The sequence below is a fragment of the Brevibacillus sp. AG genome (assembly GCF_028369215.1).
GTDB lineage: Bacteria > Bacillota > Bacilli > Brevibacillales > Brevibacillaceae > Brevibacillus > Brevibacillus porteri.
This window is the reverse complement of sequence record NZ_JAQMYO010000002.1, coordinates 1-55,988: the sequence shown is the minus strand read 5'-3', so window position 1 is coordinate 55,988 and position 55,988 is coordinate 1. Positions and strand designations below refer to the sequence as shown.

At 48.0% G+C, this 55,988-nt stretch carries 62 protein-coding genes and 3 tRNA genes (1 of these 65 running past the window's edge); 14 read left to right on the top strand and 51 right to left on the bottom strand.

The genetic code is table 11. The annotated features are described in order from the left end of the window. From POF51_RS05435 to POF51_RS05420, 4 genes are all read left to right on the top strand, one after another. Positions 1-1,589, top strand: partial view of a DNA repair helicase XPB gene (locus POF51_RS05435; RefSeq protein WP_069851405.1) — the 3' portion only. It extends 76 nt beyond the left edge of the window; only the last 1,589 of its 1,665 coding nucleotides appear in the window; its start codon lies beyond the left edge, outside the window; its stop codon occupies positions 1,587-1,589. Between the two features lie 52 nt (positions 1,590-1,641). Beyond that, positions 1,642-2,211 carry an RNA polymerase sigma factor gene (locus POF51_RS05430; protein ID WP_007716978.1) on the top strand — a complete coding sequence of 190 codons (570 nt, stop codon included), beginning with the start codon at positions 1,642-1,644 and terminating at the stop codon, positions 2,209-2,211. Then, positions 2,192-3,586: a hypothetical protein gene (locus POF51_RS05425; RefSeq protein ID WP_069851407.1), complete on the top strand. Its 1,395-nt coding sequence runs from the start codon at positions 2,192-2,194 to the stop codon at positions 3,584-3,586. The genes POF51_RS05430 and POF51_RS05425 overlap by 20 nt, the downstream gene beginning before the upstream one ends. 74 nt (positions 3,587-3,660) lie before the next feature. Continuing rightward, positions 3,661-4,494 carry a DUF1835 domain-containing protein gene (locus POF51_RS05420; protein WP_069851410.1) on the top strand — a complete coding sequence of 278 codons (834 nt, stop codon included), beginning with the start codon at positions 3,661-3,663 and terminating at the stop codon, positions 4,492-4,494. Positions 4,495-4,541: 47 nt separating this feature from the next. Here the strand turns inward: POF51_RS05420 and POF51_RS05415 are convergent, their stop codons facing one another. Continuing rightward, positions 4,542-4,802, bottom strand: coding sequence for a YusU family protein (locus POF51_RS05415; RefSeq protein WP_015892299.1), 261 nt, complete (start codon positions 4,800-4,802; stop codon positions 4,542-4,544). A gap of 158 nt (positions 4,803-4,960) precedes the next feature. Between POF51_RS05415 and POF51_RS05410 the strand changes: the two genes are divergently transcribed. Further along, the gene (locus tag POF51_RS05410; protein WP_083261718.1) at positions 4,961-5,407 is read left to right on the top strand and encodes a GNAT family N-acetyltransferase; all 447 of its coding nucleotides are present in this window, start codon (positions 4,961-4,963) and stop codon (positions 5,405-5,407) included. A 49-nt stretch (positions 5,408-5,456) separates the two neighbouring features. Here the strand turns inward: POF51_RS05410 and POF51_RS05405 are convergent, their stop codons facing one another. From POF51_RS05405 to POF51_RS05395, 3 genes are all read right to left on the bottom strand, one after another. After that, positions 5,457-5,897: a small multi-drug export protein gene (locus POF51_RS05405; RefSeq protein WP_017250347.1), complete on the bottom strand. Its 441-nt coding sequence runs from the start codon at positions 5,895-5,897 to the stop codon at positions 5,457-5,459. 88 nt (positions 5,898-5,985) lie between these two features. After that, positions 5,986-6,981 carry an ABC transporter permease gene (locus POF51_RS05400; RefSeq protein WP_069851414.1) on the bottom strand — a complete coding sequence of 332 codons (996 nt, stop codon included), beginning with the start codon at positions 6,979-6,981 and terminating at the stop codon, positions 5,986-5,988. Continuing rightward, positions 6,947-7,930: an ABC transporter ATP-binding protein gene (locus tag POF51_RS05395; RefSeq protein WP_170831634.1), complete on the bottom strand. Its 984-nt coding sequence runs from the start codon at positions 7,928-7,930 to the stop codon at positions 6,947-6,949. Before POF51_RS05395 ends, POF51_RS05400 begins: the two co-directional genes overlap by 35 nt. 105 nt (positions 7,931-8,035) lie before the next feature. On the opposite strand from POF51_RS05395, the gene POF51_RS05390 reads away from it, so the two are divergent. Further along, positions 8,036-8,824: a GDSL-type esterase/lipase family protein gene (locus POF51_RS05390; RefSeq protein ID WP_069851416.1), complete on the top strand. Its 789-nt coding sequence runs from the start codon at positions 8,036-8,038 to the stop codon at positions 8,822-8,824. On the opposite strand, the gene POF51_RS05385 is transcribed toward POF51_RS05390, so the two are convergent. The 9 genes from POF51_RS05385 to POF51_RS05345 all read right to left on the bottom strand — a co-directional run bounded on the left by POF51_RS05385 (position 8,816) and on the right by POF51_RS05345 (position 17,688). Next, on the bottom strand, positions 8,816-10,051 hold the full coding sequence (locus POF51_RS05385; protein ID WP_271754256.1) for an MDR family MFS transporter: 1,236 nt from the start codon (positions 10,049-10,051) through the stop codon (positions 8,816-8,818). The genes POF51_RS05390 and POF51_RS05385 overlap by 9 nt on opposite strands. A gap of 227 nt (positions 10,052-10,278) precedes the next feature. After that, on the bottom strand, positions 10,279-11,127 hold the full coding sequence (locus POF51_RS05380; RefSeq protein ID WP_017250352.1) for a YtnP family quorum-quenching lactonase: 849 nt from the start codon (positions 11,125-11,127) through the stop codon (positions 10,279-10,281). A 74-nt stretch (positions 11,128-11,201) separates the two neighbouring features. Further along, a complete protein-coding gene (locus POF51_RS05375; protein ID WP_017250353.1) occupies positions 11,202-11,498 on the bottom strand; it encodes a hypothetical protein in 297 nt (98 codons plus the stop codon). Positions 11,499-11,663: 165 nt separating this feature from the next. After that, positions 11,664-13,667 (bottom strand): oxidoreductase, encoded by a 2,004-nt coding sequence (locus POF51_RS05370; protein WP_271754253.1) that lies wholly within the window; start codon positions 13,665-13,667, stop codon positions 11,664-11,666. A gap of 146 nt (positions 13,668-13,813) precedes the next feature. Further along, positions 13,814-14,284 carry a hypothetical protein gene (locus POF51_RS05365; protein WP_069851422.1) on the bottom strand — a complete coding sequence of 157 codons (471 nt, stop codon included), beginning with the start codon at positions 14,282-14,284 and terminating at the stop codon, positions 13,814-13,816. A gap of 75 nt (positions 14,285-14,359) precedes the next feature. After that, positions 14,360-14,674: a hypothetical protein gene (locus tag POF51_RS05360; protein ID WP_017250356.1), complete on the bottom strand. Its 315-nt coding sequence runs from the start codon at positions 14,672-14,674 to the stop codon at positions 14,360-14,362. Positions 14,675-14,849: 175 nt separating this feature from the next. Further along, positions 14,850-16,310, bottom strand: a complete 1,461-nt coding sequence (locus POF51_RS05355) for an LCP family protein (RefSeq protein ID WP_069851424.1) — start codon at positions 16,308-16,310, stop codon at positions 14,850-14,852. Positions 16,311-16,539: 229 nt separating this feature from the next. Continuing rightward, on the bottom strand, positions 16,540-16,677 hold the full coding sequence (locus POF51_RS05350; protein WP_007717021.1) for a hypothetical protein: 138 nt from the start codon (positions 16,675-16,677) through the stop codon (positions 16,540-16,542). 57 nt (positions 16,678-16,734) lie between these two features. Further along, positions 16,735-17,688 (bottom strand): carbohydrate kinase family protein, encoded by a 954-nt coding sequence (locus tag POF51_RS05345; RefSeq protein ID WP_069851426.1) that lies wholly within the window; start codon positions 17,686-17,688, stop codon positions 16,735-16,737. Positions 17,689-17,915: 227 nt separating this feature from the next. Between POF51_RS05345 and POF51_RS05340 the strand changes: the two genes are divergently transcribed. Beyond that, positions 17,916-19,133 (top strand): MFS transporter, encoded by a 1,218-nt coding sequence (locus POF51_RS05340; protein ID WP_271754248.1) that lies wholly within the window; start codon positions 17,916-17,918, stop codon positions 19,131-19,133. Positions 19,134-19,206: 73 nt separating this feature from the next. Here the strand turns inward: POF51_RS05340 and POF51_RS05335 are convergent, their stop codons facing one another. The 7 genes from POF51_RS05335 to POF51_RS05305 form a co-directional block, all read right to left on the bottom strand. Then, a complete protein-coding gene (locus POF51_RS05335; RefSeq protein ID WP_069851430.1) occupies positions 19,207-21,276 on the bottom strand; it encodes a YecA family protein in 2,070 nt (689 codons plus the stop codon). Positions 21,277-21,357: 81 nt separating this feature from the next. Continuing rightward, positions 21,358-21,633 (bottom strand): hypothetical protein, encoded by a 276-nt coding sequence (locus POF51_RS05330; RefSeq protein WP_069851432.1) that lies wholly within the window; start codon positions 21,631-21,633, stop codon positions 21,358-21,360. After that, positions 21,630-22,625, bottom strand: a complete 996-nt coding sequence (locus tag POF51_RS05325) for a hypothetical protein (RefSeq protein WP_106835434.1) — start codon at positions 22,623-22,625, stop codon at positions 21,630-21,632. Before POF51_RS05325 ends, POF51_RS05330 begins: the two co-directional genes overlap by 4 nt. A 166-nt stretch (positions 22,626-22,791) precedes the next feature. Further along, entirely contained in the window at positions 22,792-24,354 is a 1,563-nt protein-coding gene (locus POF51_RS05320; RefSeq protein WP_069851436.1) for a YcdB/YcdC domain-containing protein, read from the bottom strand. Positions 24,355-24,477: 123 nt separating this feature from the next. Continuing rightward, the gene (locus POF51_RS05315) at positions 24,478-25,425 is read right to left on the bottom strand and encodes a 3'-5' exoribonuclease YhaM family protein (protein ID WP_069851438.1); all 948 of its coding nucleotides are present in this window, start codon (positions 25,423-25,425) and stop codon (positions 24,478-24,480) included. Between the two features lie 19 nt (positions 25,426-25,444). Beyond that, a complete protein-coding gene (locus POF51_RS05310) occupies positions 25,445-25,963 on the bottom strand; it encodes a YkvA family protein (RefSeq protein WP_069851440.1) in 519 nt (172 codons plus the stop codon). Next, positions 25,956-26,585, bottom strand: coding sequence for a DedA family protein (locus tag POF51_RS05305; RefSeq protein WP_026043233.1), 630 nt, complete (start codon positions 26,583-26,585; stop codon positions 25,956-25,958). The genes POF51_RS05310 and POF51_RS05305 overlap by 8 nt, the downstream gene beginning before the upstream one ends. Positions 26,586-26,797: 212 nt before the next feature. On the opposite strand from POF51_RS05305, the gene POF51_RS05300 reads away from it, so the two are divergent. Beyond that, positions 26,798-27,283: a DUF2062 domain-containing protein gene (locus POF51_RS05300; RefSeq protein WP_069851442.1), complete on the top strand. Its 486-nt coding sequence runs from the start codon at positions 26,798-26,800 to the stop codon at positions 27,281-27,283. 64 nt (positions 27,284-27,347) lie between these two features. Here POF51_RS05300 and POF51_RS05295 read toward each other — a convergent pair whose 3' ends face one another. The 3 genes from POF51_RS05295 to nadE form a co-directional block, all read right to left on the bottom strand. Beyond that, positions 27,348-27,569 (bottom strand): hypothetical protein, encoded by a 222-nt coding sequence (locus tag POF51_RS05295; protein WP_069851444.1) that lies wholly within the window; start codon positions 27,567-27,569, stop codon positions 27,348-27,350. Positions 27,570-27,633: 64 nt separating this feature from the next. Next, positions 27,634-28,458 carry an MBL fold metallo-hydrolase gene (locus POF51_RS05290; protein ID WP_069851446.1) on the bottom strand — a complete coding sequence of 275 codons (825 nt, stop codon included), beginning with the start codon at positions 28,456-28,458 and terminating at the stop codon, positions 27,634-27,636. A gap of 2 nt (positions 28,459-28,460) precedes the next feature. Then, positions 28,461-29,213 (bottom strand): NAD(+) synthase, encoded by a 753-nt coding sequence (gene nadE / locus POF51_RS05285; protein WP_069851448.1) that lies wholly within the window; start codon positions 29,211-29,213, stop codon positions 28,461-28,463. Positions 29,214-29,345: 132 nt separating this feature from the next. On the opposite strand from nadE, the gene map reads away from it, so the two are divergent. The 3 genes from map to POF51_RS05270 all read left to right on the top strand — a co-directional run bounded on the left by map (position 29,346) and on the right by POF51_RS05270 (position 31,908). Continuing rightward, the gene (gene map, locus POF51_RS05280) at positions 29,346-30,092 is read left to right on the top strand and encodes a type I methionyl aminopeptidase (RefSeq protein ID WP_069851450.1); all 747 of its coding nucleotides are present in this window, start codon (positions 29,346-29,348) and stop codon (positions 30,090-30,092) included. Positions 30,093-30,271: 179 nt separating this feature from the next. Next, positions 30,272-31,297: an LLM class flavin-dependent oxidoreductase gene (locus POF51_RS05275; RefSeq protein ID WP_069851452.1), complete on the top strand. Its 1,026-nt coding sequence runs from the start codon at positions 30,272-30,274 to the stop codon at positions 31,295-31,297. A 14-nt stretch (positions 31,298-31,311) separates the two neighbouring features. After that, on the top strand, positions 31,312-31,908 hold the full coding sequence (locus POF51_RS05270; RefSeq protein ID WP_069851454.1) for a TetR/AcrR family transcriptional regulator: 597 nt from the start codon (positions 31,312-31,314) through the stop codon (positions 31,906-31,908). Between the two features lie 65 nt (positions 31,909-31,973). Here POF51_RS05270 and POF51_RS05265 read toward each other — a convergent pair whose 3' ends face one another. The 12 genes from POF51_RS05265 to POF51_RS05210 form a co-directional block, all read right to left on the bottom strand. Continuing rightward, the gene (locus POF51_RS05265; RefSeq protein ID WP_069851456.1) at positions 31,974-32,153 is read right to left on the bottom strand and encodes a hypothetical protein; all 180 of its coding nucleotides are present in this window, start codon (positions 32,151-32,153) and stop codon (positions 31,974-31,976) included. A 149-nt stretch (positions 32,154-32,302) separates the two neighbouring features. Continuing rightward, positions 32,303-32,650 (bottom strand): PspC domain-containing protein, encoded by a 348-nt coding sequence (locus tag POF51_RS05260; RefSeq protein WP_017250375.1) that lies wholly within the window; start codon positions 32,648-32,650, stop codon positions 32,303-32,305. A gap of 116 nt (positions 32,651-32,766) precedes the next feature. Next, positions 32,767-33,387 carry a flavin reductase family protein gene (locus POF51_RS05255; protein WP_069851458.1) on the bottom strand — a complete coding sequence of 207 codons (621 nt, stop codon included), beginning with the start codon at positions 33,385-33,387 and terminating at the stop codon, positions 32,767-32,769. Positions 33,388-33,406: 19 nt separating this feature from the next. Next, positions 33,407-34,567: a homogentisate 1,2-dioxygenase gene (locus POF51_RS05250; protein WP_069851460.1), complete on the bottom strand. Its 1,161-nt coding sequence runs from the start codon at positions 34,565-34,567 to the stop codon at positions 33,407-33,409. 25 nt (positions 34,568-34,592) lie between these two features. Next, positions 34,593-35,510 (bottom strand): fumarylacetoacetate hydrolase family protein, encoded by a 918-nt coding sequence (locus POF51_RS05245; RefSeq protein WP_069851462.1) that lies wholly within the window; start codon positions 35,508-35,510, stop codon positions 34,593-34,595. A gap of 282 nt (positions 35,511-35,792) precedes the next feature. Continuing rightward, the gene (locus POF51_RS05240; RefSeq protein ID WP_069851464.1) at positions 35,793-36,713 is read right to left on the bottom strand and encodes an RluA family pseudouridine synthase; all 921 of its coding nucleotides are present in this window, start codon (positions 36,711-36,713) and stop codon (positions 35,793-35,795) included. 49 nt (positions 36,714-36,762) lie between these two features. Continuing rightward, a complete protein-coding gene (locus POF51_RS05235; protein ID WP_069851466.1) occupies positions 36,763-37,278 on the bottom strand; it encodes a hypothetical protein in 516 nt (171 codons plus the stop codon). A gap of 72 nt (positions 37,279-37,350) precedes the next feature. After that, positions 37,351-38,055, bottom strand: a complete 705-nt coding sequence (locus tag POF51_RS05230) for an MBL fold metallo-hydrolase (protein WP_069851467.1) — start codon at positions 38,053-38,055, stop codon at positions 37,351-37,353. A gap of 7 nt (positions 38,056-38,062) precedes the next feature. After that, positions 38,063-38,692, bottom strand: coding sequence for a TetR/AcrR family transcriptional regulator (locus tag POF51_RS05225; RefSeq protein WP_017250382.1), 630 nt, complete (start codon positions 38,690-38,692; stop codon positions 38,063-38,065). Between the two features lie 176 nt (positions 38,693-38,868). Beyond that, complete coding sequence (gene tpx / locus POF51_RS05220) at positions 38,869-39,390, bottom strand: thiol peroxidase (RefSeq protein WP_007717107.1); 522 nt, start codon at positions 39,388-39,390, stop codon at positions 38,869-38,871. 87 nt (positions 39,391-39,477) lie between these two features. After that, entirely contained in the window at positions 39,478-40,011 is a 534-nt protein-coding gene (locus POF51_RS05215; protein ID WP_069851468.1) for a hypothetical protein, read from the bottom strand. A 49-nt stretch (positions 40,012-40,060) separates the two neighbouring features. Next, on the bottom strand, positions 40,061-40,498 hold the full coding sequence (locus POF51_RS05210; RefSeq protein ID WP_442869503.1) for a gamma-glutamylcyclotransferase family protein: 438 nt from the start codon (positions 40,496-40,498) through the stop codon (positions 40,061-40,063). A 118-nt stretch (positions 40,499-40,616) separates the two neighbouring features. Between POF51_RS05210 and pyc the strand changes: the two genes are divergently transcribed. Then, a complete protein-coding gene (pyc, locus tag POF51_RS05205) occupies positions 40,617-44,063 on the top strand; it encodes a pyruvate carboxylase (protein ID WP_069851472.1) in 3,447 nt (1,148 codons plus the stop codon). A 73-nt stretch (positions 44,064-44,136) separates the two neighbouring features. Next, complete coding sequence (locus POF51_RS05200) at positions 44,137-44,823, top strand: hypothetical protein (RefSeq protein ID WP_069851474.1); 687 nt, start codon at positions 44,137-44,139, stop codon at positions 44,821-44,823. A gap of 68 nt (positions 44,824-44,891) precedes the next feature. Here POF51_RS05200 and ytfJ read toward each other — a convergent pair whose 3' ends face one another. The 13 genes from ytfJ to POF51_RS05135 form a co-directional block, all read right to left on the bottom strand. Then, positions 44,892-45,374 (bottom strand): GerW family sporulation protein, encoded by a 483-nt coding sequence (ytfJ, locus tag POF51_RS05195; protein WP_069851476.1) that lies wholly within the window; start codon positions 45,372-45,374, stop codon positions 44,892-44,894. Between the two features lie 108 nt (positions 45,375-45,482). After that, positions 45,483-46,142 carry a DUF2953 domain-containing protein gene (locus POF51_RS05190; protein ID WP_069851478.1) on the bottom strand — a complete coding sequence of 220 codons (660 nt, stop codon included), beginning with the start codon at positions 46,140-46,142 and terminating at the stop codon, positions 45,483-45,485. A 66-nt stretch (positions 46,143-46,208) separates the two neighbouring features. Beyond that, a complete protein-coding gene (locus POF51_RS05185; RefSeq protein ID WP_069851480.1) occupies positions 46,209-47,177 on the bottom strand; it encodes an S-layer homology domain-containing protein in 969 nt (322 codons plus the stop codon). Between the two features lie 149 nt (positions 47,178-47,326). After that, on the bottom strand, positions 47,327-47,974 hold the full coding sequence (gene sleB / locus POF51_RS05180) for a spore cortex-lytic enzyme (protein WP_271754216.1): 648 nt from the start codon (positions 47,972-47,974) through the stop codon (positions 47,327-47,329). A gap of 94 nt (positions 47,975-48,068) precedes the next feature. After that, positions 48,069-48,419, bottom strand: a complete 351-nt coding sequence (gene spoVAE, locus POF51_RS05175) for a stage V sporulation protein AE (RefSeq protein WP_069851484.1) — start codon at positions 48,417-48,419, stop codon at positions 48,069-48,071. Between the two features lie 16 nt (positions 48,420-48,435). Further along, on the bottom strand, positions 48,436-49,440 hold the full coding sequence (spoVAD, locus tag POF51_RS05170; RefSeq protein WP_069851486.1) for a stage V sporulation protein AD: 1,005 nt from the start codon (positions 49,438-49,440) through the stop codon (positions 48,436-48,438). Between the two features lie 3 nt (positions 49,441-49,443). Then, entirely contained in the window at positions 49,444-49,917 is a 474-nt protein-coding gene (spoVAC, locus tag POF51_RS05165) for a stage V sporulation protein AC (RefSeq protein WP_017250393.1), read from the bottom strand. A gap of 15 nt (positions 49,918-49,932) precedes the next feature. Next, positions 49,933-50,793 carry a DUF421 domain-containing protein gene (locus tag POF51_RS05160; RefSeq protein WP_069851488.1) on the bottom strand — a complete coding sequence of 287 codons (861 nt, stop codon included), beginning with the start codon at positions 50,791-50,793 and terminating at the stop codon, positions 49,933-49,935. An 84-nt stretch (positions 50,794-50,877) separates the two neighbouring features. Next, entirely contained in the window at positions 50,878-51,084 is a 207-nt protein-coding gene (locus POF51_RS05155; protein ID WP_007717150.1) for a DUF1657 domain-containing protein, read from the bottom strand. 150 nt (positions 51,085-51,234) lie between these two features. Further along, the gene (locus tag POF51_RS05150) at positions 51,235-51,438 is read right to left on the bottom strand and encodes an alpha/beta-type small acid-soluble spore protein (protein WP_007717155.1); all 204 of its coding nucleotides are present in this window, start codon (positions 51,436-51,438) and stop codon (positions 51,235-51,237) included. 79 nt (positions 51,439-51,517) lie between these two features. After that, positions 51,518-52,648: an MGDG synthase family glycosyltransferase gene (locus POF51_RS05145; protein WP_069851490.1), complete on the bottom strand. Its 1,131-nt coding sequence runs from the start codon at positions 52,646-52,648 to the stop codon at positions 51,518-51,520. Next, entirely contained in the window at positions 52,648-53,232 is a 585-nt protein-coding gene (locus POF51_RS05140) for a YkoP family protein (protein ID WP_017250396.1), read from the bottom strand. Before POF51_RS05140 ends, POF51_RS05145 begins: the two co-directional genes overlap by 1 nt. Before the next feature lie 121 nt (positions 53,233-53,353). Then, entirely contained in the window at positions 53,354-54,004 is a 651-nt protein-coding gene (locus tag POF51_RS05135; protein ID WP_069851492.1) for a TerC family protein, read from the bottom strand. A 213-nt stretch (positions 54,005-54,217) separates the two neighbouring features. Between POF51_RS05135 and POF51_RS05130 the strand changes: the two genes are divergently transcribed. Then, positions 54,218-55,384, top strand: a complete 1,167-nt coding sequence (locus POF51_RS05130) for a sensor histidine kinase (protein ID WP_017250398.1) — start codon at positions 54,218-54,220, stop codon at positions 55,382-55,384. Between the two features lie 292 nt (positions 55,385-55,676). Here the strand turns inward: POF51_RS05130 and POF51_RS05125 are convergent. The 3 genes from POF51_RS05125 to POF51_RS05115 form a co-directional block, all read right to left on the bottom strand. After that, a tRNA-Gly gene (locus tag POF51_RS05125) sits at positions 55,677-55,750 on the bottom strand. Between the two features lie 15 nt (positions 55,751-55,765). Continuing rightward, a tRNA-Leu gene (locus tag POF51_RS05120) sits at positions 55,766-55,853 on the bottom strand. A 25-nt stretch (positions 55,854-55,878) separates the two neighbouring features. After that, positions 55,879-55,955: transfer RNA gene (locus POF51_RS05115), tRNA-Pro, on the bottom strand. Between the last annotated feature and the right edge of the window lie 33 nt (positions 55,956-55,988).

Here is a 55,988-nt window from a genome sequence, read left to right as displayed (position 1 = left end):
TTGCCGAGGCCAGACAAGCTATCAGTGGTTTTACCGAGCTAATCAAGAACCCAGAATACATCCATACCTATCGGATCACCCCTTTATCGCTTTGGAATGCGGCTGCATCTGGTCTTACATCACAAGAGGTAACAGACGTGCTTGGCAGATACAGCAAGTACGGTGTCCCGCCTACCATCATCAAAGAAATAGAAGATACGATGCGAAAATACGGCTTGTTTCGTTTGGAACGCATTGGCGATCATCTCGTATTAATGAGTGATGACCCCCTTCTTTTAGCAGAGGTGACCAGTTATAAATCAATCGCTGCTCTTTTTGAGAATGAATTCGTCATCAAAAGCTATGCGCGCGGTCTGATTAAACAAGAGCTGATCAAGCTCGGGTTTCCTGTTCAAGATTTGGCGGGCTATACAGAAGGAGAATCCTGTGCAGTCAGCTTGCGGGAAACGACATCCCAAGGCCGAGCATTCTCCTTGCGCTCTTATCAAAAAGAAGCTGTCGATGCCTTCTATTCTGGTGGAGCTGTGACCGGGGGAAGCGGCGTACTCGTCCTGCCCTGTGGTGCTGGAAAAACGGTCATTGGACTTGGTGCCATTTGCCAATTGCAAACAGCCACACTCATTTTGACCACGAATACGACATCGGTTCGTCAATGGATCGCAGAGCTCTTGGACAAAACAGGACTTGATCCAAATATGGTCGGCGAATACACTGGTGACAATAAAGAAGTCAAGCCAATAACTGTGGCGACTTATCAAATTCTTACATACCGCCCCACCGCCGAAGATGATTTTCCTCATCTGAAACTCTTTTCAGAGCGCGACTGGGGGCTTATTATTTACGATGAGGTGCATTTGTTGCCCGCACCCATCTTTCGTGTTACTTCTGGGATTCAAGCCACTCGCAGACTTGGGCTGACTGCTACTCTTGTTCGGGAAGACGGGCGGGAGGAAGATGTTTTCACGCTAATTGGTCCAAAAAAGTACGAGGTTCCGTGGAAAGTCATGGAAGAGCAAGGCTGGATCGCGGAGGCGCATTGCCGAGAAATTCGACTCCCCTTTGAGCCGAAGTGGCGTGAGGCTTATGCACATGCAACCGCTCGTCAAAAGTTTCGCATTGCGGCAGAAAATCCAAAAAAACTGGAGGTCGTCCGCGAGCTATTGGAGAGGCACGCCCACGATCGTGTTTTGATCATCGGGCAATATATCGATCAGCTTGAACAGATGGCAACGGCCCTCCAACTGCCACTCATTACAGGAAAAGTACCGGACAAAGAACGTGAGCTTTTGTACACGCAGTTTAAAAAAGGGGAAATTACACGCCTGATCGTATCCAAGGTAGCCAACTTTGCGGTTGATTTGCCGGATGCCAACGTCGCGATCCAAATTTCCGGGACGTATGGTTCCAGACAAGAAGAGGCACAGCGCCTGGGACGCATCTTAAGGCCCAAAACAGACGACAACACCGCCCATTTTTATACATTGGTAACAAGAGACACGAGAGAGCAGGAGTTTTCGCTCCATCGCCAGCTTTTTCTGGTCGAACAAGGCTATCCATACGATATTATAGAAATCGAAACGCTGGTCTGAAACGTTTACGAATAACCAGCGTCTCATAGAGGGAAGGGAGGCCAAAGATTCAATGCAATCCGACGCCGAAATCATTCAGCGGATTCTTCAAGGCGACATCGAAGCGTATCGCGACCTCATCCAGCGATATCAGCATATGATCTATGTTTTCATTTACAAAATGGTAAACAATCGCTCTGATGCAGAGGATCTCACTCAAGAAGTATTTGTAAAAGCGTATGAAAAATTGTCCACTTTCCGCGGGGACAGCCAGTTTTCTTCTTGGTTACATACGCTTGCCCGAAATAAGAGCATCGACTTCTTGCGTCGCCGAAAGTATCATGACTCGGATGAACAATTGGCCTATGTGCCATCAAATACACGGGACGAATCCCCTCAGGAATCGCTCATGACAAAGGAGCAACGTCGAGAAATTCAGGAGGCCTTTGCCTTACTGTCGGATTCTTATCGAGAAGTGATTGTCCTTCGCTGTACGCACGAATATCCGTTTGAAAAAATAGCTACACTCCTCGGCATCGCCGAATCTACAGCTCGCGTCCGTTACTTGCGTGCTCGTCAGGAACTCGCAAAATTGTTATCCCGCAAGGAAGGGGGGCTCGTACATGAACTGCCAGGCATTTAGAAAAGCATGGCTAGATGACACAGATAGCGATTCACACTCACATATTGAAACCTGTGACGAATGCATCGCTTGGATAGAAACGCAAATGACAACAGAAGAGGAGGTGCAGTTCTTGAAGGAGGTTCCACTACCTCAAGCGAACCTGGAAGACAGGATCATGCAAGCAATCTACCAGACCGCCGAAAAAGGTGTACCCCCTCACGCCGCTACTGCATCTTCAGAGCAACAAACGAGCACAGTGATCGTAAAGCCAAACAAGCGTTGGACCAAAGGCTTCCCTTCATACGCCTGGGTTAGCGCAGCGGCTGTCTTGCTCGCAGTTGGTTTCGTCGGCTACCAACAAATGGCACCGGATAATCTTCAAATGGCTACCATTCAAGAAACCGGGATGAAAGACAACCAGAACACTTTTGCATTCAGCGATACGGAATCAAAATCGGCACCGTCAGCCCCAGCACCTGCTATCGCTTCCATACCAGCAGCAGCCGATAGTCCGACGATGAAAAAAGCAGAAAGCAAGCCAGAGTCCGCCGCTACACAATCGCAGGTCGCTCCGACTGCACCTGCAAAAGATACACCTCCTGCATCACCTCCCCAATCGAACAATGCGATTGCGATGGTGAAACCAGAGGAAAAAGTAGTAACACCCGAGCCACGTACGATCAATAAAGACGGGCAGAACAGCGTGGCATCTCGCGGATTACAAGGGAACTCGGCTGATCAAGCAGCAAAAGCGAAATCGGAAGTTCCAGCCGTTTCAGCAAATACTGGTAACCAAGTAGCCGCTAAGGAAGCCAATGGCGCCGCTGCTGAGAAGCCTACGACTTTTGGGATCGCTTCCCAAGTGGAACCAGACACTGCTGATGGCGGTAAGACTGAGAACGCATTAGTGGGTCCAACGTTGCCGGCGGTAGCGAAGCAGCCCATTACTCTTTCCTCCTTCTCGGATTTGAACACTGCTGTACAAGCATCAGATATGCCCGTGCCTGCCCTTTCGCAAGCACCGAATGGGTTCTCGATGAGTACGGTATCGGTCCAATATGAATCCGAAACCAGTCAAAAGGTGACTCGCTTAACTGCCGATTACAAGCGGAACAACGACTGGATTCGCCTAGATGTTGTGCGCAATACAGAAGGCAAGCGCAGCCTCTCTATCCCAGGCACTTTCTCCGCTACTCAGTTGTTCGCTGTCAACGGAGAGCAAGCCATCGCCGTTTCTTTTGATCAAACGGATTCAAAAGGATCAACAGCCCAGCATGCGGTTCATTTTAACGCTCAATCCGACAACCAATCGTTGTATGTGGTAGTGACCGCAAACGGAGTTACCTTAAATGAATTAATGGATGCTAGCAAACATATCACGTGGAATCCGTAAAAAGATCCCTACAATCGGAAAAGACACGATCTGATTTTCGGGATCGTGTCTTTTTAATCATGAGGAGCTAACGAATGAACAAATTTCACATCTGCTTCAGCCTATCTGCCTACGGTACACTTCGATCCGTCTTCCGCAAACAGAATCTACTACAAACAGAAAGCATCATCTGTATCGAGGATGATTTTTCAGTTGGACCGCTACATCAACTGGAGACCGCAACCGGGATGAATGAAAGGATTGAATGGATTCATTCTTTCTTCAAGCAAGTAGAACCGATCTCTAACGAAGACCTGACAACGCTAAAAGCATACCTGCTGCGAAATCTAACCTTGCCATCACAGATCCCTGATGCCAGTAGCGTAATTCTGTGGCATGGTCAGAACGCATCTGACAGCATAGGGATTCGTTATGTTGTCTCCATGCTTCAGGATAAAAACCTCTCATTCGAAGCAATCGATATAACGGCATTTAGTGTGAATTGCGATTACAAAGTAAGAAACATAGACGGCAACGAGGTATCTTATGTATGGAAAAGCGCGGGTGCCCTCCCTCCCAAATTGGTGATGGACGCTTATCAGGTGAAAAAGAATATGCCTGCGTCTCTCGTACAAAGCCTCATCCTCGAATGGGAAAAGTGGTCGCAATCTGATAGTACGCTGCGCGTTTACAAACAGGGTGAGGTATTAGAAGTATCGGAGGATTATTATGATGCCTCGCTCTTGGAACATGCATCAAATAAGTTCCAAAAGGCTGCACGTGTGATCGGTACCGTCATGGGGGAAAGCGATCAATGTATTGGTGACACGTATTTGACATACCGGGTTCACGAGCTGATCAAGCAAGGCCTGCTAGATTATCGTGGAGAGTTGATGCCTCTACGCCGCTTAGAGATTCGATTGAAGTAAAAAAACGCTGTTCTCTTTCGCAAAGAGACAGCGTTTTTTCCTACTCTTTAATGCTTTTGATTTTTCTCCTGATTCCACTGCTTGATTTGCTCGATGATTTCCCGAATTTGATTCCGTGCTTCCATATGCTCAGGCTCGCTTCCCCAATGCTGAATCAGCGGAGGCATTGCTTTTGCCATTGTCGTGTACAGGCACCATACTTTTACCATTTCTACGCGCTCAGGAGTCGCTTCTCCTGTCAACAGCTCTGTAAATTTACGAACGAGATCCTCCAGTTCAGGGACCAATGCTTCTTTTTTCTCGTCCATGTCAGTTACCTCACTTTCGGGAACTTTTCTATTTGTATCCTTGTTTATTTTACGAAAAAACGCCCAAGCAGAAAAGGAAGATTTTTCAGGAACGATCGGTTACGCTTAAGCTATCAAGATGATCGAGGTGAAGACTTATCAAAGACACTGGTATTCAATTGGTTCCAACAACCAGAGATAACTGGCAAGATGCATTACGCTTGCAGGTACAAGATGAGCAGCAGCGCTTTGTCCCGTCTGTTGCCGTTTCATTAGCGAAGGTTCATATCCGCCCTGATGGTGACAACTGCGCATATGAACCATTCTGTTTGTATAACGCTGATGAAATGGTTGGGTTTGTCATGATTACCTATGACGCCTCAACAGATTGGTGTTACTGGTTCAACGGTTTTTTGATCGATCACCAGTACCAAGGCAAAGGATATGGCAGAGCGGCTCTCACAGCGATCGTGGATACGGTACGGAACCGTTTCCCGCAAAGCCGATTTGTCAACCTGACCGTATGCCCAGACAATGCAGGTGCAAGACATTTATACAGACAAACCGGCTTTGAAGAAACTGGCGACGTATACGATGGAGAGATTGTCTACAGAATCACGTTATGATGAGCATGAACAAAAACCGCCAGAAATTGGCGGTTTCATGCATATAGCTCTATTTCGTTTCTGGTACCATGAATTGCAACAGACCAAAAGCCACTCCTGCCGTCAATAACACACTCCAGATAATGATGCCCACCGACATCCACAGCATGAGCTTTTTCGTAGGGGCTCCCAGCGAGATACCAATAGCAGCTCCCAGTGGGGCTCCCGTTAAAAGCGGCGAAGCGAGACCAAGGCCGACCACTCCGTATTTATCCCATATCTGCCACATGCGCCCCTGACGCTTGCTCCGTTTCTCTACACGCTTTAAAAGCCAGGCGCGCAAAGAACCTCCCAGAAAAATGACGACACCTGCGCTGATAATCGCACCCACCGCACTAAATATTCCGATCAGAACCGGTGGTAGTTGCAACATAAAACCTACAGGGATCGCTGCCCACAGCTCAAACATGCCAGATAGTGTCACCGAGCCTGCTTTCCATAATACGTCCATTCTGTTTCGTCTTTCTCCTCTCGCTGTCTTTTTCATTCGTCATGGTAAAGACGAGCAGACATGTCATTAAGTAACGGAATTTGTTAAATTAGGATGTGACATCCTTACGGATAAAGGTCGCGTACGCAATGATCAGCGCTGCGATCGCCCATACACTCAACACGGTCAGCGAGAACGGCAACGTCATCCCTTTAATCGGAGGTAGTGTTCCATTTAGGTAATCCGTAAGCTGCAAATTTACCACGAACAAGTATTTGGACGATTCCCAGGAGGATGCCATCTGCGTCAGGATCGTTCCGCTAATTAATGCTGCCATCATAATTCCCATCCCCGCAGCCGCACTCCGAACCAAAACAGAGACCATAAGTGTGACCGTGGCAACCACGACGCAGACGAACCAGCCTAGCCCATATTGCATCAGCAAAAATTGCCATTGTGGCAGCATGAAAGCGCCAGATGTCTCCAGTTCTCCTCCCGCTACTTCAAAGCCAGTCAAAATGGGCAGGTCCCATCCCGAATAGCCAAATACGACCCCAGAGAGTAAATAAGCGAGAATCAGTGTCGTGAGAACCGTGAGAGAGGTAAACAGCAGCAGGGTGATGTATTTGCTGGTCAATACCTTCCAACGCCGTACGGGTCGCGTTAATAGTAGCTTTACCGTCCCCTCGCTAAACTCTGAAGATACGAGGTCGACCGCGAGTACGACGATAATCATCGGCAAAAACATCGAAATGGCCTGATCCATAAAGCCACGGGCGAATGTAGGTCCACCCGGCGCCATCGGGTTAATGTCATGATCCAAATAATATTGCTGCTGTGCTATCCTGACCTTGATAAAATCCCGCCACTCTTCAGGAAGACGGCTTGATGCCAGCCTGTTTTGCATATCGACGATTTGTTGGGTTAATAACGGGCGCCAGTCGGTCGTCCCCATTCGTTCTTGTGCAGTGACAACCGAGCGGTACTGCGCGTATGTAAAAATCGGGATCAGAATCGCCAAGATCAGCACAACGACGAGAAAACGGCGCCGACGCAGCAATTTTATGGTTTCATTCTGTACGAGCCCCACCATGCTCTGCTCCATGACTTCCCCCTCCTCCCGTCAATGTAAGGAACAGGTCTTCCAGTGTAACCGTCTTTGTCGCAATCCCCATCACAGGTATGCCACCATTGACCAATGCTTGGTTAGCCTCGCTCACTTTTTCTATGTCCATGCGTGATTTCAGACGCTCTTCACTGACCACCCACACATCTGTCACTGCTGGTAGTTTCCGCAGGACTTCCTCGGCCTTCTGTATGTGGGAAGACGGGATTGTCCAATCGACCTGATCAGCAAACTGCTCCATCAGTTCTTTGACTAATCCAACCGAAATGACCTTCCCTTGGCTGATAATCGCCACCCGGTCACACATCATCTCGATTTCACTGAGAAGATGACTCGAAATGAAGACAGCGAGCCCTTCCTCCTCGGCAAGCTTACGAATAAACTGGCGCAACTCACGAATCCCCGCCGGGTCCAAACCGTTCGTCGGTTCGTCCAGGATCAATATTTTCGGACGATGCAAAAGTGCCTGCGCGATCCCCAGACGCTGCCTCATTCCGAGTGAGTACGTTTTTACCTTATCATCAATTGCCCTCTCCAAATCAACGAAGCGGACGATTTCCTCAATACGCTCAGGCGTAATACCACCGCTCATTCTCGCAAACTGCTCCAGATTCTCTCTGCCCGTCAAAAACTTGTATAGCTCCGGATTTTCAACGATACAACCAACCTGCGCAATTGCTTGCGGAAACTGTTCCTGAAGGGAGATGCCTCCGATGCGAATATCTCCCCCATCGGCTTTTGCCAATCCAACGAGCATGCGGATCGTAGTGGTTTTGCCTGCGCCATTCGGCCCGAGAAATCCAAATACCTCTCCGGCGAAAACATCAAACGTAATATCATGAATGATCGACTTTTTGCCAATCGCTTTTTGCAATCCCTTTACTGAGAGGACCGTTTCGGCCAATGTGCGCCCTCCTATCTGAGTCATGCCTCGTCAACTGACGATGGCGTTCTGTTTATGGTACACTGTCATAAGATGTCCATCCACATTATACCATGACCATACACTTTAAAACGAATAGGAGGATACCCGATGCGCACATCCGGCCAATTTCTTTGGCGCACGGCAGGTCTCTTGTCTTTACTCTCCTTTCTCTTATTTGCGACAGGGTTTGTCCTCGCGATGAACCCGCAGCAGTTAGCACCATCCGCAGCACCCCCACCTGCCCAAAAAGAGCAGCCACCCTCTCCTTTACCAGAAAAGGGTGTCCACAAAGTAGTCGCACTAGGGGATTCCCTCACGCGCGGTGCCGGAGACGCAAATGGCCAAGGCTATGTCGGACTCGTTCGCCAAGCATTGGAGAAAAAATCGGGCCAGTCTATTACGTTCACAAACCTCGCAATTAATGGACAGGAATCATCTGAACTGCTCAAACAAATGTCTCAGGAGCAAGTGAAGAAGCTGCTCGCTGAAGCCGATCTGATTCTTTTTACCATCGGTGGCAATGACTTGTTCAGGCAGACAGGTGGGCTGTATACCATTGAAAAAGAAAAAGTGACCACAGCTCTTAATCAGCTTGCGGTCAACTATGAAGAGATTCTCAAACAGATTCGCAGCGTCAACAAAACGGCGACGATCGTCTATACTTCCCTGTATAATCCTTTTGGCAATACCGAAGCAGCCGTCGACACCATCGGGCCTGTGCTCGACTGGAACAATCAGGCGTCCCAAATCGCCTCAAGATACCCGCAAGTATTCGTGGTGCCGACCTACGACTTGTTCTTGCGTAAAGAACAAAACTACTTGTATACAGACCACTTCCACCCGAATGCTGAAGGCTATAAACGGATGGCGGATCGGATCTTGCAAGCGTTAGAGTGATTCAGCCCTCGCTTCATTCAAGGACTTGCCACGGGTTGCTTCAAAGGCGCGAGCACCCGCCCATTGGAAGGCACTGCTCATCATCGAGGTAGCTGCTACAATCAGGAACAGGGTCGTACCTCCGTAGTTTGCCAACAGCAATCCACCCATCCACGGACCGATGAACTGGCCGAGGTTGCTGAAGCTTTTCGCACCGTAATAGCTGCCGCGCATACTCTCTGGCGCCATTCGGTCGATCAGGACGTCTCCTGCTGTAAACGTAAGGATTTCACCAATTGTGAAAAATACCATCGCCACAATGAATATCAGCCATGAGTTGGCAAAGGCATAACCCACGTCACCAACTGCATACATGACGTTTCCCACCACAATCGCGGTGAGAGGCGTCTTTTTTTCTGCCCAGTTCGTCAACGGAAGCTGCATCACAATCACGACAATCGCATTGACTGTCATCAGGATGGCAAATAGCTCTGTTCCATTCACGACCGTCATTTCTGCGAATTTTGCCAGCGTAGATGACATTTGCGAGTAGCCTATCGCTCCCAAAACACCGGCGAGCATGTACAAACGAAACGCTTTGTCGTGCACCACAACACTGAATGCACGGCCGAATGTAACCACTTCTTTCTTTTGACCCTCAATTTGCTTAATGCCAAACTTGTTCAATAATCCTTGCAAGCTAATCACATAGATGAGATAAATCACTGCCGTCATCAGGAAGGGTAAGGCTACAGAGCTTTTCGCCAGCACTACCCCTGCGATAGGCCCTACCGCTACCCCCACGTTAATCGCCATGTAGCGAATACCGAACACACGAAGCCGCTTCTCTTGTGGCGTTACATCTGCCATCAGCGCCTGGGAGACCGGTTCGTAGAAGGATCGACAGAGTCCCCCTGCTATATTGAGAAAAAGCAGAATCCACGGGTCTTTACTAAGCGCAAACCCGACGAACACGAGCGTCCACACGTACAACGCGCCTAGCATGACTCGCCTGCGCCCGATTCTGTCCGACCACGCTCCCGCAATAAAACCTCCGATTGTACCCGCGAGTGGTCCTGCTCCAATAGTCAATCCGATCATAGCCAAGCTCATATCTGTTTGATTAGACAAGTATAAAAACAAAAACGGCATGCTCATCGAGCTGGCGGCCCGGACGAACACGGTCCCGACGACTAATGACCAGACAATCGGGTGAAACTCCTGTAAACGCATCTTGATCCAGCTCATTGTCTCTCTCCTCACCACTGTTATGCCTTTCCATCTTTGCCAGAACAGATGCTCTGTGATGTTCCCATTGTAGAGAGGCAATGGTCGTTCGTCAATGAGCATTCAAAATTTTTTGATTATGAAACATTTCTATTAGAGTAATCAAAATTTCGATAGGGTTGGACACGGTGACCTTAAACAACGCAAAAGACCGCCAGTAAACACTGACGGTCTTTTGCTTGTCCTTTTTACAAAATAACTTCTATCCGATCAATCATTTCTCCCTGTTCGTTCCATTTCACCGCACGGTAAACGCTATCGTGGTAGAACGTGAACCAAGCTCCTTGCTTGATCCCGTTGTTGATCCATTCGTCTTTTGCAAAGATGGATGTCATCGGGTAGTCATCGTAGGCCATCACCCATAATGGATTTTGATGGGCGTGTGTAGGCATGATGTCCGCTAGATGCAAAAGCAGCTGCCCCTCTGTCTCCATCCGTACGATAGCATGTCCCTGGCTGTGACCGCCTGTATGATGAAGCGTGATTCCCGGCACAACTTCCTGCGAAGCTCCGTACGTCTTCACCTGATTCTCAATCGGACGCCAGTTTTCTTCCCAATATGTATTCTTCGAGCGAATATTCGGCTCTCTCATCTCCGCCCATTCCTGCTCCTGCACGTAGATGACAGCTTGCGGAAATGTAGAGATAAGTTGTCCATCACGAATAGAGACAAGTCCGTTGGCATGATCGTAGTGCATATGTGTCATGATGACGATATCGATATCAGCAGGAGTCAATCCTTTTGCAGCAAGGGAGTCCACCACTTGAGACTCTTCTTCCAAGCCAAAATTGCGCTTCTGTTTTTCCGTTAGCCGATCATTTCCCAATCCCGATTCAATCAAAATACGCTTGCCATGAGCCTGTACCAGGATCGGGTCAGCACGCAAAGGGATTTGATTGAGATCATTCGATGGATATCTTTTGCTCCAGAGCGGCTTGGGCACGACTCCAAACATTGCGCCTCCGTCCAGCTTCGTGAGTCCACCTCTCAGCCAAGACAATTGAAACTGACCTACCTGCCATTCGTTCCCTACCATGATCCTGCCGCCTCCTCGATTGCTCGGAATGATGATTGAAGATCGAAAGTGAAAAGCACCCCGTTCAGGGTGCCTTACATCTTTTCTGCTACACTTACAGTTCTAGTCGCCGGGGCGATTTCTAACAGGAGATCACTTGATACAGCCTGCACAGTGACATCTGAATCACTTCGTCTATGATGAAGCACGAGTTGCGCTACCTTTTCATTCTCTCGGTAAACGCTGATTAATGTCTGTAATGGATTGGCACTCCCGCCTGCGATCATCTTAAACCCCGGGGCTATCGTAAACGTCCATCCCTCCACCTCTACTAGCGGTGCTAACGAGTACAGGAAGTAACGTTTCCCTAAGAGAATGCCATTATGGTTCATCAAGGCGAGAGCCCCCAATCAAATGAATTTGAACAGTATAACTTCATTTTGCAAGAATTAGCGGAGGTTGAAAAGCGATTCGACAAAACTTCTAAAAAGACGACATACTTTTCTTAATCATATCCGATCCCCATTGTTTTCGAAATAGAAAATCTTTTCATCACCTTAAATCGCTCTTCCTACCGTCGCGCCCTCCAAAATCGCTCGCTTAGCATCGAGCTCTCCCGCTTCTTTAGCCCCGCCTATGAGGTGCACAGGCAGCCGATCAAGCAATGCGTGGTATAGCGAATTGTTGGAGGTCGCTCCAGCCGCTACAATGACCGTATCAGCAGGTATCATGCGTTCCTCCCCGTTCTGAATGAAGTATACCCCTTCTTCTGTAATCCGGCTATATTCAATTTGTGTCAGCATCTCTACGCCACGTCGCTTCAGGTTGGCGAGAACTGCCCAGCGCGTCGTTTTACCCAAGCCCGATCCGACATGCTTCCCACGCCGCAACATGCTGATCTTGCGTTTTCGCTGTTGCAGTTGCTGTACAGCTCTTCCATCCAGAATCCGATACTCCTGCAAGTATTCCGCTGCCTTCGGTGAAATCGTTTCGTCGTGCATCAGCAAATGGGACAAATCACATGCGATTCCTCCTGCACCGATGATGACTACTTGTCTACCGACCTTGGCGCGCTTTTCAAATACCGCATCATATCCCTTTACATGTCCGAGCTCCACTCCTGGAATCTCTGGACGCCGAGGAATGACTCCCGTTGCCACTACCACTTCTGCAAAGCCTTCTTCAATCAGGGCTTCTGCCTCTGCCAGTGTTCCCAGCCTTATTTCGACACCAAGACGCGCAAGCTCTGTCCGATAATAGCGAAGCGTTTCATTAAATTCCTCTTTACCCGGCACCTGTCTGGCGTAGTTTAATTGTCCACCGATCTGTCTTTTGGCCTCCATGATAACCACCTGATGCCCTCGCTCTGCCAGCACACGAGCTGCCTCCAAGCCGGCTGGCCCCGCTCCGATTACAGCTACCTTCTTGCGGTTTTCCGCCGTAACCAACTGCCACTCTGCTTCTCTGCCCACGAGAGGATTGACCAGACAGGAGGCTACCTTCCCATCAAAGATATGGTCGAGACAGGCTTGGTTGCAAGCAATACATGTGTTTACTTCATCAAAACGTCCTTCTTTACTTTTTTGAACGATATACGGGTCCGCTAAAAATGGACGGGCCATCGAAACCATATCGCTGCATTCTTCATACAAAATCTTTTCAGCCTGGCGCATGTCGCTGATTCGATTGCTGGCAATAACCGGGATGTTCACGACCTGCTTGACTTGCTGGGCCACCCATACATACGCTCCACGCGGCACCATCATGCCAATCGTCGGCACTTGTGATTCATGCCAGCCAATTCCGACATTGAGAGCATCAGCTCCTGCCTCCTCCAGCATTTTGGCAAATTGCAATGTCTCTTCCATCGTCGTACTATCTGGCATTAAGTCCAATCCCGACATCCGGTAGATGATCGGATAATCGGGTCCCACTGCTTGGCGGGCACGCTTAGCCACCTCGATACCAAAGCGGGCTCTGCGTAAAAAGTCCCCACCCCACTCATCTTCTCGCTTATTGGTCACAGGGGATAAAAATTGATTGATCAAGTATCCTTCCGAACCCATAATTTCCACGGCATCAAAGCCAGCTTTTTTAGCACGGACGGCGCCATCAGCAAAGCATTGGATCGTTACTTCGATCTCCTCTGCGCTTAACTCTCTCGGCTTCCAACGGTTAATCGGCGCCTGCAATGGCGATGGTGCTACCGGGTCTAATCCTGTTGCTTCCTTGTACGCGTAACGCCCGGAATGGAACAGCTGCAACGCAATTCTCCCATTGGCTTGATGAACCTCTTTCGTGATCAGACGCAATTTCTCGATATCCTCGTCTTGGTATACATTGCAATACTCGTCGCCCATACCGCCTTCTGGATGTACAGCAGCCCCTCCTGTCACGATCAGACCTGCCTCTCCTTTAGCACGCTCTGCGTAAAAGGTAGCAAGCCTCGCTACACCATTCTCAAGCTTTTCAAATCCAACGTGCATGGACCCCATCATTATCCGATTTGGCAACGTCATCGAACCAATTTGAATCGGTTCCCATACTTTTGAAAGTTCCACGTTAAACGCCCTCCCAACGAGTGAATGCTCATTCATTTTTATTTTCTATACGATTCTCTCTCTCCTCCTCATATTCCTCCTTCCTCACATTTCATGCAAAAAGCTCAGGATAATACCCCTGAGCTTTCCTTATGTACAACCTATTTTTATGTGCCGAGTTTGACGAGCATCCCCAAATCTGCGGAAAATCTTGCGATGGTTTCTGTAAATGCGATTTCTTCAGCTTCTGTTCTCGGCATCTGCACGACAAAGTGATAATCCAGTACGACTTTCGCTTCCGCCTGCGTGCCAGGCTCTACAAAGCGGCGCTTTTCTGTCAGCGAACACTCAGCTACCAAGCTTTTTGCTTGCGTCCATAATTGTTGAATCTCCTCATCTTGCAAGCTATAAGGATAGTCAATTTCCACCTCAATTTCACAGCTGTCCTCTTCCGCAAGCGAAAACAGATGGATGGTAGCCGTTGGTTGCTTTTCGTCCTCTGCCTCCGAAAACGTGATCAGAACCTCTTGCCCTTCCGCTTCTTCCAGCAACGAATGATCGGAGCGCAAGACGATATCCGAAATCATTCCATGCGTATGTAACTGTTGATTTAGTTTTTCCAGCATAAATTGTAACACGTACTTCTTTCCTCCTATTTCACGATATCCTCTCGTAGCAGTATAGCACGAGTTCTACAGATGCGAAAAACCCCTTCACGAGGAAGGGGTCGGTGAATTGTTCATATTTTTTTGATTCATGAATTCTGACAGCCACGCACGACGCACTTCTTTGTTTGGACAATAACCTAAAATGTAGCTTTCTCCGCGCATATATTTTTCCTTAATCCACTCTTTATGCTTGCGGAAAAAGGCATGCTGGAAATCAATCGGCATCTGCTGATATTCTTCCAAAGCTGAAGGGTTCTGGAGGAAAAAATCTTCATCGTACACAAACTCTTCGTTTTGTTGGCGGCTGATCAGGTACACAAAAGCAATCACCAGGAACAGGTTCACCAAGAAAATCGTCATAGAAATCCCTCCAGTCAGTAATAATTATCTGATTAATCTGTCTTATCAGCATATTATTATTGTACCACGAAATTGGTGTTTTCTAAACCTTTTCCATAAACGAATTTTTAAAATTTTTTAATGAATCGACAAATAAAAACACCCGCTCATGATGAACGGGTGTTTTTCGTACTCGTTAAGAGTTCGTGTTCGATCCTTGTGTAGTTGCAGGACCTGCATCTTGACTGGACGGCGGGATGATATCCGGCGGTGGTGTAGAGTTGTTGCCGTTATTACCTGCTGGTACAGTCCCAGGAGATTGTGTTGCATCAGTCGCAGGCGTCTGTGCTCCCTGACCTTGATCTGTCGACTGGCCTTGCCCTTCTGAGTCTACGACATCAGGTGGCGGCATTGCACCTTCATTTGCCGTACCGTCTTGATTGTCTGTTGAATTCGGCTCTTGTTCTTTCGGAGCCTCCGTTTTTTGTTTCGTTGATGTTGACGCAGCTGATTCTGTCGTTTTCTTCTTGACGCTCTTCTTGTTGCTTGTCGCTACCGCTTCACCGGAACCGAGTATCGGAGAATTGTTGAGCGACGCTACGACGCTCCCACTCAATCCCATCTCTGATTGCAAGGAATTGCGAACAGACTCGAGCTTTTCTTTTTCGAGATACGTGTATCCTCCCTGCCAATATGCCCCATTATCCAATGCGGTGACCGTAGAAGAATTAAATCCTTTGAAATCGTAGGCCAAGCCTTTGATCTGATCCTTGGAAAGATCGGTATGTATATTCTTGGCACCTACGTCCATGACGTTAAATATCTTCGTTAAGCCTTCAAGAGAAGCCGTTTTGTCCACGACAGCCTTGATGACCTCTTGTTGGCGACGGTTACGGTCGAAGTCACTGGAGTAGTACTTCGTTCCACGGTTGTCATGACGATGTCGTACATAACCAAGTGCTTGCTCACCATTCAATTTTTGAAGTCCTGGCTGGAGATTGATGTGAGTATCGTCAGTTGGATCATCGTATACCAGTTTGCGATCCACATTGACTTCCACACCACCTAATTCGTCAATGACCGCTTTGAAACCATCGAAATCAATGGCTACAAAATGCTCAATCGGAATACCCAGTACTTCATTCAACGTTTTCTTCGTTAAGGAAATACCATCTTCAGTAACCGTTTGGTTGTTGCGCTCTGCTTGCCTGCGTTCTGCTTCGCCATTGGCATAGACAGAATTGATCTTATGGTAGTCGCGATAGCCTGGGATCTTGACGCGTGTGTCCCGCGGAATCGATACCATGGTAACTTTCTTCGTCTTTGGGTTGGCAACTGCCACAATCATTACGTCTGTATTCATGGAACCAGTTTCCGGACGGGTATCAGAACCAAGCAATACAAACGACATTGGCTTATCCGAGTAGTAAACAGGATCGACATTTTGGGATACTGGCGAAGTAAATCCGCTGTTTGCAGGGCTCGTTACTTCCGTCAGAGTGTCCTCAATTTTCCAATAAATTGCTCCAGCCACACCGCCAACCAGCAGCAAGGTGATCAATGTGAAGGATACAACGAGTTTACGTATTTTTCGATTACGGCTCGGCTGTTTCTTTCGAGAAGCTGAAGCGCGTGTTTTCACAACAGTATCTGGCATATGAATCAGTCTCCTTGTTCGCGCACGCTTTTTGACAAAGTAAAGGGAGGCACGATTTTGAATTGTGCCACTCGACAATATGCACCACTTTTTTCTTCAGTTGGCAATACTCTGATTGAGGTATTGTACCATATCGTTGTCTGCATTTGTAGAAAAATGTTCCTTTAAACGAAAAGTCCCCCATCTTTTTGTCGATAAGGGGACTTTAGTTGCACATATAAATTTCGACTTATTGCAAGCCGCGTGGTGCCTGACTAAATCCTTGTACAGGACCTTCAGGTCGCTTGTTTTTGGAGCGGTGTGAATCCCCACCCTGCCGAACATGGCTCTCTTGTTTTCCATTCACATCATTCGATTTCTTTTCCATGACATACACTCCTCCTCTGTACCAACTAACGGGTAGTGTACGTCAAGCTATGTATTTTCATTCTCTGTCGAGGATCTGTCTTTCTTTTGCGGCATAGTAATCTTTTCGTGCCAAAAGGACATCGATATCGTATTGGCCATTTCCCTTTGTTCTCATCTCGGCCAAAGCAACGCCGAAAGCTGCTTGTTCTGTAAGGGACAATGCCTTGTTTTGCGCATAAATGATACCTGCGGCAAACGCATCTCCTGCGGACTCTCGAATCGGCATAGTCGGGGCAGCAAGCCATTTTTCCTCCTGTGCGGTGCACAGCCACAGCCCTGCTTCCCCACAAATGACCATGACCTGATGAATACCTTCTGCCACCAATTTTTTCGCGCATATTTCCACATCATTATAGGAATGAAGTGATTGGCCAACTAGCACTTCCAGTTCATCAATGCTCGCGACAAGTATATGAACACCTTCTAGCAACCCTTTCCATTTTTCTGCTTTTTTCACAGAAACAGGGTCCACGATGATCTTTTTGTCGAGTCTTCTGGCTTCCGCCAAAAATGCCCGCATAACCTCGACGGGAAGATTGGCATCCAGAAACAAGCCTGCGGCCTGAGGCAAGCGTTTGAGACCTTGCTGGACAATCTCCGCTGGCCACTCTTCATTTAGTTCCATGTCTGCAACAGCCGTGTACAATTCACCGTCACGATCACGAATAGCCAAGTAGCGCCCAGTCGATTTCCCTGCGATTCGCAACATGCCATGAGTAGCCACTCCACTATTTGCTGTGACCTGTCTTAGCCACTCGCCATCTGCATCTTCTCCCACCAGAGCAAACAGCTGCACTTCTTCTCCTAGCCATCCCAGATTTTCCGCCACGTTTCGAGCTACGCCGCCTGCTGCTTGATGTACTTCACCCGGATTACTTGTTCCAGGCAACAGTCTGGCAGAAGTGACCCCCTGCACGTCAACATTGGCTCCTCCCACGCATAGCCAGTATTCTGTTATACCTTCCAGCATTCCAGCATTCCCCCTAGCCTTCTGCTCATGGTCTAGTCCATTGTGCTCCTCTCTTTTTCGACAACGTTTCGCCATTTACCTACTTTTTTAAAAACTTCCTGACAGATCAAATTCTTTATTTCCGACCATCATATTCCCATCATTCATGGATGACGTCCTCTAGAATCCATGCTACATTGAAAAAAATAAAAAGTAAGTTACCTAAGAAAGGTTGGGGATGAACTGACATGAGTGCCTCATCAACACCCATTCACTCTACACCGGCAGGGACTGCGGCACCAACTGTCTATCGCATGCTATTTGCCATTAGCATTGCGCATCTGTTAAACGACAGCTTACAAGCGGTCATCCCTGCATTGCTTCCTATTGTAGAGAAGAATCTGGCATTAACGTTTACACAAGTCGGAATGATTTTACTCGTCATGAATCTTACTTCATCTGTTTTGCAACCATTCGTCGGTTACTTCTCCGATCGCAAATCGATTCCTTTATTGCCACCACTGGCTTTGATCGTATCGGGATTTGGGATGCTGGCACTCGCATTCTCCGGCAGTTACTATTTCGTTCTCGCAGCAGTCGCCTGTGTTGGTATTGGCTCAGCCATCTTCCACCCAGAAGCCTCACGCTTCGCCCACTTGGCATCCGGTCCTCGCAGAGGGCTGGGACAATCCATTTTTCAAGTAGGTGGAAATGCCGGGCAAGCACTCGCCCCCTTGATGACCATCCTGGTCTTTGCAAATCTGGGACAGACAGGGGCTGCCTGGTTTCTGTTGCCCGCGCTATTAGCTAGCGGCATCTTGCTCTATGTTGCTCTCTGGTATCGTGGGCAACAGCGCTTGAAAAAGGCTACTGCCGCACCTGTCACGTATACGAATCGGAACAAGCGATTGATTGCACTCGGCCTCCTGGTTGTCATCGTCAGTGTGCGATCCTGGATGAATGCTGGCTACCAAAGCTTTTATCAGTTTTATTTGATGTATGTGAAAGATATGGATTATGCCAGTGCACAGCTCGTCATTTTTGGTTTTCTTTTCGCAGGAGCGATTGGGACATTTTTTGGCGGACCGCTGTCTGACCGATTCGGAAAAAGGAACTTGCTCGTCATTTCCACACTCGGTTCACTTCCACTGACATTGCTGACGCCTTACGTCTCAGGCTATTGGGCCTTTCCATTACTGGTGATCAGCGGCTTTATCATGCTTTCCAGCTTCTCCGTCACAGTCGTGTACGCGCAGGAGCTATTGCCTGGCAAAATCGGTACCGTATCCGGGCTGATCATCGGGCTTGCCTTTGGAATGGGAGGCATGGGCGCTCTCGTTTTCGGCTATCTCGCCGATCTTTACAGTCTGAGCTTTGTCATTCTGTTATGTTCGTTCCTCCCGTTGATCGGGGTCATGGGCTTTTTGCTGCCGAAAGACAAGACACTCCGCGAATGGGCTCACTAATCTATTCCAAGGAAAAGTCAAAACAAAAAACCCGAGGACACGAATCCTCGGGTTTTTCTTTATGCTAGGGGTTCTAGACTAATACACCTGTTGGTGCGCCCAGCACTTGGGCAATGACTGGTGGATACACTTCAGGCGTACCAAACAGTCTCCAAGTACCGTCCTCACCTTGACCGAACAAGCCATGGATCATCCAATCTGCTGCCAGCATAGCACCCAATTCAGCGCCAATAGACAGCTTGATTGTCTCGCCATTCGCACGTTTTGCCGTACAACCAGATGAAGTGATTTCTTGCACGAGTATGGATTCTTCCGTGACATCTTTGATCGCCACTGGTTTGCTGAAAAGATTTTGAGTCGCTTCCTTTTCCAGCACACCACGCAAGCGATAGGATTCCGGCAATGTTTCCTTCAACTCGGCGAACAATGGCTGCATGACAGGATAAAGCGCGTATGGTCCTTGCTTATCCAGCCACTTGAAGAACGCCGTCAAAACAGACATCAGATTCGTTGCCAACGTTTTGGTCGTTGCGTCTGTGCGCGTGAAAATGTCGTGGACGAAGAAGTATACCAGGTCCTCTCTACGCAACTGCTCCCATGTGAAAGATGGGCCAAACGCTCCTCTGACGAATGAACGGAAGTTGTTCATGACCTCATCGTACTTTTTAACGGTTGCTTCCGACTTGCCTTCGGTCATCTCTTGCACGAAGCGATTGATGTCCGCAAGTCTGTCAGGATGCACGGTGTACACACTCTCCGGCAATCCCTCGATCAACGGACGGCGCAGCAGGTTATGCACATGCAGGCTGTCATTTGACAACGAGAGGCGAGGACGAAGAATGTCCATTCGGATAAAACGAGCCAAGCCTTGTCCGATTTTATGATCCTGTTCCATTTGTTCCATCAGCTTGTGAAGTTTCCCATGCAGCTCCTCGTTTTCTGTAGCCGCAACCAAGAGCGGAGCCAAATCATCGAGCTGTTCATGGGAAGTAACCAGCCATTTTTCGGTAAAATAGGTTTGGACTGCCCACTGCAACACTTTTGGTGGCAAAGTAGGCTGACTCGTGATAAACAGAGTTCCTTTGGACAAACGAGAGCCCGTTGAAGTAAGAACGCGAATCTCCTCTTCGTTCTCAAATGCAAGCAGCAGTAAAAGCTCTGCGACTTCATCTAACTGCGATGCATACCCTTCCAGAATCAGGCTGTCATCCTGCAAAATCACTTCTGCCTGTACTTCGTATAGCTCCAACAAGGCATCCTTTAAATTCGGAAACAAATGCTCTTCCTTGCGTGTCGCATATACCCATGTCTCACGAGCAGCATCCCGTTTTTTCAGCTCGAATGCAGGATTCGACTCGATTACTTTCAGGAGCTGTTTACGATCTGGCATCGCATAGGTACGACGCAGTAGCGATTCTTGCTTCGGTGCTTCCGACTCGCTTGTCGCTCCACCAAATTGAACGATGAAGTGATACAGCTCTGTCGTATAGCTTCTCTTGCTCGTATCTGCCTTCGCAGCTTCTACTTCTGGATGCTGGCGTAACCACTCGAGCAGGCTTTCCTTGACATGTGGCTGCAAGATGATGCTGCCAGAGAAGAGCATATCACGCAGACCTAGATTCAGCAGGCGCCCTACGATCAATTGCCCAGGGACAACATTCAACGTATTGGCACGAAGCAGATAGTGTTTTTCTTCCGATATCGGTTGTTGAACCGTGATGACATCACGATCCACTTCCACGATTTCATAAACGTTCAGGTGCAATCCAGCAAACGCACGGCGAAGATCAGGCTCCATCCGACGTCCATGCTGTTTGATATAGTTCTCAAGCAGCGTGCTTCCACCTGTTTTGACGTCCAATACACACCAGTTGAAGAAATGGGCTGCCCATTCAGGACGTGCGACACTCTCTTGAGTCAAACCTACTTCTTCGGCAAAACGATTCCGCGCTTCTTGAATCGTCTCGCTGGTTACATTTGCGCCGACAAAATGGTTCAGTCTTTCGACCCAGCCAGCGTATTCTTTTTGCAGCTTTTGCTCGTGGCGGCTACGCAGCTCCGTAATGGGAGTGACAACCCCACAGCATTTTTTGTATTTTTTTCCGCTCCCACAAGGGCACAGTTCGTTTCTTCCTACCGACATAGAGGGTTTGGATCTCCTTTCCAGCCCACGCGGCATGCGCGGGGAATCATGCACAATCCCCCTATTTTACCGCATTATTCGTCATGTGTTCAAGTGTTCTCGCTTTGGTTCATGTGCGATACCCACATCCGTGTTGTTGCTTTCCCATTGAACAATAAATTGTTCCAGTCGATTCATCAACCTGACGATGCGCTGCTTCTCGCCCATGCATGCTGAAATAGCAGAGAGCTGGTTCGTGGAAAAAAGCTCTACCACTTCCTGCTCCATTTCTTGAAGGCGAATCCGATAGCCCGCGATAACCTCGCGCAGGATGGCAAATCTCTGCTCTAACCGGATCGTAGCCTCAAGTTTACTCATTGTTGTTCACTGGTCGCCAGCACCTGTTGAATGCCAAGTACGATCTGCTCATGCTTATGTTTCTCTTTCATTAGCACTTCTATAGCTTGCATATTGCTTTGTTGAAAATGAGCGACAACTTCTTGGGACATTTCTTGGTTTCTGGTCTCCAAGCGGTCGATAGCTTCTTGCATCAGTTTTTGTACTTCCTCAAGAACTTGCTGGTTGGTAATGGTAGACATAGTAGCTTCCTCCTTGGTAACTAATAGTTCATGTTGTTCTTCCACCTGATGTAAGGGATTCGCTGGTTCTTCCGATGCAATTTCTTCTGAGACGGACTCGCTGTTTCCTATCGATACAGAAGGGGCAGCAACAGCAACCTCGAGGGCCGCCTGCTCTTCCTTGGAATCTTCGCTACGAGCAATGATGTACATGGTATCACCGTCAATGCGGAAGCGGTCATCTTGCGCAGGGAGAAAAGCAGCATCTGCAGCAATTCCTACTTCCTGCTCCAGAAAATGGACTAATGTGCGAGCAGATACCTGCGTAATGCCATTGTCGCGGCAAAACGCATACACTTGGTCATTGCCCAAAGTCCACTCTGCCAAAAACCACCTGCTGTCGCCTTGATATTGCACAAAGCGAGGATCGCGTTCCAATTGCAACATACGAAGAATCTGATTCCAGCCAAACTGCGTTTGACGACGCAGCTCTGCGACAATTTGCTCAAGCTTTTTTGGTGTTTGGCTATCGCGTAAATAGCGATGAGCCAAGTCGTACACTTGATGCGGCTGGTGAGTGACCTCTACGATCGCCTCTGAACTTCCAACTCGCACTGGAGACTGCTCCATGTTCAACACTTTATCCAGTATTGTCTTGCAGTCCAGATCCAAAAAAGCATTCAGCTCATTCGCTTCCATCCGGGAGCAGATCTCCGTACGTGGAAGGGAGCGCTCACCGGGCCGGAATACCTTTTTTACAATACTTGGTAGGGTATAAGTTGGCCGTTTCATTGCACTTTCTCCTTCTCGTGTTCGGCATTGTTTGCCAAATCAAATGGGAATCAAGAAGATATTCTACAAAAAGAAAAAAAATCCTACCTGACTTGAAGTGTTTATGAATTCCGATAATGATGAAAAGGAAAACCCGACACGGCTTCTACACCATGTCGGGTAATGCTTAGTCGGACGCTTTCCATTCCAGCCAGGTTTCTTCCACTGCACCCGTTGCAGCATCGATCTGCAAAGACTTGGCATCGTCCGTCGGTAAATAGGCCAGCTCTGGCAGTTTCGCTGAATGTGTACCTACCTTCGGATACCAGTATGCCAAGCGTAGATTTGCTTCTTTGACATACGCATCCTTTGCTTTCTCATCCTTGACAATACCGTCTTTACTGATGGTAGCAGGCATGGACGGCAGGTCATTTACTTGAACAAGGACTACATTACCCTTCTTTGCGTCCACTTCCATGTAAAACAGTGGTCTCTTCGTAGGGATACCGTCAATCTCAGGATGAAAAGCAAAGCTACTGATCGGCCGCACCAAATTTTGATCCGCCCAACCCGGCAGATTTTCTATAAGACTCGTCTCCTTTACGGAGAAAGCTTGTTCTTTGGACAATAAGTATTTCTCCACAAATTGTACTGCGATGTCTTTTGCCTCATCATGCGTGAGCGGCTTCTCAAGCTCCTTTTCTACGGAACCGTCCAGCTTGAATTCAATGGGTGATTTTGTTTTACGGTCGAGAGTAATCCACGCACTTTGATACGAGCTCGCATTCCATTCATGACGATCGATGTCACTGTTTTTATACTTTTTGTCTTCTTTTACATTTTTGTACGTGCGCTGATTCAGCTTCAGTCCAAAATCCTTCTCGAGCATCTGCTCCATTTTTTTCGTATCTCGCCAGATGCCCATGTCTGCTGTTCCTTTGATTTTCATCGTCTCATTCGTTGTTTTATACACAGACGGAACTTCTTCACCAGACAGAGCATCTATCGTTGGCAATTGGTCGGGCACGTAAACAAGCTTGCCCGCTGACTCATCGTAGACCAGTTCCATGGATACCTTGTCTTGCCACTCCTTCGTTGCCTTTTCGAGTGGTACAGCTTTACTTGGGTCCGCTACTTCTGCTGGGGTAGGAAGCTTTACCTTATCTTGCTGAAAATCGACAACCTGGCCCTTTGCATCAACCATGACCCGCGCTGTCTCTTTGTCCACCCACGTATTGTTCAACTGTGGGTAGACACTGACGACTGCCAGATGATCCAGCTCTGACGCACGATCGAAAGAGAGCGTCGCTTGCGGGGAAATAACATGGTTAACCGCTATGTAATTTCGAATAAAATCGACAGCCTTTTGATAGGCTTCCTTTTTATTGATTTTAGTTGTTTTGTCCCGATTCACATCATGCAGGACAAATCTGGTTATATCTCCCTCTGCATTCGTGGAGATATTGAGCGTCGTATTCGTAGTAATGATACTCTTTCGATCCGAGAGATTAATGACATACCCCGAGTTGCTTGTCCCTCCGTATGAGTCCACATGAAGGTCTTTCATGAGAGGCACATAGTCCTCTTTCAATTCTGTTAACAAGTGGACGATGTCTTCTGGCAACTGAATGGGTTCCAGACTTGATTTGCCATCATACGCATAGGAAGACAACGGATGCAGAAGTGCCACTGGTGTCGTGACCATGCTGACTGCCAACACAAACATGGCAGCTCTGTTTCGCTTTTTCACGAGAATACCTCCTATTTACAAGCCATTACTGTTAAGACGAGCTTCCTTCAAAAACGTTTCTGATTTATCTAAAAAAAGCCAACTGCTTCGTTTTGCTTAGCAGTTGGCTTTTTGTTCCATGAATTAATACCCGCGCCAGACTTTTCGTCTAAGCACGCCAGCGTACGCCCATTCCTCTTCTTCCGTCATGTCCGCTAGTGTTTGGCTCAAAGCGTTCATTTTGCTGTCGATCTGGTCCAGGTAATGGAACATGACAGCTGTTGGCGTTTTTCCAGATACAGCACTGCCCCAGCCGTTCTCTACCTCTCCATGATGACTCAAAATGCAATGCTTCAAGTGCAGAACCTCCGCGTCCCCTAAAGCAATATCTAGCTTGCGGCAAATGCCACTCACCATCTCGACTCCCATGACCAGGTGACCAATTAACTGACCTGGCGTGGTGTAATCCGGTGCGATGGGATCAGATAGCTCGTACAGTTTTCCAATATCGTGCAAAATACAAGTCGCAATCAGTACATCCCTGTCTACTTGTGGATAAAGTGGCAAGAGGCTCTGTGCCGCCGTCAACAGAGAGACAATATGCTCGAGCAAACCATGATAATAGTTGTGGTGCATGCGAACACCAGCCGGATAATGGCGAAGGCGGTCCTGAATCTCCTCTGTTGCCAGCGCTTCTTGAATAATGGCCTTGAGCGTGGCACTCTGCAGGCTGTCGACTGCATGGGTAAGCTTTGTCCACAGTTCATCTACTGGAAATGGAGAGATCGGAATGAGCGACTCCATCTGAACTTCGTCTGATGCGGCAGCCGGTCTGATCCGCTGAATCACCAGTTGCTTTTTCCCACGATACACTTGGACGGCAGCGTCGATCTTCACGACAGCCTTGACGTTGATCCATTCCTTCATTTCTGCATTGACATCCCATAGCTTTGCCGTGATCGTTCCGGAGCGATCTCCCAGCTCCAAATTCAAGTATTCACTCTGGTTACTCGCTACGCCAGCTTCCTTGCTTTTAATCAGGCAAAAAGCGACAACACGCTCTCCCTCTTGATAATCCATTAAATATTTCATCTATTTGTCCCATCCTAGCTTATTTTTTTCGGAACAGGGTTTCTTCCAGCTTTTTCACTATTTTCTTGCCGACTAAATCATCCGCTGATCGAACTACCTTCGTAATGACAGCCAAGAGGTCTTCTTCGCCATTCCAATGCTCACGTACAATCGATTCATCGATGTCCACCAAAATCTTGCGCAAAGCATAAACGGCCAAAATGACGTCGTCCACAAGCCCGAATCCGCCGACTAATACCTCCGGAATAAAATCAACTGGGGTAATGAAGTAGGCAACCGCTACACCCGCTAACGCTTTTGATTGAACACCTACGCGCTTGTCCAGCATAAGGCGGGCCAAGAGAACAAACAAATCAGGTGCAAGCAATATAAAGTTGGCTACTGAATCATTGACTCCCTTGTCTCTAATGAACGCTTCGATTTTGTCACGCAATTTATCATAAAATCGCTGATGTTTTTCCGGTAATACTACAGGAACCAGTTCGGTTGGCTTCTGAACCACAGGCAGTAGATTTTCTTTGCGGTTTTCTTCACTCATTCTGATCCCTCCGTAATTGCTTTTTTACATTCTTCTTGTGTCTGAAATACGACCAGGTTGCGATCAATGCGAGCAAAGCGATAAAGAAAATCGCGAGGTTACGAGCAATCAAATCAAACAGCTCATCCCAGCGTTCTCCTAATTGCCAGCCAAGCGTCACAAAAAGCAAGCTCCAAAACAGCCCACCCAAATAGGTATAAAGCATGAAAGTCGGAAATGGCAATCGCGTGATCCCCGCAAAATAGGCCGTAAACTGACGAACACCAGGGATGAAATAGCCTAGCGGAAGCGCCCATTTGCCGACGCGATTAAACCACTCTTCCGTTTTTTTGTAAACGGTATAGCCCATCCCTAGTCGTTTCCCATATCGTTCGAGAAAAGGGTAACCTAACGTTCTGCCGATCCAATATGCCACCGTCATCGCTGTAACGGAGCCGAGAAAGCAGACGAAAAAAGTAGGCCAAAATTGCAATTTTCCCGTTGAGACAAGAAATCCAGAAAAAACGAGCAGCGTTTCTTCAGGTAAGGGCATCCCCAAAATTCCTAGAAAGAACAATCCAAACAAGGCGCCATACCCATATTGCGTAATATAGTCACTAAAGGTTCCCATTACATCTGCCACGAATGTCACCACTTTTCCAGCAAGCTGCCCTCTTCCATTATGCCAAAAGAAAGGCGCATTCACAAACCAGAGCTCGTATGGCAACTATTAATTTTTGCCAACTTGGAGATACTCTACAGCATCAAACAAAAAACAAATCCAGCTTCACCATTCGCCTTACCCTTAGGGGATATTACAGACAAATGACTTGGGACAAACGAGGGATAGCACGGATGTGGAAAAAAACATATCGAAAGCTAAAATTCCAATATTACAAGGTGCTGAGAATGAAAGGGGCTCCAGCTTTTGTCGCCCGCGGATTTTCGCTCGGAATCTTCATCGAGTTCATTACCCTACCTACTTTTGGCCTCGCATTTTTGTTTCTTTTCCCACTTTGCAAGCTGTTTCGCGCCAGCTTGCCCGCTGCTTTGGTTGCGTTTGTCATCGGAAAGCTCATCTTACCGCTTTTCATCCTTTTCAATTACAATATTGGATACGTGTTGATTGGCAAACCGTTACAAGGGCATTTGATCCATCACGAGCCTGGGATGGAATGGCTTGTCTGGGTGAAAGAAAAAGGACTTGTCTATTTTACCGGGAGTGCCATCATGGGGCTGATTGTCGCTTTCGCGAGCTACTTTCTCGTCTTAACTGGCCTTCAATTGTATCGTCGCAAGAAATTGCGGCGCTCATTTCCTGAGGAAAGCCCTACCCCTTAATCGCTCGAACGAAAAAGACCGGTCCGACAATCGAATGTCAGTCCGGTCTTTTTTGCTCGCAAAGTTATGCAAAGTAGCCTTTATCCTGCAGATACTCCATGATTTCGGCAACAGTTTTGTCTTCGTTCAAGAGCTCTACGGTTACTTCCACTTGCTCTGGGGACAAACCGTTCGCTCCGAGGCTTTCCTTGATCAACACGTCGTTAGGGCGACGAAAGTACGTTTGCAACGTACGCTTCACACGTCCTTCCAGACTTGTTCTCAGCATCAATTCAGTTGTAGACATCTGTTCCACCTCTTTCCTAGAAAGATTTGCGTAACCCCTATTATCTTATAAAACCGTGGAATAATCAACCTTTCTGCGAAATAGCTTCCTTGTATAGTTGATCCCGGTTTTGGTCATGAAAAGAACGGAGATGTTCATCGATCGATACACCATCATACGTCAGTTGGGAAAACTGTTCTTTGAGTACGTCTTCCCCTACGTTATTGGCGATACCCTCGAAAACAACCGCACGTGCATCCAACAAATACTGGCGATCCCGTTCTATCCGGTGCAGGATTTCCTCGCGTCCTTTTGCAGGTACTCCGTGTCCAGGAATGACTTCTTCCACTTCTCCTTGAAGGACCAACCGCTCGATTTTTTCCAGGCTCTCCAAATAGGCACTGCTATCATCAATAAACGGGAACTCCAAATTGGATAGCATGTCACCGACAACAAGCAGCCTCTGCTCCCGGAACAAGGTCCCCATCTGATCGGGTGTATGTCCTGGTACAGGCAAGAAAAAGACTTCCTGCCAATCCTGTGCATCCTCTACTAATTTCGCGAATGTCGGCATTCCTACTTCATACGATCTGACCACGTAATACGACCCGTCAAACCGTTTTGCCTTGTTCAGCTTCTTTTCGATCCGTCCAGCGGTGAGGATTTCCTTTTGTGCAATGACTGTGGCATCTGGAAATTTGCCAACTCCGACAACATGATCCCAATCTCCGTGAGTCAGGACGAGAATAAGCTCCCTTCCATTCCTCTCACTTTGCACATAATCAGCAATCGCCTCTATCTCATGGGGAAAATAGGCCGGATCAAACAAGAAGAGACGTTGCTCGGTTGATACAATTGCACTGGTCGTTTGCCACAGACAACTTGTAAACAGCTTGTAGGATTGTGTCATATTTATATGCCTGGCATGATGTTGCGCTTATGCTCAGAGATTCGATGTAGGTAATCAATGCGTTCTTTGGCTTCCGGTCGAGTTTCCCCTGTAATCAGCAAACGATCCAGATCCTCATAGGTGAAGCCCATCTCTTGTTCATCCGTCTGCCCTTCCCACAAATCGGCTGAAGGTGGCTTCGTAATGATCTCTCCAGGCACCCCGAGCTCAGCTGCGAGTATTCGCATCTCATGCTTCGTCAGGCTTGCTACTGGATTAAAGTCGGCAAGACCGTCTCCGCCTTTTGTCATATAACCAACATGAATCTCGCTGAGGTTGCACGTATCCGCTACCAAGTATCCTTTTTGGTTAGCGATGGCGTACAACACTGTCATGCGCAAACGAGCCTTTGTATTTCCCTTTGTTTTGTCATCAAGCCCAAGTACACCTTCAATAGCAGGAACCAAAGCGTCGTAGGCAGGCCCTACATCTACCGTATGCAAATTCAAGCCAATCGCTTCAGCAAGTCGCTTGGAATCTGTTTCATGAAGGGTTTGCGAGTAAGCAGGCAGCCAAACGCCAATAACGCGTTCAGAGCCTAAAGCACGAACACACAGCGCTGCCGTAACCGCACTGTCAATCCCACCAGAAATACCGACGACTGCACCGCCGAGGCCATTTCCGTCTATTTGCTCACGAATAAAGGCAATACGTTTTTCCACGTCTTCTTTTACATGAATCTGGTAGTTCGCCAGATGTTCTTGAAACTTGTCCACGCTACCTACCCCCAGGGTTGATTATTTCTCCCTCATCCTACCATGCCGTTTTCGGTGTGGCAATTGGCGCAGAACGGGACTACACTATATACTATAAAGAGTTCTTGACTAACGAGGAGAAGGAGAGAGTCGATGATTATCCTCAAGACACCTGAAGAAATTGAACTCATGCATGCAGCAGGCAAAGTTTTGGCTGCTTGTCATCGTGAGATTGCCAAGATGATTCGTCCAGGTATTTCTACCTGGGAGATTGATCAATTCGCAGAAGAATTTTTGGCTAAAAATGGCGCGACCCCCGAGCAAAAAGGGTTTCATGGATATCCCTATGCCACATGCGGTTCAGTAAATGATGTCATCTGCCATGGCTTCCCGAAAAAAGAGCCTCTGCGTGATGGCGATATCGTGACAATCGATATGGTTGTTCGCAAAAATGGTTGGCTGGCTGACTCCGCTTGGTCTTATGAAGTGGGAACAGTGTCCCCAGAAGCGAAAAGACTGCTGGAAGTCACTGAAAAATCGCTGTATCTCGGTATTGAGCAAGCTGTTGTAGGCAATCGAATCGGCGACATTTCCCACGCCATCCAAACGTATGCGCAAGCACAAGGCTATTCCGTCGTGCGCGATTTTACCGGACATGGAATCGGTCAGGAAATGCATGAGGAGCCATTCGTTCCTCACTTTGGCCCTCCTGGCAGAGGACAACGCCTTAAAGAAGGCATGGTCATTACCATTGAGCCTATGCTAAACATCGGGACGTACCATGCGACTGTCGATGAAGATGGTTGGACAGCACGTACACGCGATGGGAAGCTGTCCGCTCAATACGAGCACACCCTCGCTATTACCGCGGATGGACCTGTTATCTTAACAAAACAATAAGGATGTACGAAGAGCCCTTGCATTGTCAGGGCTCTTTCTTTTTCTCCCAATGTGCTCGGTCGCACATCCAATCGTTGACATCCCTTCTGCCGCTCCGTATGATGCAAGTACGCTTTGTTACTATTCAGTAACAAACTTATCCGACCAGCAACTGCTAAGCACAAGGAGGGTTCCATCCCATGTCCGATACAATCTCATCTAAGCAACTACGAGATATCCCATTGTCCGTTCTCGATTTAGCACCCATTACAGAAGGCAGCAACGCTGCTGAATCGTACAAAAACAGTCTCAATTTGGCGCGGCAGGTGGAAAAATGGGGCTTTACTCGTTATTGGCTCGCCGAACACCACGCAATGCCTAGCGTAGCCAGCTCTGCCACCTCCGTTCTCATCGGTTACATTGCCGGTGGCACCAGCAAAATCCGTGTAGGCTCAGGCGGTATTATGCTGCCCAATCATGCTCCACTCGTAATCGCCGAGCAATTCGGGACACTGGAGTCCCTCTATCCAGGCCGGATCGACTTAGGTCTTGGACGCGCACCCGGGGCGGACCAACGAACATCACGAGCGCTACGCCGCGATTTGCGGATTGGTGGAGAGGATTTCCCGGAGTTATTGGAGGAGCTGCGTGAATATCTTCGTCCACGAACTAGCGAGTCGGCATCAGCTATCCGCGCTATCCCTGGTGAAGGTCTGAACATCCCGATCTGGCTACTCGGTTCCAGTGATTTCTCAGCGAGACTGGCGGGCATGCTCGGATTGCCGTTTGCTTTTGCTGGACATTTTTCGCCGAACTTCACCTTGCCTGCATTGCAGACGTATCGCCATTGTTTCCGTCCATCGGAAGTGCTGGATCAGCCATATGCCATGGTTGGCGTCAATGTGATGGCAGCCGATACCGATGAGCTCGCGAATCGACTGGCCACCTCCCATTACCAGGCATTTCTAAATCTCGTCCGCGGCGATCTCAAGCCTATCCAACCACCTGTGGACAATATGGATGAGCTATGGAGCGAATTCGAAAAACTGTCTGTCCAAGCACAGCTGCGTTCTTCCATCATCGGTAGCCCTGCTACCGTGAAAAGCAAACTACAAGAGTTGCTCGATGCTACAGGCGCAGATGAGCTCATGATTACGACGCAAATGTACCACCATGCCGATCGTGTGCGCTCTTTTGAAATTGTCTCCGACGTCTGGAAGTCCTAAATGGGGGATGGAATATGACGGAAGCAAAACGGCCTCGCGTACCTCGGGAAAAAGCACAAGAGATCATATTGAACGCTGCTGAAGAATTGTTTTATCAAGAAGGGATCCATGCCGTCAGTGTAGACGCCATCGTCGAGCGTGCCGGAATGAATAAAATGAGCGTCTATCGGCAGTTTTCCTCGAAAACGGACCTGATTCTCGCCTACATGACCCGAAAGCAAGACGTTTTTTGGCAAGAGTGGGAAGAGAGCATCGCCAAACATCCCAATCGGCCACGAGAGCAACTCATTCAGTTTTTTGCTGATCTGGCTGAGCGGGCAACCAACGAGCAATTTCGCGGCTGTTGTTTTATCAATGTAGCTGTCGAGTTTCCTGATCCGGTTCATCCTGTTCGCGAGTTGGTCTGCTCCCATCAGAAACGAATACGTGACGCTTTTTTGGACCGCACGACTGCCCTTGGCACTGCGAATCCATGTGAGCTGGCCTATACACTTATCTTGTTGATGGAAGGTACTTACGCGGATAGCCAGACGTACGGAACCGACAGTGCAGCGATCCGCATGGTTCCTGCCATCGTAGAAAAAGTTTTGGACCAAGCGCTTCACAATTAAAAAAGTGGCTCCCTGCCTTCTTCGGGCAGTTGCCACTTCCTCTTTTTGTCGCTCATACAGCTGTTTTAGCGCTGGGTACTGGTCGCATACTTTTCTTGTTTCGTCGTCATCGCTTCTAATTCTTTGACGTCTTGTTCCAAGTCACAGATGTCTTCTTCAATCAGTTTTTTCAGATGTTGCTTTTCCCGCAGGATTTTGCGGGTTTGCTCCAAACGCTGATTCAAATCGAACACGCCGAGATACACTGCTTTTCCCTCCCTATGTAGGTTTTCCACCTTACATGTTATGCAGCAATCACCAGAAGTTGCTGACCATTTTTTTGTAGGGTCAAAATAGGTAAAAGTGAAAAGAGACTTCCCATGAGCGTAAAGCCCTGGAAGTCTCTTTATTTGCTTTAAAGTCCTTTGTATTTGCCCAATTCTTCACGTAGGCGATACACTTCCTGTACCAAAGCACGCTTCTCCAGACGGTCAATCTCCTGATCCAAATCGTTCATTCGTGCATGTCCACTATATGGGGCATCATGCATCGGGAAACCGTCAGAAGCGTATGACCACTGCGGTTCCTTTGGCATGATCATCGCCATCAGCAAGTAAAGCAAAATCGGTACTCCTGTAAAAACAGTGAGAACGACAACTCCTACACGTACCAGCGTAGAGTCAATGCGTAAGAATTGCGCAATCCCACCACAAACTCCAAATAACCGTTTATCATGAGAACGGTATAGTCGTCTTTCCATCATTGCATTCCACCCTCTCTACAGTATCCGCTTGCCTTGTATCTACAGGATACCCGATAGGCGATTCCGGTAAAATGGTCCGTAGAGGGATTTGTCCTCCGTCGCTGGACGGAGATCAATCATTTGGCAGGCGGCTCATAAATGGGGCGGGGACGATCAAACTGTTCTCCCAGAGTCGCATACGTATGGCCCGCTAATCTGCTAACGGGTGCAAACGCTGCGGCATCAATCCTTCCTGCATGATACAGCTCATCCGCTACATGTACATGCACCACTTCCCCGATAATCAAATCCGAAGTCGTCGGACTACCTAATTCCACAATCTGATGCAGCTTGCACTCAAAATGGATGCGGGATGCACGCAGTCTCGGCACCTTGACGAGAACAGATGGGGCGACTTCCAGCCCCAATGCCTCTACTTCACTGGTCTCTGGCGGATAATCAGCAGAAGTCTGATTGACTGCATCCACATTGTGTACGTCCACCATATTGACCACGAATTCTCCCGTTTGCATGATGTTTAGAGCCGTATCTTTTGGGACACTACCCGGCTTGCGCATGACGGCAACCGAAACCATCATCGGTTCAATACTAGCGACATTAAAATAACTGAAAGGAGCGGCATTGACGATGCCTCCCTCCCCTAACGAAGTGACCCAAGCGATCGGCCTCGGGACGATACATCCGATCAAGAGCTTGTATTTTTCCTGCCGTTCAATCTCGTGAATGGCGATTTCCATTGCGTTTTTACACCTCTTCCTATTCCTGTGGTGGCAACCAGCTTGACATGTATGCCTCATCCTCAATTTGCAACGCTTGCTTTGTAACGTGAAGCGGGTGGAATGTGTCCAGCATGACAGCCAGCTCTTGCGTTTCTTTTTTCCCAATGCTCGCCTCTACCTTGCCTGGATGCGGCCCGTGAGGAATCCCCATTGGATGCAGAGTGATCGAACCCTCGTAAATACCTTTTCTACTCATAAAATTGCCATCTACGTAGTATAACACCTCATCACTTTCTACATTACTGTGGTAGTAAGGCGCAGGGATCGCTTGCGGATGATAATCGTACATCCGCGGAACGAACGAGCAGATGACAAAGTTTTGACCGGCAAAGGTTTGATGTACAGGTGGCGGTTGATGTATGCGTCCAGTAATCGGTTCAAAATCATGAACACTCAATGCATATGGGTACAAATAACCGTCCCAGCCAACGACATCAAACGGATGGAAGTCAAAGAAGTAGCTGTAGACCACGGATTGGCGTTTTACGCGCACCTCGAAGTCTCCACTTTCCACATGCGTCACCAATTTTTCCGGCAAACGAATATCGCGTTCACAAAACGGCGAATGTTCCAACAATTGACCATATTCGTTGCGATATCGCTTTGGTGGTACGATCTCATTTTGGGACTCAATGACGAGGAAACGACTCTGCACAGAAGGTACAATCCGGTAGGTCGTGCCGATCGGAATAACGAGGTAGTCGCCCGGCTTGTAAGTGAGTGTACCGAAAATCGTTTGCAGCTCTCCCTCTCCTTGATGGACAAAGACAACTTCATCCCCATCCGCATTGCGATAAAAGTAATCCATCGGCTCTGTTGGTGCGCATACTGCCATGACGACGTCGTTATTTCCTAGCATGTATCGACGTCCGAAAATCGGGTCCCCTCCCGGCTGAACATCAAACGTTTTAAAATGCTGATGCTTCAAATCAACCTGCTCCACATATTCCAAGCGGACGTCTGCGTATTTGCGCGTCTCCCTCACTTGAGTAGGCGGATTGTGGTGATACAGAATGGATTGAATTCCGGAAAACCCTTTGGTTCCCATCACTTGCTCGCGGTACAGTCCCCCATCCGGCTTGTAAAACGCCGTATGCCGCTTTTGTGGAACTTCCCCCATTCGTTGATAAAAAGCCATACGTTCCTTCCTCCTTTTTTCATCCTTATTCACAAATCGTATTGCGAAGCACACCGAGGCGTTCCACCTCTAGCTCCACTACATCACCTGGCGCAAGCCAAGCATACTGCTCTGTCCCCAGCTCCAAAATGCAACCAGTCCCTACTGTTCCCGATCCGATAACATCTCCGGGATACAAGGAGCAATCCTCTGAGGCGCGGGCAATCATTTCAGCAAATGTATAGTGAATGTCTTTGAAGTTTCCTTTTGAATACTCCTTACCATTGATGCGTGCCACCATCCCCAGATCATAGCGGCTCCCCTTTTCGCCTGCGATACGTACATCTGCCAGCTCCTCCGGTGTAACCAGCCACGGTCCCATGGACGTTGCGAAGTCTTTGCCTTTGGCTGGCCCTAAGCCGACCTTGACTTCCTCCCGTTGTACATCGCGGGCGCTCCAGTCGTTTAAGATACAATATCCTGCGATGTGCTCTTCCGCTCGTTCAACTGGGATGTTTACACCTGCTTTTCCAATCACGCAGGCAATTTCCAGCTCATAGTCCAGCCACTCGGTTGCTTTTGGTCTGCGAATATTCGCTTGCGTCCCTGTAAAAGCTGCTGCATTCGAAAAATAAAAGACGGGAAAGTGATACCATTCGGGCACCATCGGAAGTCCTCGTTTGGCTCTCGCTGTCATCACATGGGCCTCGAAGGCGTAAAAGTCTCGAAAGCTGGCAGGACGTGGAAGTGGCGAACCTAGCTCAACCTGCTCCAAATCCCAGGCATCCTGTGCTTCGTATGCTGCTTCGAGAACGGGTAACCAGTTCGCCCACTCTTCGAGCAATCCAAGCACTGTACTCGGCGCCCCTGGGCAAGCATGTGCAATATCTTTGACTTTTCCTTCGTGCATAAGCCCTGCTCGCCAAGCATCCCTTTCCCTTTCTCGATAGGAAACCAGCTTCATGAAACCCTCTCCTTCTCTTGGGCAAATAAGAAAACCCAGCTCACCCCCAAAGCAATTCCGGTGCATGACAAATAAAAAGGGAAACCCTCTTTGTCAAAACGATCCGAAACAGGCATCAGGCGCAAGCTGGGTCTAGTCTGCTACTGAAAAAAATCTTTGCGAGATTTTCCCCCGCAGACAGCCAGCTATTCTCTGTTGTGTTTCCAATTGTTTGTAACGAATTTCTTCTATCATATCGAAAACGCTTACAGCTTTCCAGAGGGAAATGACGAAATTTTTCGCCTAGGTCATTTCCTTGCACGGATAATCAGGAAAAAATTGTTGGGCTAGCTGCTCCATATCACTTGGCAGTGGCTCCTCCCAGCTCATCGCAAGACCGCTACGCGGATGAACAAAGGATAGCCCCCATGCATGCAAAGCTTGTCGGCCGATATGCTCCCGTTCTCCCCCGTACAGATCATCTCCGGCTAGTGGGTGCCCTTCACTGCTCATATGTACGCGAATCTGATGCGTTCGCCCCGTCTCCAGCTTTACCTCGACAAAACTCATTCCTTCCCCTCGGGCAAGCACACGATAATGGGTAACAGCTGTCTGCCCATCCGGTCTTACTTGTCTGGTGATAAACGAATTTTCCGCAAGACCAATCGGCGCATCAATCGTACCTTCGTCTGACTCAACGATCCCTTGAACGATAGCTCGATAGGTCCGCTGCAACGTCCTGATCTGCTGCATACGACTGAATTGTTCATGTGCCCATTGATTTTTCGCCACGATCATCAAACCTGATGTATCTTTATCCAAACGGTTCACCGCCCGGAACTTTCTGTGCTCGCCACGTTTTTTCCAATACGCGATCATCCCATTTGCCAAGGTTCCACTGGGATGATTTCCTGTCGGATGAACGACCAATCCCGCTGGCTTTGCGATGACCATCAAATCCTCGTCCTCGTAACGGATGGAGAGCGGCATGTCCTCTGGGGCAACGGTCTCTTCCGCCTCTTCTTCAACCATGACTGCTATTTTGTCGCCGGCTTGCAATTTTTCGTTCACAAAAACGAGGACGCCATTCCGAGTAATGGAGCCTTTAAACTTGGCACGTATGAGCAAGCGGCGTGATACACCATAACGCTTTTGCAGTACTTCTCGCACAGTTTGCCCTGCATCTGCCTCATCAACCGTGAAGCTTATTAATTCTTCTAGCATGTTGTCTCTCCTTTAAGTCTTCCCTCCCCCTCAGTATAGCAAAAAACGATCATGGCTGTTTGGCCATAACCGTCTGGTATGCTGATCCGATGCTGTCCTTTACTTCGATGACAAATGCATGCCCTGCATCACCTTGCGCCCACTGACCGCGAACGTCAAACAAATACCAGCCTGGCTGTTCGGGCGCCTTCCACTGATTGCCGTTCTCTATTACTTGCTCCACTTCTTTCATGCCGTTCCATTGTGTGACCTTGAGCGTATTTGTAGTTGGCTGCTGGGCAAAAGTGATGGTCATCGTGGCCCCTGGCCTTACTTGCAGTGGGGCAGGCTTATGCTCTGCGATAAGTTCCGGTGGTGCCGCCATATCTTTGCAGATCGACTCGTTATTATAGCTCCAGCAGGAAGATGCAGGCACCGTCACAGCTGTTTTTCCGCTCCATTCAATGACTGGCTGTGGTGGTTCCGCAAGCTGCGAAGTCCCTTGCGCGGACGATCCGTTCCCACACCCTGTCAGTAACAGTGTCGCTATCAGAAATAGTTGGCCAATCCATCCTACCTTTTTCATCCAATCACCTCAAACCTATGACGCAAGAAAAAGGGATTCGTTTCATACGATTCAGCTCAGACGAAAAGTGCCCTATGATTGCCAAACACTAGTTGGGATCGAAAAAGAAGTAGAGACCTCTTTCAGATAGTCATCGAGCTGTTCTGCCGGATGATAGATCGGTTTGCCATGGCACACTTCCAAATGGCGTGGTTGCAATTGGCGGACGATCAAACTGCTTTTGAGTGCTTGCGCCATATCCGCCGTAAACATCGGCATGGGACGATGCAATCTGCCGCGTTTGGAAGTAAACAAGTCTCCCGCCAAAAGCACTCCGTCCTTTTCGTGATAATACACCACATGCCCTGGAGAATGACCAGGTGTCAGATAAGGTTGCAGTCCGCCAATTGGAGCTACATTTCCTTCGGCATCCTCTGGCAAAGACTGAGCTAGGCCAGGCTGGACGTTTACTTCCAGCTTTTTACGACGAGGATACAGCTCTTTCCCTTCCATATACGGAATCTCGATTCGATGGGCAAAGACTGGTACGGATTCTGCCGCCGCTATTTTTTTAACGGCCCCCACATGATCCGAATGACCATGCGTCAGCAAAATTCGTTTGAGTGGTCCTGCATTCAGCTGCTTGATAAAAGCCATAATCCGTTTCGTCATAAATGGCATCCCCGCATCGACAAGCGTAACGCCATCCTCCTCCCTGACAATCCAAACCCGCAAAGGAATCAACAACCACGCTTTGATACACCAAATGTTCGCCGAGATTTGCTCCACTCTGATCATTCTATCGTCACTCCCTGTTCATTATTTTTTGACTTCCTGCTAGAAAAACATCCACGGATAGAGCAAATGTAGGGGCTAGCCTTTCCATCAAGCTGTCCAATGGTTCTTCGGAATGTGTATACGTACCGACGATACCATGCAGCGTGTAGAAATAAACTCGTGCATAGGCAAGCGCTTTTTCTTCCTCTATCTCAGTTGGCAAGCAACGTCTCACAGCCTGCCTCAACAAACCAAACAATTGATTGCGCAGCGATTGCAATTCTTTTTCTGGTTCCTCTACATCGATCCGAGAGGCATTGATCATGAAGAATAACGTATACATCGTTCGATTGCGCAAGCAAAAGTGGATAAACTGACTGCTGATTTCACGCAGGATCTCTTCTGGTGTTCGTCCTTGTTTGGACAGTGTTTCTTCCATTTGTAGCGCCAAGCTTTGCAACGGTTCCTTGGACAGATGATGAAGCAATGCTTCTTTGTCCTTGAAATAAATGTAGAGGGTTGTATGGGAACAGCCGGCTGCTTTGGCGATTTCCCTGATGGATACCGTATCAAAGCCTCGGGTAGCGAAAAGGTCTGCTGCTGCCGTCAAAATCGCCCGTTTCGTTTCTTCTGAGCGTATTTCTTGTTTGCTTGCCATGCTTGATACTCAACTCCTTACTTCTCGAAAAAATTAGTAACCATCGGTTAGTAACCGTTGGTTATAATATAACCACTGGTTACTAAATCCGTCAAGACGATTTTTCCACTTGCTGCAAATAAAAAAACTCCCTTTCCGTCACATGGACAAAAAGGGAGCTTACTTATGAAAATTGCTTACTTCGCAGCTTGTGCAGCAGCAATCGCAGCTTCGTAGTTTGGATGCTCACCAGCAGCAGCCACATACTCAGCGTGTACAACCTTGTCGTTTGCATCGATTACGAATACAGCACGAGCCAAGAGACGGAACTCTTTGATCGCTACGCCATAAGCTGTACCGAAGGACAGGTCTTTGTGGTCAGATACTGTTTTCACTTTGTCGATGCCAGCAGCACCGCACCAGCGGTTTTGCGCGAATGGCAGGTCAACGGAAACAGTCAGCACAGTTACGCCTTCCAATTTCGCAGCCTCTTCGTTGAAACGGCGAGTTTGTGCATCGCACACGCCAGTGTCAATAGAAGGGATTACGGAGATGATGCGAACAGTGCCTTTGGAATCTTCCAAAGTTACAGGGGACAGATCGCCACCTACTACAGTAAAGTTAGGAGCAGTATCTCCTACTTTGATTTCAGGACCGAGCAGTGTTACAGGACCACCTTTGAATACAAATGCGCCTTGACGCTCAACAGCAGTTGTCATGATTTCTTCCTCCTCACCAAATCTTTCATATGTACCTCAATATCATACCCTATCATTCACTTTTTTTCACTATGCCAATAGTAGAAATTACAGATTCACTTGCACTTTTCCGCTTCGCTTGGCTTGTACCTCGGCGATTCGCTTCACTTCATGCTCATACTCCCAATCCGTTTTCGCATTCAGCTCATGACAGCGCATCAGCGCATGATAGAGGGCAAAAGCGAAGGTAACCTGCTTCATTTCGTACCGCGTTCCATGCGCTTTCGGCAATGCTGTGTTGATAATTTCAATTTGATACGTGGCTTTTCCCCGCTTGTCCCTGACTGGCACGATATACCCCATACGCTTTAAGACATGGCCGTAATCGAATTCTCCCTCATCGTCAAAATCAATGGTGTCGTCCGATGTTGCCAAATACTCCAGCAAGGTCCCCATATCCAGCGTATCGAAGCAAGCAGGCTGTGGCATGGACAAAACTGAGCCGTCATTGTTTACAAAATAAATGTGGTCGCGATAATGAAAGATCAGTTCATCTTCTGGAACTTCGTCGGGAAACATCCAGTGATTTTGCGGAATCAGGTAACGCCAGATTTGTGCAGGTTCACTATGGAGTAATTCCATGGCAGGGCTCCCTCCTTTTCCCTACCAGTTTTGGCAAAACTAGCACTGGCTATTCAGACTGCTCTTGCATGTAGCGTCGCCAATTCCCATGCCGAATGTGCACTCCTGTTTGCTTGACCAGGTCTTGATCCAAATAACGATATACGTATACGTTCACGACCTGACCTGTTCCTTCCACGGTCGCTGGCACGATGATCCGTTCATATTCATTGCGCGAATCACCCTCGCCATAGTACGTCTCCAGCTCATCAAGTCCAGCTAGTGCTTGCTCGTACACGTCAGGGGCAAACGTGACGATCTCCCCCACGATCCCCTGCTCTCCTTTCAGCAATCCCGGATAGCCTGCTGGCAAATGATAGATCTCGCCTTGAATCATCGCAGGTGTTGCCTCATGCTGATACGGTTTTACATAATTCCTATAATTACCAAATCCCGTCAAAAGTGTCCCGTACACAAATACAGGCAGCTTGTCGTACTGATTGTTCATGTTCATCCATCCTCCTGTGATCGAAAAAAGGGTGTCTTGTGTCGAGAAAATTTTGTATATTTGTTCTATATATAATTTTAATACGTCTTTTTTTCCGAGACGTAAGGGGGAGAGAATAATGAAAAAGAGAAAAATCAATCGCCTACTGGTAGCAAACCGCGGTGAGATCGCCATTCGGATCTTTCGTGCAGCAACGGAACTCGGCATACGAACGGTAGCCGTGTACTCCGAGCAAGACAACGTTTCTATCCATCGCTTCAAGGCTGACGAGTCTTACTTGGTCGGAGCGGGTAAAGGGCCTATTGAGGCTTACCTCGATATCGAAAGTATCATCGAAATAGCCAAGCGCAACGATATCGATGCCATTCACCCAGGCTATGGATTTCTTGCTGAAAACGCTGATTTTGCAAAGCGTTGCCAAGAGGAAGGCATCATTTTCATTGGACCATCCCCTGAGCTGATCGACAAATTCGGGGACAAGGTAGAAGCACGTCGTCTTGCGATTGAAGCGGAAATCCCAGTGATTCCTGGCACTCCGGAGCCAATCGAAACACTTCAAGAGGCGCTTCTCTTTGCCAAAGAATACGGCTACCCCATCATTATTAAAGGCGTATCTGGCGGCGGAGGCCGTGGCATGCGTATCGTCCGCAGTCAGGAGGAATTGCAAGATTCGTTAGATCGCGCACGTTCCGAGGCCCGCTCTTCTTTTGGCAATGCCAAGGTGTATCTGGAGCGATACTTAGAACAGCCCAAACACATCGAGGTCCAAATTCTCGGTGACAACTACGGAAACATCGTCCATCTGTATGAGCGCGATTGCTCTGTTCAACGGCGCCATCAAAAAGTGGTCGAAGTGGCACCGAGCCTATCGTTGGATGACAAACTGCGTGAAGAAATTTGCCAGGCTGCTCTCACTCTCATGCAAAAAGCCGGTTATTCGAACGCTGGTACTGTCGAGTTTTTGTTAACGCCGGACAAGCGTTTTTATTTTATAGAAGTCAATCCTCGCATTCAAGTAGAGCATACCATCACGGAGCTCATCACTGGAATCGACATTGTTCAGTCACAGATTCGCGTAGCTGAGGGTCATGCGCTCTCCGATGAGGAGATTGGCATCAGTGCGCAAAGTGATATCCAGATGAGTGGTTTTGCCATCCAGTGCCGTGTCACAACAGAAGACGCTGAAAACAACTTCCTGCCAGATGCCGGCCGCTTGTCCGCCTGGCGTTCTGGTGGCGGCTTCGGCGTAAGGCTGGACGGCGGCAATGGTTATCCAGGCGCGATCATTACACCGTTTTATGACTCGCTTCTGGTCAAAATCTCCACGTATGGCGCGAGCTTTGACCAAGCCGCTCGCAAAATGCTCCGCACATTGCGTGAGTTCCGTATTCGTGGCGTGAAAACGAACCTGCCGTTTTTGGAAAATGTCGTGACACATCCTGATTTTTTGAGTGGCAACTACGATACGTCGTTTATTGATACCAAACCAGAGCTGTTCATCTTCCCTGGCCGTCAGGACCGGGGTACCAAATTACTATCTTATATCGGAGACACGATTGTCAACGGATATCCTGGTCTCCAGAAAACGGAGAAAAAGCCGCACTTCGACTCACCTCGCATCCCGCGGACACCATTTGCTCAGCCATATCCGGACGGGACCAAGCAAATTCTGGATAAAGAAGGTGCCGACGGTCTGGTACGCTGGATTCAGGCACAGAAGCATGTGCTTGTTACAGACACGACATTCCGCGATGCCCACCAGTCTTTGTTTGCTACGCGTGTGCGCACCTACGATCTCGCCTCCATTGCAGAAGCGACAGGCAAGCTCGGTTCTGGGCTCTTCTCGCTGGAGATGTGGGGCGGTGCCACTTTTGACACGACGATGCGCTTTTTGCAGGAATCTCCCTGGGAACGACTGCAAATTCTCCGCCAACGCATACCGAATGTCCTGTTCCAAATGCTTTTGCGCGGAGCAAATGGCGTAGGCTACACCAATTACCCGGATAATGTGATCCACGCCTTCGTTAAAGCCTCTGCGGAAAATGGCATTGATGTCTTTCGGATCTTCGACAGCCTGAACTGGCTTCCCGGAATGCAAACAGCCATTGAAGCCGTACGTGAATCTGGCAAGGTAGCCGAAGCAGCGATTTGCTACACTGGAGATATTCTGGACCCGACCAAGACCAAATACAGCTTGGCCTACTACGTCAATCTGGCTAAAGAATTGGAAAAAGCAGGTGCCCATATTCTCGCGATCAAGGATATGGCAGGTCTTTTGAAGCCGTATGCTGCTTATTCGCTCGTCTCTGCTTTAAAACAAGAAATCAGCATTCCGATCCATTTGCATACTCACGATACGTCAGGAAACGCTGGTGCTATGCTTCTGAAAGCAATCGAAGCAGGCGTGGATATCGTCGATGCTTGCGTCAGCTCTATGTCTGGACTCACTTCCCAGCCAAGCTTGAACGGGTTGATCGCGAGCCTAGCCCATACGGAGCGTGAGACTGGCTTATCTCTTGAATCGTTCAACAAGCTGTCGGATTACTGGGAGGATGTACGTCCGTACTACCAAGGCTTTGAAAGCGGCATGAAGGCGAGCAACACTGAGGTGTACGTTCACGAAATGCCTGGTGGACAATATACCAATCTGGAGCAACAAGCCAAAGCGGTTGGTCTGGAAGGTCGTTGGGACGAAGTGAAACACATGTATGCTGTCGTCAATCAAATGTGTGGCGACATTGTAAAAGTGACCCCGTCATCCAAGGTCGTCGGTGATATGGCATTGTTCATGGTCCAAAACAACTTGAATGAGGAAAACATTTGGGAGAAAGGCACACGCCTCGACTTTCCAGATTCGGTCATTCAATTTTTCCAAGGGTATCTTGGCCAACCGCCGGGAGGGTTCCCGAAGGAGTTGCAGGAGCTCGTGCTAAAAGGTCGCGATGCCTTTACTGCACGTCCTGGCGAATTGCTCGCGCCCATTGACTTTACGCAAGTTACGGCTGAGTTAGAAGCCAAAATCGGACGTGAGCTCAGTCAGCTAGACGTCCTGTCCTATATCATGTATCCGCAAGTCTATTTGCAATTTGAACAACGCCTGAAGGAATACGGAGACCTGTCGGTATTGAATACCGGAACGTTTTTCTACGGATTGCGTCCGGGTGAGGAAACCGCCATTACGATCGAGCGCGGTAAAACGCTGATTATCAAGCTGGTCGCAGTTGGCGAGCTTCATCCAGATGGCCGACGCATCATCTATTTTGAACTGAACGGACAGCCACGTGAAATCTTCATCCGTGACCAATCCGCAAAAGTCTCTGAACTGATCCGCCGAAAAGCAGAAGCCCAAAACCCTGGCCACCTCGGTGCCTCTATGCCAGGAAAAGTGCTCAAGGTGCTTGTAGCAGAAGGTGACAAGGTGCGTAAAGGCGAGCATCTTTTGGTGAGTGAGGCGATGAAAATGGAGACGACGATTCAAGCCCCACTCGACGGAAAAATTAAAGCCGTCTACGTGAAAGCAGGCGAAGCCATTCAAACTGGCGATCTGCTCATTGAAATGGAGTAGGCATCGTCTATAATAGGAGATAGTAAATTGTTCCTGGGGATTCATTCCATTTGCTTTTAAGGAGGTGACCGACATGAAAACGAATCGAGTCAGCCATGTTCCATTTACGCAGCGGGTAGGCCGCTATCATACCCATATGCTTCAGGCAAAATTAAGCACGCCGGTCAATCCAATCTTCCGTTATAATTTGCAGCCGTTCTACACTCGTCAGCAGCAATGGACAACGGAGCTTTCCGATTCCTTATCGCGTCTCTACCGGTTTTCCTCCGATTTGGAGAAGAGTGCTCGGGAATTTATAGCCGCGGTGAAAGACAGCGAGGCTGGACCTGACATGGAGCTATTCCATGAGCGAACACACTCGTTAGTAAGTAAATACAATTACCTGCAGCTATTTCTTGCGGAAAAGGCAGATACCTTGACGACGCAAAAGCTGGATGCATTCGCTCAAGTGGCAAAAGACGCAGAGGAAAAACTCCAAACGTATGGAATCAAGCTGTTACCAGATGGACAACTGGAAATGGACGATGAGAAATGGTTGGAGGCCGTACAGACCCACTATGTGGACTATACAAATACAATGGAGCGTGTAGCCCAAGCATTCAGAGCAGGTACATTGGGATTGCAAAGCAAGCCCCTCGGCTCCTTTTCACGTTACTACGAGGAAGCGATGGCTCTCCATCCTTATATCGCCTCCTCCAGTTCGAGCCTTCATTATCAGCATGTTGCGAAAACAGGCTTGTATGTAAACGAACGCTGGTAATGTTATACGCTTACTACTGAAAAAACAGGTATGCCCCTTTTGTGGAGCATACCTGTTTTTTGCTTGCCTTACTTTCGATCCATCAGGTCTTCCAAATCTTGTTCTTCCGCTCTGGCAATTATCGTATTGGAATAAACAGTGGGTTCATCCGATTTGGTAAACATCCCCTGAACTTTATCCACGATTTGCGGAACAGAATCCAAAATCCGGTCATAGAGATGGGTCGTATTTTCAAGCGGAATCGAGCGAATTCCTTGTTTGCCAACGACCAAAAAAGCTACAGGTGTAATGGAGACACCGCCCCCACTACCCCCGCCAAACGGGTGACCAGCATGTTCATGCTGTTGATTGTGTTGGTGCCCATTATGCTGGTGATCGTATTGGAACTCACTACCCCCGGCCGCGAAACCAAATCCTACCTTGGAGATCGGAAGAATGACACTACCGTCAGGTGTCTCAACCGGATCACCTATGATTGTATTCACGTCCACCATTTGCTTGAGATTTTCCATCGCTGTTCTCATCAGGCCTTGAATCGGGTGGTCTGCCATATTTGTCGCTCCTCCTTCCTGTCTGTGTCATGTTTTATCATTCCCCCAACAAATCCGGAGCATGTACCCTACACAAGGGAATAAATATGCGGGCTCCCACCTTTGTGATTAGGCTCGCGTAGGCGTAGCTTGCCATTTTCGTTGTTTACTTTTTCGAATCCGTAGAATTACTTTTAGCGCAGAGAAAACGAAGTGACCCAAACTAAAATGTAACACCGCTTGAACTTTTGTATGTAGAAGGGCTTGATTCCAGACAGGCTGTACACTCATGGCAGGCATCGTCTGTAAAGAGATGGAGTGAGAGAGAATCCCGACAATCAGGCTTTTCACTCCCCAGATTAGTCCTGTCAGCGCCCCTGTTTCCGCTGCCTGACCTGTGCCCAACAACGTATGCCATTCTAACTTCGTACAGCGAATTTGTTTGAACAGGTCTTTTAGCAAAGGCAGCAAATCACGTACTCTTTCCAGCACGTCACGATAATTCCGATACCATATTTTCACTTGCCTCCGCGTAAAATCTTTGACCTTTTCCCGAAGCTTGCTTCCTTGCTGGATCGTTTCCACCTTTGCGACAAGCTCAGGCCCAGTTTCTGTCATTTTCAAGAGGAGAATGGGAATTTCGTATTTCCTGCGAATGATACCCCAAGCTGCAATCGTAATTTCCAATTGATCATTATCGCCCTCGCGACTGTAAAAACACGTCAATTGTATTGGCGTGATCGCTAGTAGGACAAATAAACCAAGCAATGCTAGCAACACCCATACCATGAAAAAATCCCACCCCTTCCACGTTAGTATGAGTGGAAAGAGCAGGAAATATGTTCAGCATTTTTATTAATCAAGCACGTATACTTTGACGCCTTTTTGCAAGCCGTGATTTTCAGCTTCGTTCAACGTCGGAAGATACAGATCCACATGGCGTTGCTTTACCGCACCACCGATATCAGCTGCCACTGCATAGCCGTAGCCATCGATGTACAAGTGCGTACCAAGTGGGATGACATTTGGATCAACCGCTACAACACCTTCGCGCAGTGGATACTCTAGATATGACAGGATTTTGTCGTTCGGGTAGCTGTAAGCAGTCGTCTGTACCGTTAATTCCTGGCGAAAAGGTGTTCCGTTTGCGAGAGCTTTTGTCGTTCTCGGCTTATCCGAAAGCAAGTGAAGGGCCGCGTATGTGGCTGCTTCGGCTCTCGTCATATACTTGTTCGGCTTTAATGTACCGTCCCCATAGGAACTCATTAACCCGTTTTGCATGGCGTAAACGAGTGGGCGTTGCTCTTTCTCTTTCACGTTGTTCCCATCCGGGTATTGGTTCAATGTCTGGATCGTCGTAGACCACTTCAAATTATTGACTACTCCGCTATCCCCCATCGTTCTTACCAGAATAGAGGCGAGTTCTGCTCTTTTTACTGGTGCATCCGGATGTAAGTACAGGTGATTCCCCTGCTTCTGCCCATGGACAATTCCCAGTCGATAGGCCGTCTCTGCATAAGGCGACAGCCAGCTGTTTCCCGGTACGTCCGCAAAGGATGATTGCTTGTTGCCAAGAGGTTCGATTCCTTTCGCATTGACAAACATCGTGAGCAGTTCACCCAATGTCACGTTGTCATCAGGTCGAAAATATTCGTTTTGACCAATTACGTCCGCTATGTAAAGTTGATTGATTTCTTGTTCTGCCCAATGGCCGCTAATGTCTACATAAGGTGTTTCGTTCATTTTCGTTGTTTCTGCCTCGACAACTGGTGTCCCTATAAGCAAAAAGGCTGCCAGCGAGGCAAGGATCATCCGTTTCTTCATCATCAACCTCCATGGGGAAATATGCGATTCCTTTCGTACCATTTTATCGAACTATTTTGCAAAAACAACGAACAATAGTTTCCAGTCAAAAGGAAAGCCCTCGAACAGCATCATGACGAATACTGTTTCGAGGGCTGCATGAGCAATGGTTAAATGGCAAAAATGTGTTTGCCGATCTTTTTCACTTGTGTACGTGACCAAATCCACTTGGAGGTCGCCGTAACAGGGTTAAAGTAGTAAATAGAATTGTTTGTCGGGTCCCATCCTCGTACGGCATCCCAAGCTGCCCGATAAGCAGTCTTGTTTGGAGTCATCCAGAATTGTCCATCATCTACAGCGGTAAACGCTAATGGCTCAAAGATGACACCGGCAAGTGTATTGGGAAAGTTTTTAGACTGGACACGGTTCAACGCGACCGCCGCCACAGCTACTTGGCCCTCATAAGGTTCTCCTCGTGCTTCGGAATAGACCAGCTGCGCCAGCATCTGCATTTCCGCTTTATTTACCGACACTTTCTTTAGAGCGCGCCATGTATTTGGTCCAGTGATACCGTCAATCGATAAGCCGTATGCTTTTTGAAACTGTCTGACGGCCTTTGTTGTATTCGCACCGTAAATGCCATCCAATTTGCCTTTGTAGTAACCCAGCATCTGCAAACGATACTGCAGATCCCATACATCCCCGTTCACACTACCGCGCTGAATCTGTGTGGCTGCCAGGGAGTCGGCCGGAAAAATAAACGCTACAGCCATAAAGGCAGCAAGCAAGGTTAATACTGCTTTCTTGCTCCACCACATAAATTGTTCCCTCCTTTACCCAACCCATTCTACAAGTTGGCGAAAGTAGGTTCAATTCAAGTATTTTGGCACAAGTGGCAACATGTACCTGCCATTATCCTTTTGGCCGGAACAAGACTGCTGTGATAAATCCGAAGACGATGGCAGCCGAAATCCCCGCACTCGTCACTTCAAAAATGCCGGTAATAATGCCAATGACTCCATGTTGCTCGGCCTCCGCCATCGCCCCGTGCACCAGTGCATTTCCAAAGCTCGTGATGGGTACTGTCGCTCCTGCTCCAGCAAAATGAACCAGTGGCTCGTATAGACCGAATCCGTCCAGCACTGCTCCAGTGACAACAAGAGAGGACATCGTATGGGCAGGTGTGAGCTTGACGACATCCATGAGAAATTGACCGATTAAGCAAATCGTTCCTCCTACGAGAAACGCCCACAAAAACATCATGGTATCACTCTCCAAGTTACTCCGACTCAACAGCCACGGCATGGGCGATGCAAGGAATGCTTTCTCCCTGCTGGAAGGTCAACGGGGATAAGAGGGCTCCTGTGGCAACCAGCAAGATTCGCTTCCATTCTCCTTGCTTCATCCGCCGAAGTAGATGCCCGTACGTCACTGTAGCGATACAGCCACATCCGCTACCACCCGACCATACATTTGGATTTTCACCATAAATGAGCTTCCCGCAATCGATGTATCGCTCTAATGGAATGTGCATGTGATGCTTGGGCAACAGATCAGATAAAATGGCATGGCCCGTTCGTCCTAAATCGCCTGTTACAATCAAATCATAATGGTCGTGAGGGAGCTGAAAGTCACGGAAATGCGAATCAATCGTGGATAATGCGGCAGGCGCCATCGCTGCTCCCATATTGAATGGATCTGTCAATCCCATATCGACTATATGCCCGATGGTGGCTCCCGTAATCCGCAAACCCTTACCCTGACTGGCTACAACAGCAGCCCCTGCTCCCGTCACGGTCCATTGTGCCGTTGGGGGCTTCTGTGAGCCGTACTCCGTTGGATAGCGATATTGCTTTTCCGCAGCCCCATTGTGACTGGAGGTAGCAGCCAAGACGTACTCAGCAGCTTGACTATTCACCATGAGAGCAGCCAAGGCCAAGCCCTCCATCGCTGTTGAACACGCTCCGAAAATCCCCAGAAACGGAATCGAAAGCGTCCGGGCCGAAAAGCTGGCAGATATGATCTGGTTCATTAAATCCCCGGCAAGCATAAAGTTTATTTGCTCTTTCGTGAGCCCCGCTTTCTCCACCGCTTTCGAGCACGCTTCTTCCAGCAGGACTTTCTCCGCCTTTTCCCAGCTGTCTTGTCCGAGATTCAAGTCTCCGTGCAAGATATCAAAGTCTTCGGCTAACGGTCCCTTAGCTTCAAAAGGCCCACCAATCGCAGCGTGCCCGAGAATGACAGGTTTTAAAGGAAAGACCCAAGACTGATGACCTTGGCGCATCCGTCAGCCTCCCATCGTAAACAATGTTTTGATCAAGCCAACGACGAAAGCCGCCGCCACTCCAAACACAATCACTGACCCCGCGAGCTTGAACATGTTACCGCCGACCCCCAGCACAAATCCTTCGCTGCGATGCTCGATAGCCGCTGATGCAATCGAGTTGGCAAAACCCGTAACCGGCACACTCGTTCCTGCCCCAGCCCATTGGGCAATCCGATCATATAGTCCTAGACCGGTCAAAAGAGCCGAAAGAATGATCAAGACAGCTACTGTAGGATTCCCAGCGGTTTTCTCCGTAAAATGGAAGTAGTGAATGAACATTTCTTGTATCCCTTGTCCGATCATACAAATGCCGCCACCCACTAAAAATGCCCGGGTAAAATTGCGCAAAAGCGGTCGCGGAGGCTCGTGTCCCTTTGCCAATTCCTGATATTCTTGCTGGACGGGAGTCAGCTTTTTCTTTTTTTGATCTGCCATGTTACTTACTCCTTTTTACCGTATCATGAACGGTTTTACTTGATCGATAATCTGTTGTAGCTGTTCCGAATCGGTTTGGTAGGTACGCTTCATTTGTTCATTTTTTGTATTGAGTGCATACAGCTCCAGATCCGCCTGACATTTTTTCAATGTAGCAAAAGCCAGCTTCATCGCTTGGGCACCAGGAACCATCAGTTTATCGTCATACAGGTCGAGATAGAGCTCTCCACCTTTGTCTACTTGGCCGAGGAAAACATTCTCCAAAGCCACTCCCGCTTTTTGCAGCTCCGTGCGAACCCATCTGCGATTCAGACCTGCTGTTGCCAGCGGCTCGTCCATGATTACCCCATCCATAATGACCACTTGATTCTCTTCCGCAGGAGCTACTGTCAATTCAAGGTGTTTGGGGGTTACCGGCTGACTCTCTGATTTTAATAAGACACTGACTTCCCCGCTTGTCTCCATTAACGCAAACTCTACATCGGCTACTCGGAACACGTTTTTAATGCGTAATTGTTCCATCAAGTCTTCCGCGGTCAAGCGTTCTTTTTTCAGATTGTCTTCCAAAATTTTGCCTTCCTTGATGAGAACCGTTGATTTCCCTTCAAAAAGGTCACGGAGAAACTTGCTTTTGAGTGAAAGCCACTCCATTATTACAGGGAAGAGCGCAAAAACCCCCATGCCGATCAAACTATGATAGATCGGTCCATCCATTTCGGTTGCCATGAAGGCCGCAATCGAACCGATGCTGATGCCGACAATGTATTCAATGTATGTAAGTTGCTTGATTTGCCTTTTCCCAATAATCTTCGTCAATAAAAATAAGTACGCAACTGCGCCAATGGAACGCAGCATGATATTTAACCAGTCAGGCATAAGCCACCTCCATCACCTGAGGTGATTTTTATAGATAGTAAAACCAAGAGAGAGGAAGTCCCTCTCCCTTTCCCTACACTTCCACTAGAATCCCTTAAACTGTGGTTCTTCCTTTTCCAGCTCCGTTACACGCTGCTGGAGGTTGTCTACGATGGATTGTGTTTGCTCTGCTGCTTGCGAATACAATTGCTTCGCTTTCTTGTTTTGCGTGCTAAGAGCAAACGTTTCAAAATCTGCTTGTGCGCCTTTCAAGCTGGCAAGCGTCTGTTTTACTTGTGCTCCTACTGTCATATCCACTCACCTCCTAACACATATAGAATCCGCCTCCACCCAATATTTATGCGGTGGTCTTCCCCATTTTCATCTGTCAATAATTTCCCTTTTCTTAGAAAAATAAAAAGAGAGACACCATAGGTGCCTCCCTTCATCCAGCTTATTAGATTAGCCACGTCCAGCCAGTTGTTGCTCAGCAAAGGAGACAAGACGTTTTGTAATCTCTCCTCCAACTGAACCGTTTTGACGGGAAGTGGTGTCTGGTCCAAGCTGAACACCGAATTCGGATGCGATTTCGTATTTCAGTTGGTCCAGAGCTTGGTTTGCTTGAGGAACCACCAGATTGTTACTGGATCTGTTGTTGTTCGCCATTTGTATCACCTCCTCGTCGTTTGTAAGTTTAATATGCGTGAAGTTTTGCTTGTTCATTCGTTCTTTTTTTCTTCCAATTTTAGTCTGTTAATTGGAGCAGGGCATGGGCTATTCGATGAGCTGCTTCTGGTCGCCCCAGCTTGTCCAAACATCCTACAAAAGCATCCCTTTTTTCAGGCTGACGCCATGACCTGATGATTTCTTTGATTTCGACCGGCGTTTCAGCCAAGATCGCCACTTGTTGCTCGAGTAAAAAGGAACAGTTATGCTTTTCTTGTCCGGGCAATGGATGGAATAAAATGAGCGGTGTCTTAAGAGCAAGTGACTCCGCGCACGAAATACCACCTGGCTTCGTTATATAGGCGTCAGCTGCTCCAATCCACTGCCACATTTGCGGCTCAAACCCTTTCAATATAAAACGATGGTCAGTGCTCTTTGTACCTAATAAGCCCGCCAGTCGTCTGTACAGGCTTGTATTCTTCCCTGTCACGACTACGATCTGCAATGGTTGCTCTTCCAACAGCAACTCTCGTATGACCTGCTCCACTCCACCATAACCGCCTTCTCCCCCACCAATCAGCACAGTGAATTGATCTGGCACGAGTCCCAGTTGTTTTTTCCAAGCAGCTTTGTCGGTATGCAACGCTGTAGTAAAAGCAGGCCGAACTGGAATGCCATAAACATGGATTTTTTCAGGGCCAATCCCGTAGCGTTCGATTAGAATTTGCGCAATTTGCTCATGTGCCACCATGTACGCATCAATTGCTGGATGAACCCAAAACCGATTAATATGGAAGTCCGTGGGCACACAAACGAGCTGGAAAGGCTTGGACACCCTTTTCTTCGCTTCAGCCAATGCGGACAAGCAGTATGCATGTGTAGCGATGACGACATCTGGCTTCTCTTCTTGCAACAGTTGATTGGTTAATCTTGCGGATAGCCACCATCCCAGTGCTTTGGTTAATGCACTGCCCAGCATTTCTTCCTGTTCATAAATGCGTTGCCACACGGGTTGACCGTAGCGTAGCATATTGCGATAAAAAAAATGAGAGAGCACACGTAAGCCTGGACTGGCGGTTTTCAATCCTCCCACCACTCGCGCCGATCGTGCCCCCTCACTTTCCAGTAAAACTTCTTGCAGAGCTTCAGCAGCCATCCGATGACCACTCCCTGCCCATTCCTCTGTCACTAACAGAAACCGCTTTGCCATTAGTAGGACTCTCCTAGAGGCTGCTTGCCCTCCGCATATCGATTAAGTAAAAATTCCTTGGACATATAAACACGCTTTAGGGGCATTTCATGATTCCATGATTGCAATCGCCGCTTTCCATTGGGATGCACGATTCTTAGCATGAGGCGCAAGTACCATCGCTTATACCGAAAAAACCAAGTCATGGGCACATCAGAAATCGAGAAGCCCAAAGGTGTTACCCCTTTATGTAGCATGGTCGTTCCCACTATCCCTTTTATTTGATCTTTATTTTCCATCGAATCCAGGAACGTGGCTAGCTTTGGCAGTGATTGGAGGATAAGTCTTCGCAAAAGAAGTGCCAAGCGCAGTTCATCCTTCACTCCTTTGCACAGTGTAGCAAAGTAATAATTGTGTATATGTAGCTTTAGGATCAAATCTCCGTCATGAATGATGCAGTGATCGGTAGTTACGAGTGGCTCTCCCCGATAGCGTAATACAACAACCCGAAATATATTGTTCCCTTTCTCAATATAGGTAAGTCTGGTGCAACGCTGGTAGATTTCATCCCAGTATCCCCATAGCATCAAGAGGCTTGTATTCATTTCGAAATAGTTCCTTTCCCGCTATGTTTTCATTCAGCTGGATGTGACCACTTACATTTTCGCAAAACGGCCATGACCTTTGTTGTAGTATGCCCAACAATGTACAATTCTCATCACCTTTTCACGTCCTTTTCATCCGCCCCCAAAACATGACCACTACGGCAGCAAATACGGGCAACCACATATGATTAAGGAGCAAAGGATTCACCCACTTCCAGACATATGGATCCTGAAGACACATATCAACTGCCGTAAAGGTAAGAATTCCTCCGCCAATGATGACCATACTGGGAAAGCGATTCATCAAGCGGGCAATCCACACACTTCCCCACATTAATAATGGGATGCTCATCGCTAACCCCAGCAAAACTAACCATAAATCGCCATGTGCTGCTCCACCAACTGCCAAAACATTGTCTAAACTCATGACAAAATCTGCTACTATAATGGTCCTGACCGCCTGACCAATTGTCTGATTATGCGATACGTCTGCGAGCTCTTCATTCTCACCCAGCATGAGCTTACACGCTATCCATAGCAATAATAATCCCCCGATTGCCTTCACGAGAGGAATATCCAACATCCAAGTAGTCATTCCCGTTAGCACAATTCGCAAGAGGATTGCTCCCAATGTCCCATATAAAATTGCCCGTTTTCTCTCATTTTGAGGGAGTCCGCGGCAGGCCATACCTATGACCACAGCATTGTCACTGCTTAATACCAGATCGATCATAAAGATGTGTAGAAGACCCAGCCAAAAATACTCGCCCATCCCTGCCTCCCTGGTCCAATAAAGTTCGTCCATTCTACTTTATGCGACTGGAATCGGACTCATGATTGAATATTTTTCCGAAAAAAGGCGGTTTTCAGCGGATTTTGTAGATAAAAACTTCCGAAAAAAATACATTTTATTGCGAAATCAGGCTAATTATACCTTGTCTAAATTAGGCATTTTCCCTTACGATTTTAGTGGGGTGGATAAGAGATGGTGGAGACTGTGACGCTAAACCTTTATAACGTTTCAAGGAAGATTTTAGACTTAACACCAAGCATCACCACAATATGGCTGCAAGAAATTGTTCGCAGCATGGAAATTCCTGTAACCATTCCTCGCGATTTTGCAGAAAAACGAACAGTGCTCTTGGCTCGCTATCTGGTTGAGGATGTAGATCATGACATGCAGACTTGGGCATTAGATATGGGAGAATGGCTTCGTTCTCAGGAATTCCCCTTCTCCTCCATTTTGCGCACATATCAATTGTACCGGAATGTATTCTGGCGGGTTCTCCAACCAGAATTACAGAGATGGTCCCTCTCCTCACAAGAAATGCACTATTTGGAAAGCCAACTGGGCAAGGCCATGGATGAAAGTGTCTTCTGGGCTGTTTATCATTTTGAACAAATGATAAATAAAGAGCTGGTCCAGAAGGAAGAAACGATCTCCTATTTGCATAACGACAAACTGACCATGCTCGGAAAAATTGCCGCCAATATGGCTCATGAGCTGCGTAATCCGTTGTGTGCCATTGAAGGGTTCCTGAAGCTGATCGGCGAGTCTACGCAGGAACAGGCCCAGCTTCAGACGTACATTCAAGTCGTCATGCATGAATTTGAGAATTTACATCGGCAACTGACCGGATTCCTCAGCTTTTCCAAAAAACCAATTCTCGATGAAATTTTTAAAACCGTTCAAGTAGAAGAACTGCTTGAAGAAGTAGAGATGCTGATTACGCCTCGCCTCGTGGGAGAAAACATACGTTTTGAAAAACAAATCCACCCCTGCTCACTCGCATGTTATGAAGAAGGCTTGAAGCAAGTTGTCGTCAATCTATTAAACAATGCCATTGACGCCGTACAAAATCGTACAGACAAGTATATTCATGTCATTTCCACTTCTTCAGATGGATGGCTCTATTTGAGTGTGGAAAACAACGGCGAAAGGATTCCACCCGAGATCGTGGAAAATCTTTTCCAACCATTCTTTACGACTAAACAAAATGGGACAGGTATCGGCTTGTCCATCTGCAAAAATATTATTGAAAAGCATCAAGGCACGATCCATTGTGATTCCAATGAAAAACGCACACGATTTATCGTTTCTCTGCCGATTGCGAATGCTCAGGAAGTTGGTCCACGAATGGAAGCTCTCTAAGGTCGCTTTCTTTTGTCTCACGCAAAAAAGCCCCCTGACAAGGCAGGAGGCAAGGCAAGAGATCCGTTACCAATTTCATCGGTAAGCGATCTTAGTTTTACTGTACACGAAAACATATGTTTCTACCATAGAAAACGTCAGACAGCTTTCGACAAAAATTTATACCTGTATTAAACAAAGGCTTATCTATTCAACGATTGGATAAGCCTTCATACTTTTGCCTCAAGTAAAAATAGTCCTGCTTTCCTAGACGCAAAAAAACAGAGAACCTATTGGCTCTCTGCTTTATGTATGGAGCGGGTGATGGGAATCGAACCCACGCGACCAGCTTGGAAGGCTGGAGTTCTACCATTGAACTACACCCGCATCAAAAATAAATGCTGGTGCCGAGGACCGGACTTGAACCGGTACGGGAGAAACTCCCGACAGATTTTAAGTCTGTTGCGTCTGCCCATTCCGCCACCCCGGCAAACCTGTAAAACGTGGGCAAATCATGGTCGGGAAGACAGGATTCGAACCTGCGACCCCTTGGTCCCAAGCCAAGTACTCTACCAAGCTGAGCTACTTCCCGACATTATATTCTCTTCACTTTTGAAGTAAAGAA

What these genes read in the sequence shown, in the direction of transcription:
- POF51_RS05325 (WP_106835434.1), bottom strand. Translation starts at nt 22,625, where the DNA reads ATGAAACGGCCAACTTATACCCTACCAAGTATTGTAAAAAAGGTATTC.
- POF51_RS05340 (WP_271754248.1), top strand. Translation starts at nt 17,916, where the DNA reads ATGAGTGCCTCATCAACACCCATTCACTCTACACCGGCAGGGACTGCG.
- POF51_RS05415 (WP_015892299.1), bottom strand. Translation starts at nt 4,802, where the DNA reads ATGGACGAGAAAAAAGAAGCATTGGTCCCTGAACTGGAGGATCTCGTT.
- POF51_RS05245 (WP_069851462.1), bottom strand. Translation starts at nt 35,510, where the DNA reads ATGAAGCTGGTTTCCTATCGAGAAAGGGAAAGGGATGCTTGGCGAGCA.
- POF51_RS05375 (WP_017250353.1), bottom strand. Translation starts at nt 11,498, where the DNA reads ATGAACCATAATGGCATTCTCTTAGGGAAACGTTACTTCCTGTACTCG.
- POF51_RS05315 (WP_069851438.1), bottom strand. Translation starts at nt 25,425, where the DNA reads ATGAAATATTTAATGGATTATCAAGAGGGAGAGCGTGTTGTCGCTTTT.
- POF51_RS05145 (WP_069851490.1), bottom strand. Translation starts at nt 52,648, where the DNA reads ATGGCAAAGCGGTTTCTGTTAGTGACAGAGGAATGGGCAGGGAGTGGT.
- POF51_RS05155 (WP_007717150.1), bottom strand. Translation starts at nt 51,084, where the DNA reads ATGACAGTAGGAGCACAAGTAAAACAGACGCTTGCCAGCTTGAAAGGC.
- POF51_RS05270 (WP_069851454.1), top strand. Translation starts at nt 31,312, where the DNA reads ATGACGGAAGCAAAACGGCCTCGCGTACCTCGGGAAAAAGCACAAGAG.
- POF51_RS05380 (WP_017250352.1), bottom strand. Translation starts at nt 11,127, where the DNA reads ATGGTAGGGAACGAATGGCAGGTAGGTCAGTTTCAATTGTCTTGGCTG.
- POF51_RS05330 (WP_069851432.1), bottom strand. Translation starts at nt 21,633, where the DNA reads ATGAGTAAACTTGAGGCTACGATCCGGTTAGAGCAGAGATTTGCCATC.
- POF51_RS05310 (WP_069851440.1), bottom strand. Translation starts at nt 25,963, where the DNA reads ATGAGTGAAGAAAACCGCAAAGAAAATCTACTGCCTGTGGTTCAGAAG.
- POF51_RS05260 (WP_017250375.1), bottom strand. Translation starts at nt 32,650, where the DNA reads ATGATGGAAAGACGACTATACCGTTCTCATGATAAACGGTTATTTGGA.
- POF51_RS05300 (WP_069851442.1), top strand. Translation starts at nt 26,798, where the DNA reads ATGTGGAAAAAAACATATCGAAAGCTAAAATTCCAATATTACAAGGTG.
- POF51_RS05185 (WP_069851480.1), bottom strand. Translation starts at nt 47,177, where the DNA reads ATGAAGAAACGGATGATCCTTGCCTCGCTGGCAGCCTTTTTGCTTATA.
- POF51_RS05405 (WP_017250347.1), bottom strand. Translation starts at nt 5,897, where the DNA reads ATGGACGTATTATGGAAAGCAGGCTCGGTGACACTATCTGGCATGTTT.
- POF51_RS05230 (WP_069851467.1), bottom strand. Translation starts at nt 38,055, where the DNA reads ATGATCAGAGTGGAGCAAATCTCGGCGAACATTTGGTGTATCAAAGCG.
- POF51_RS05140 (WP_017250396.1), bottom strand. Translation starts at nt 53,232, where the DNA reads ATGAATACAAGCCTCTTGATGCTATGGGGATACTGGGATGAAATCTAC.
- POF51_RS05390 (WP_069851416.1), top strand. Translation starts at nt 8,036, where the DNA reads ATGCGCACATCCGGCCAATTTCTTTGGCGCACGGCAGGTCTCTTGTCT.
- POF51_RS05135 (WP_069851492.1), bottom strand. Translation starts at nt 54,004, where the DNA reads ATGGGCGAGTATTTTTGGCTGGGTCTTCTACACATCTTTATGATCGAT.
- spoVAC (WP_017250393.1), bottom strand. Translation starts at nt 49,917, where the DNA reads ATGGCAGATCAAAAAAAGAAAAAGCTGACTCCCGTCCAGCAAGAATAT.
- POF51_RS05385 (WP_271754256.1), bottom strand. Translation starts at nt 10,051, where the DNA reads ATGAGCTGGATCAAGATGCGTTTACAGGAGTTTCACCCGATTGTCTGG.
- ytfJ (WP_069851476.1), bottom strand. Translation starts at nt 45,374, where the DNA reads ATGGCAGACCACCCGATTCAAGGCCTGATGAGAACAGCGATGGAAAAT.
- sleB (WP_271754216.1), bottom strand. Translation starts at nt 47,974, where the DNA reads ATGTGGTGGAGCAAGAAAGCAGTATTAACCTTGCTTGCTGCCTTTATG.
- POF51_RS05160 (WP_069851488.1), bottom strand. Translation starts at nt 50,793, where the DNA reads ATGCCTGACTGGTTAAATATCATGCTGCGTTCCATTGGCGCAGTTGCG.
- POF51_RS05350 (WP_007717021.1), bottom strand. Translation starts at nt 16,677, where the DNA reads ATGGAAAAGAAATCGAATGATGTGAATGGAAAACAAGAGAGCCATGTT.
- POF51_RS05425 (WP_069851407.1), top strand. Translation starts at nt 2,192, where the DNA reads ATGAACTGCCAGGCATTTAGAAAAGCATGGCTAGATGACACAGATAGC.
- POF51_RS05395 (WP_170831634.1), bottom strand. Translation starts at nt 7,930, where the DNA reads ATGACTCAGATAGGAGGGCGCACATTGGCCGAAACGGTCCTCTCAGTA.
- POF51_RS05225 (WP_017250382.1), bottom strand. Translation starts at nt 38,692, where the DNA reads ATGGCAAGCAAACAAGAAATACGCTCAGAAGAAACGAAACGGGCGATT.
- POF51_RS05250 (WP_069851460.1), bottom strand. Translation starts at nt 34,567, where the DNA reads ATGGCTTTTTATCAACGAATGGGGGAAGTTCCACAAAAGCGGCATACG.
- POF51_RS05430 (WP_007716978.1), top strand. Translation starts at nt 1,642, where the DNA reads ATGCAATCCGACGCCGAAATCATTCAGCGGATTCTTCAAGGCGACATC.
- POF51_RS05210 (WP_442869503.1), bottom strand. Translation starts at nt 40,498, where the DNA reads ATGAACAATCAGTACGACAAGCTGCCTGTATTTGTGTACGGGACACTT.
- spoVAD (WP_069851486.1), bottom strand. Translation starts at nt 49,440, where the DNA reads ATGCGCCAAGGTCATCAGTCTTGGGTCTTTCCTTTAAAACCTGTCATT.
- tpx (WP_007717107.1), bottom strand. Translation starts at nt 39,390, where the DNA reads ATGACAACTGCTGTTGAGCGTCAAGGCGCATTTGTATTCAAAGGTGGT.
- POF51_RS05275 (WP_069851452.1), top strand. Translation starts at nt 30,272, where the DNA reads ATGTCCGATACAATCTCATCTAAGCAACTACGAGATATCCCATTGTCC.
- POF51_RS05130 (WP_017250398.1), top strand. Translation starts at nt 54,218, where the DNA reads ATGGTGGAGACTGTGACGCTAAACCTTTATAACGTTTCAAGGAAGATT.
- spoVAE (WP_069851484.1), bottom strand. Translation starts at nt 48,419, where the DNA reads ATGATGTTTTTGTGGGCGTTTCTCGTAGGAGGAACGATTTGCTTAATC.
- POF51_RS05295 (WP_069851444.1), bottom strand. Translation starts at nt 27,569, where the DNA reads ATGTCTACAACTGAATTGATGCTGAGAACAAGTCTGGAAGGACGTGTG.
- POF51_RS05360 (WP_017250356.1), bottom strand. Translation starts at nt 14,674, where the DNA reads ATGACGATTTTCTTGGTGAACCTGTTCCTGGTGATTGCTTTTGTGTAC.
- POF51_RS05400 (WP_069851414.1), bottom strand. Translation starts at nt 6,981, where the DNA reads ATGGAGCAGAGCATGGTGGGGCTCGTACAGAATGAAACCATAAAATTG.
- POF51_RS05420 (WP_069851410.1), top strand. Translation starts at nt 3,661, where the DNA reads ATGAACAAATTTCACATCTGCTTCAGCCTATCTGCCTACGGTACACTT.
- POF51_RS05240 (WP_069851464.1), bottom strand. Translation starts at nt 36,713, where the DNA reads ATGCTAGAAGAATTAATAAGCTTCACGGTTGATGAGGCAGATGCAGGG.
- pyc (WP_069851472.1), top strand. Translation starts at nt 40,617, where the DNA reads ATGAAAAAGAGAAAAATCAATCGCCTACTGGTAGCAAACCGCGGTGAG.
- map (WP_069851450.1), top strand. Translation starts at nt 29,346, where the DNA reads ATGATTATCCTCAAGACACCTGAAGAAATTGAACTCATGCATGCAGCA.
- POF51_RS05200 (WP_069851474.1), top strand. Translation starts at nt 44,137, where the DNA reads ATGAAAACGAATCGAGTCAGCCATGTTCCATTTACGCAGCGGGTAGGC.
- POF51_RS05290 (WP_069851446.1), bottom strand. Translation starts at nt 28,458, where the DNA reads ATGACACAATCCTACAAGCTGTTTACAAGTTGTCTGTGGCAAACGACC.
- POF51_RS05345 (WP_069851426.1), bottom strand. Translation starts at nt 17,688, where the DNA reads ATGCTGGAAGGTATAACAGAATACTGGCTATGCGTGGGAGGAGCCAAT.
- POF51_RS05215 (WP_069851468.1), bottom strand. Translation starts at nt 40,011, where the DNA reads ATGGAATTACTCCATAGTGAACCTGCACAAATCTGGCGTTACCTGATT.
- POF51_RS05190 (WP_069851478.1), bottom strand. Translation starts at nt 46,142, where the DNA reads ATGGTATGGGTGTTGCTAGCATTGCTTGGTTTATTTGTCCTACTAGCG.
- POF51_RS05150 (WP_007717155.1), bottom strand. Translation starts at nt 51,438, where the DNA reads ATGGCGAACAACAACAGATCCAGTAACAATCTGGTGGTTCCTCAAGCA.
- POF51_RS05255 (WP_069851458.1), bottom strand. Translation starts at nt 33,387, where the DNA reads ATGGAAATCGCCATTCACGAGATTGAACGGCAGGAAAAATACAAGCTC.
- POF51_RS05355 (WP_069851424.1), bottom strand. Translation starts at nt 16,310, where the DNA reads ATGCCAGATACTGTTGTGAAAACACGCGCTTCAGCTTCTCGAAAGAAA.
- POF51_RS05235 (WP_069851466.1), bottom strand. Translation starts at nt 37,278, where the DNA reads ATGAAAAAGGTAGGATGGATTGGCCAACTATTTCTGATAGCGACACTG.
- POF51_RS05335 (WP_069851430.1), bottom strand. Translation starts at nt 21,276, where the DNA reads ATGTCGGTAGGAAGAAACGAACTGTGCCCTTGTGGGAGCGGAAAAAAA.